The following is a 44,928-nucleotide window of genomic DNA, read 5'->3' on the forward strand; positions in this document are numbered from 1 at the left end:
GCGGCGTGGCCAATGGACCGGCACGGGGCCGGCCATTGCCGTTCTCACACAATCGATGCCGCCGGCGGACCGGCGGCATCGGATACAGCAACAGGCGGCGCCGCTTAGAAGCGGAAGCCCACTTCGGCCTTGACCTGGCGCGGAGTGCCGATGATGTCGCCGGTCTCGTTGTAGCTGGCCTGCAGCTTGCCGTTGGTCTTGACGTAGTTGTAGGTGGAGAAGTTGTCGAAGTTGAACACGTTGATGATGTCCAGGCGGGCGTACAGCTCGGTGTTGCCCGCCAGCTTGAACGTCTTCGTCGCCTGCAGGTCGACCGAACGGTAGCCGAAGATCTTGCCACCCACCAGGAACTTGCCGGTTGCGTTGGGCACGGCCGCCTGCGGGGTCGGCAGGGTGTAGCCGCTGGCCTGCATCACCGGGTACCAGTCGTTGACGGCGGTCGGGGTGGCCAGGGTGATCTTGCCGCCGAAGGTGATGCCCCAGAAGCCCGCGTACGAACCGGTCACCACCAGGCGGTGGCGCGGTGCGCCGTTGGAGCGGATGGTCGGGTAGTCACCGATCAGACCGCGATCAAAGGCGTACTTCTCGTTGATGTCGCGGTTGTGGCGCGCGGTGGTCCAGGTATAGGCGATCGAGGTGCCCCAGCCGCTTTCCTTGGTGAACGGCTTCTGCGCCGACAGCAGGACCTGGGTGGCACGGGTCTTGATGCCCTGCTGGCCGATGATCAGGCTGCCGAAGCCCGGTACGTTGCAGCTCCAGGCCTGGCTCAGGCCCGGGGAGGTGCCACCGCACAGGCGCGGATCATCGAAGAACTGGCCGGTCGGATAACGGTTGCCCAAGGTGAAGGCGAAGCCGTCGTAGCTCAGGGTACGTGCGATGGTGGCGTCGGTCAGCCAGTCGCCGATCTGGTTGCTCATGCCCAGGCTGAACTGGTCCGAGTACGGCGCCTTCAGCTTGTTGTTCAGCAGGTCCACTTCCAGGCCGGCATTGCTGGTCGCGCCGACCAGTGCCTGCAGGTTGCCGATGCCGTTGAGCAGGTTCGGGTTCCAGTCATAGCAGGCAGCCTGGCCGTTGATGCAGGCGCCGGTGGCCGGGTTGCGGAAGTAGATGGTCGGCTGCGGCAGGGCCAGCTTGGTGGTTTCCAGCTGCAGGTTGTCGAACAGGTCGCGGTCGTAGGAACGACCAGCACCACCATGGATCACGTGCTGCTCGTCGGCATTGATGTCATACGAGAAGCCCAGGCGCGGCTGCCAGGCATCCTTGAATGCCTTGCGGTTGTGACCGTTGCTGATGTAGTCGCTGATGTCCAGGCCGCCCAGTGCCAGCGAATCGGCATAGGTCTGGCCGGCGGGAGCGCGCGGATCCTGCGAATAGATGGCGTCGACCACCTGCTGCGGGGTCACGAAGTCCAGGTAGGACGGGGTCTTTTCGTAGTCCCAGCGCAGGCCGATGTTCAGCTGCAGGTGATCGTTGACCTGCCAGTCGTCCTGGATGAACACGCCGTACTGCTTGGACTTCGAACGCACTTCGCCGGACACGCCGGTCACGCCGGTCACCGGCTTGACGAACTGCGCCTTGTACGGAATGGAATCGGGGAAGTCCGGATCGCCCAGCGAGTAGGTGAAGGTCGGATTGATCTGCGCCGCATCGGATGCGTACAGGTCGATCTGCTTGTACTTCACGCCCATCTTGATGGTGTGGTCACCGGCCCACTGGATGCCATCCAGGGTCAGGTTGTCTTCGATCGACCAGCCCTTCTGGCCCTTCACCTGCGAATCCAGTGCCGAGGCGCCACCGATCTTCACGATGGTGCGGTCTTCGGGGCCGTCCGGTGCGGTGTAGGTGATGCCGTTGGCCAGCGTCAGCGGCGTCGGGTTGTTGAACGAATCCTCGTGGGTGACCATCAACTCGTTGTAGTAGCGCTCACCGCTGTGGTTCCAGCGCAGGGCGTAACGACGGTCGGTGTTGACCACTTCACGGCCGGCTTCCGGCGAGGTCTGGCCACTGAACTGCGACTGGGTTTCGTCGCGGTCCTGGAAGGTCAGCTCGATGCGATCGTTGTCGGTCGGCTCGAAGTCGATCTTGCCGAAGATCAGGTCCTGCTGGAACGGCTGGCTGGCCGGGCCAAGGCCGGCGGCGCCGGCCGGCGGCAGCAGGCCGGCAGCGCCGGTGACCGCGCCATCCGGCGCGATGGTGACCGGCAGGTCGAAGCGCTTGGCTTCGTAGGTCACGAAGAAGTGCGCCTTGTCCTGGATGATCGGGCCACCCAGGGCGAAGCCGTATTCCTTCTCGGCCGAGACCATCTTCTCCTTGCCACCCTGGCGCTCGGCCGGGGTCTTGGCACGCATGTCTTCATCGGTGTAGCGGTAGAACGCCTCACCCTTGAACTCATTGGTGCCGGACTTGGTCGCAGCCGTCACGGCGGCGCTCGACACCTGGCCATACTCGGCCTTGTAGTTGCCGCTGATGACCTTGTATTCGCCGATGGCCAGCTGCGGGAACGGGTTACCGGCGCTGCCGGACTGGCCGGCCACGCCGCCGCCCTTGACGTAGCTCTTCTGGCCGACGCCGTCGATGTAGACGTTGGTGCCATCTGCATTGGTTGCGCCGCCGCGCAGCGAGGTGTTGCCCTTGGCATCGCGGGTGAAGATCAGGCCCGGCACCGCGTCGGCGAACTCCAGGAAGTTGCGCGACACCTGCGGGGTGGTCTGGATCTGCTGCAGGCTGACGGTCTTGCCAACTTCGGAGGTGCGCACTTCCTGCAGCAGGGTCGGCGCAACAACGTTGACGGTGTCCAGGTTGGTGGCCGCGGTCGAGCCCGGGGTGCTGCTGGCTGCGCCAGCGAAGTTCAGCGTCGCGGTCGAAGCCACGGTGACGGTGACCTTCTGGGTCTGGCCGTTGGCGACCACGTTGTACGTGCCCGGATCCAGGCCCATCAGCGAGTAGCTGCCGTCGGCGCGGATGGTGCCACGGCGGACGGTACCGGTGGCGACGTTGGTGGCGGTCACTTCGGTGCCGGCCTGGGCACCGGCAACCTGGCCGCGCAGGCTGGCGTTGGCCGACTGCGCCATGACGTTCGGGGCGGCAGCCAGCATCAGGCAGCTGACCAGAGCGGTGCTCAGCAGCCGGCGCGCCGGCATGCGGAAGGTGGTATGCATCATCAACTCAATCTCCGGGTGGCGGTAACCGCTTGCGCGGTCCCTGCGATCAGTCAAAAAAAGAAGAAACGCCTCTGGCTTCAACGGCCGGATGGCGGAGTGGTGGAATCGCGAACAATCAAGCGGGGAACCAGGGTCTGCTTGTCCCCTGCCCCATCCGTGGAGGTGCCGTCCATCAACTGCATCAGGCGCGTCATGGCCCGGTCGCCGAGCTCGGCGATGCTGACCTGCATGGTGGTCAGCGACGGGTGGACGAAACGCGCCAGTGGAATGTCATCGAAACCCGCCAAGGCCACATCGGCCGGGACGCGGACCCCTGCCTGCGTGAACGCATACAGGCAGCCCAGGGCCATCATGTCGTTGGCGGCGAATACGGCATCGGGCAGCGCTCCGGCTGCCAGCAACTCCTGACCGGCACGATGGCCGGAAGCTTCGTCGAAATCACCGGGCAACTCGATGCCTTCGGCGCCACCGCCAGAAGCCGCCAGCGCGTCACGGAAGCCGCGCAGGCGCTCGCGCGCGTCGAAGTTGAGGTCCGGACCAGAAATGAAGGCAATGCGGCGGTGGCCGGCATCCAGCAGGTGGCGGGTCATCGCCATTGCGCCGGCGTGGTCGTCGATGCTCAGCACCGGGTGGTCCTGCCCGGGCAGATAGGTGTTGATCAACACCGTCGGCAACGACTGCGGCAGGTTGTCGGTCAGGAAGCCCGGGCTCTCGGCATAGGGCGAAAGCACCAGCAGGCCGTCGACGCGGCCGCGCATGGCACGCAGGGCGGCGCCCTGCTGTTCCTGGTCACCGTGGTAGCTGGACACCAGCAGGTGCTGGCGGCGGTTGCGGGCCACCCCGTCAATGCCGCGCATCAGCTCGGAGAAGAACTCGCCGTACAGGTCAGGCAGCACCACGCCCACCGTATTGGTGCGGCGGCTGCTCAGGCTGCGGGCGGCGGCGTGCGGGGTGTAACGCAGCCGTGCGGCCACCTCCAGCACAAGCTGGCGGACCGGTTCGGCGACATTTTCATGCCCGTTGAGCGCGCGGGAAACCGTGGCCACGGAGACCCGGGCTTCGCGTGCGACGTCTTTGATTGTGATAGCTGCCTTGTTCACGAAGCCGCCCTCCACGGCTTGGACCTACCAGCATTGGCGCGGAATGTAAGCGTTTCCATCCAGGCTTGTAAACAGTCCGTTAGGCGAATGTCCCGAAATGGACATGAAAACCTGTCCGTGGCGAGGCCATGAAGGACCCGCCAGGACAGCGTGGGACAAGGGCTCAGCCCTGTTCTGACGGGGTCTGCGCGCGGATGGACAACGCGTGGATATCGGTCTCCATCATCGACCCCAGCGCGGCATAGACCGCGCGGTGCCGGGCAAGCGGCCCCAGCCCGGCGAAGCGCTCACTGACCACATGCACGTTGAAATGGCCGCGCCCGTCGCGCGCACCGGCATGGCCGGCGTGACGATGGCTATCGTCCTCGATCTCCAGCACGCTCGGCGCCAGCGCCTGCTGCAGCGCATCACGGATCCGCTCGATCCGTTCCGCGTTCACGGCAGCACCTTGCGGAACGGGCGGACCTGCACGCGGGTGTAGACGCCTGCAGCCACGTACGGGTCGGCATCGGCCCAGGCCTGGGCCTGCGGCAGCGACTCGAACTGCGCGATCACCACCGAACCGCTGAAACCGGCCGGGCCCGGGTCTTCACTGTCCACCGCCGGGCACGGCCCGGCCAGCAGCAGGCGTCCCGCGTCGCGCAGCGCATGCAGCCGCGCCAGATGCTCCGGCCGCGCCTGCAGCCGCTGCGCCAGCACATCCTGGCCGTCATACCCTTCGATCACATACCACACCGGCATTTCCTCGCTTGCATTGTCGGGTCCGCCGATTCTAGCCAATGCAGCCCCTGCCCCGGTCCGGCTGGACACTGGCGCAGCAAAGGCTTACCCTAGACTCCATTGCACGTGGCTGGATGCAGCAGCCCGTTGGTTTCTGCGGCCACGCAGCCCCCGACGACAGATCCGCTGCTTCAAACCGGACCACCTGGCCGGGCCACGTAGACGACCTCCCCGTAGTTCTGTCGCTGCCGTTTACTGCGGCGCGTCCTGCTGTTTGATATGTGTGGAATCGCGCCGATCCCGGCGCGTCTGGTGCCCTGGGGCTCCGTGGCGTTGGCCCGGCGAACCCGGTGCCGCGACTGGTCCGTTGCAATCCTGATGTCCATTAGATGACTTCCGAACTCGCGCTCGACGCGAACCCGCCAACCCGGCCGCCCGCCCCCCAGCAGCAGGAAATGCCGCTGGCCGTGGTGCATGGGCAACCGGTCCTGCAGATCCCGCAGGACCTGTACATCCCGCCGGACGCGCTGGAAGTCATCCTGGACGCCTTCGAAGGCCCGCTGGACCTGCTGCTGTACCTGATCCGCCGCCAGAACCTGGATGTGCTGGACATTCCCGTGGCCGAAATCACCCGGCAGTACGTGGAATACATCACCGTGATGCGCGAGCTGCGCTTCGAGCTGGCGGCCGAGTACCTGGTGATGGCCGCGATCCTGGCCGAGGTGAAGTCGCGGATGCTGCTGCCGCGCCCGGTCAGCGAGGAAGGCGATGAGGCCGACCCGCGCGCCGAGCTGGTGCGCCGGCTGCAGGAGTACGAACGTTTCAAGCAGGCCGCCGAGGACATCGACGCCCTGCCCCGCCAGGACCGCGACACGACGGTGGCGCATGCCTTCATGCCCGAGCGCGCCACGGTGAAGCTGCCGCCGCCGGTGGACCTGAAGGAAATGCTGCTGGCCCTGCACGACGTGCTCAAGCGCGCCGAGCTGTTCAGCGGCCACGCCATCAAGCGCGAAGCACTGAGTGTGCGGCAACGCATGGGCGAAGTACTGGGACGCCTGGAAGACGGCAAGTTCTATCGTTTTGAAGGGCTGTTCACCGCCGAAGAAGGCAAGCTGGGCGTGCTTGTCACGTTCCTCGCAGTGCTGGAACTGGCCAAGGAACAGTTGCTGGACATCGTCCAGGAAGAACCGCTGGCGCCGATCTACGTGAAGTCGCTGGCTGCTGGCAACACCAACGCGCCGCTGCAGTTCAGCAGCGAGTTTGACGACAACGACGCCGCCAATGCCAACGAGTGAGCGCTGACTGCCGATGGATCAATCGCTGATCGACCGCATTGTCGAGGGTGCCCTGCTGGCCTCCAGCCAGCCACTCACCCTGGCCCAGCTGAAGGACCTGTTTCCGGAAGAGGAACCGGCACCGCCGGGCAGCATCGAACGTGCGCTGGAGCGCCTGCGCGAGGCCTGCGAAGGTCGTGGCGTGGAACTGGTCGAGGTCGCCTCCGGCTTCCGCTACCAGGTCACCAGCGAAGTACATGGCTGGATCAGCCGGCTGTGGACCGAACGCAAGACCCGCTACACCCGCGCCACCCTGGAAACCCTGGCGCTGATCGCCTACCGGCAGCCGATCACCCGCGGCGAGATCGAGCAGGTGCGCGGCGTGGCGGTCAGCAGCAACATCATCCAGGCGCTGGAAGAACGCGAATGGATCCGCGTGGTCGGCCACCGCGACGTGCCCGGCAAGCCGGCGCTGTTCGGCACCACCAAGGGCTTCCTGGACTACTTCGGGCTGAAGCGGCTGGACGAACTGCCGCCGCTGTCGGAACTGAAGGACCTGGGCGAGCTGGAACCGCAGCTGGCCCTGGATCGTGATGCACCGGCCGTGGCCGGTGCCGAGGGTCCGGACATCTCGGCCAGCGCCGATGGCGTTGCCGCGAACGATGACGCCGGCCTGGCCGGCAGTGACACCCCCGATTCCGCCAATGCAGCCCCTGCATCGGCCTCCGATGAGCAAGCACCTTCGCCCCTCGATGATGGGCACCCCGATTCCGCGCCGGGCGAGCGCGCGGTGCCAGTGAACGAACGCGAAGACAACGCCGTCGCGATGACGACCGTGGCTGTTGACCAAGCCGATTCCGAACCAGAGGCCGACCTCGAAACCGTCGGCCGGAGCAAAACTGATGAGTGACACCCCCCGTAACAAGCTCTCGCTGAAGCGCGAAGCCACCTCCGAACAGTTCAAGCTGGAAGAGCGCCTGCACAAGGTGCTGGCCCAGGCCGGCCTCGGCTCGCGCCGCGCGCTGGAACAGCGCATCGCCGAAGGCCTGGTCAAGGTCAACGGTGAAGTCGCGCAGACCGGCATGTCGGTCAAGAGCGGCGACAGGATCGAACTGGATGGCCGCGGCTTCGTCGCCACTGCCCTGGCCGAGCCGTCGCGCGTGCTGGTCTACAACAAGCCGGAAGGCCAGGTGACCACCCGCGAAGATCCCGAAGGCCGCCCGACCGTGTTCGAGTCGCTGCCGCCGCTGAAGGGCGCGCGCTGGATCGCCATCGGCCGCCTGGACATCAACACCACCGGCCTGCTGCTGGCCACCACCGACGGTGAGCTGGCCAACGCCATGATGCACCCGTCGTTCGAGGTCGAGCGCGAGTACGTGGTGCGCGTGCGTGCACCGGAAGGCGAGGAAAAGGTCTCCGACGCCATCGTCGACCGCCTCAGCCGTGGCGTCGCACTGGAAGACGGTCCGGCCAAGTTCGATGAGATCGAACGCATCGGCGGCACCGATTCTCACGACTGGTTCCGCGTCGTGGTGAAGGAAGGCCGCAACCGCGAAGTGCGCCGCCTGTGGGAATCGCAGGGCTGCCAGGTCAGCCGCCTGAAGCGCACCCGCTATGGCAAGGTGAGCCTGCCGCGCGAACTGGCCCGTGGCCATTCGGTGGAACTGGGCACCGCTCAGGTGGAAGCGCTGCGTGCGCAGCTGAAGCTGGAAGAAGGCGCTCCGTCGGCATTGACGCTGCAGCCGGTGATCGGCCAGCGCCGCGCCGCAAAGACCACCGTGCGCGTGCGCGAAGGTGGCCGCGGCAATGCCTACGTCAATGGCCACAACACCGCTGACGAAGGTCGCGAGCTGCGCCGTTTCGACAACGTCCGCGAAGACCGCGGCCGTGGTCGCGGCGGCAAGGGTGGCGGCTTCAAGGGCGGCCTGACGGTCAGCGGTGAAGCAGCGGCCAAGCAGTCGCAGAAGCCGTTCAAGCAGCGCGCGCCGAAGAATGACCGTTCGCTGCCGGAAGGCAATCCGGCCGCGTTCCGCACCTGGTACGTGCCCGATGGCGTGAGCACCGGCCCGAGCGGCCATCGCAATGCCGGCCCGGGCGCACGTGGCCCGGGTGCCCGTGGTCCGGGCGCAGGCGGCCAAGGCCGTCCGTACGGCAAGCCGAAGGGCCCGGGCGCCGGTGGCGGCCAGGGCCGTGGCGGTTTCGGTGGTGAAGGCCGTGGCGGCGCAGGCGGTCAGGGTCGTCCGGCCGGTGCCGGCAACCGCTCGCAGGGCCAGGGCAACAAGCACCCGTACGGTCATCCGGGCAACGCCCCGAGCTTCCCGTCCGACCATGCAACCCCGGGTTTCAACCCGTATGGCAGCCCAAAGCCGGCACAGGGCGCCCGTCCGGGCGGTCGTGGTCCGGGTGGTGGTGGCAACCGTGGCCCGGGCGGTAGCCGTGGTCCCGGCGGTCCGGGGGGCCACCGTGGCCCCGGTGGCAACCGCGGTCCCGGCGGCCCGCGCCGTAGCGGCCCGCGCGGCGGCTGATCACAGGCCACGCTGAAATGAGAAACCCCGGCCCAGGCCGGGGTTTTTCTTTAAAAAAGGGACGGAGGGGATTAAGTCGTTTTCGCCCCTTCGACACATGGCGTGGCGAAAACGACTTAATCCCCTCCGTCCCCTTTTGCGTGGCGCTGGAAAGCGGCGGGCGTGGTGCCGGCCATGCTGCGGAAGAAGGCGATGAACGGGCTCTCGGCGGAGAAGCCAGTGTCCTGCGCCACATGCGCGACGCGATGCCCGAGCAGCAGCAGCTCCATGGCCCGCATCAGGCGCCATTGCTGGCGCCAGGCCTGATAGCCCATGCCGGTATCACGTTGCATCAGCCGGCCAATGGTGCGCACGCTCAGACCCGCGCGCTCGGCCAGCTCGCCCAGTTCGGGCGGCACCTGTTCGGCCAGCGGCAGGCAACGTGCAATGCGTGGATCACGCGGCAAAGGCAGGTCCATCGGCGCCACCGGTGCAGCGGCGATTTCCAGCACGCACAACGCCAGTTGATGGTGTGCGCGCGGCAATTGCCAGTCATGGTCGAATGGTGCCTGCGCGATCGGCTCCAGCAAGGCCTGCAGCAGCGGACCTACGCCGATGATCGCCGGTTGCCGGGGCAGCTGGGCCGACAGGGTGGCGTCGAAGTACAACGAACGGTAGTCGACCGCCTGGCGCATCTGCGCGCGATGGCGCAGCCCGCCCGGAATCCACGCCGCGCGCGCAGGCGGCAGCAGGCTGATGCGATCACCGTAGGTCAGGCGCGTACAGCCCTGCCGGGTGTAGAGCAGCTGCGCACGTGCATGCTGGTGCCAACCCGAATCGTGATCCGCCAGTGACGCCGCGATCCCCAGCACCGGAGCGCTCCAGGCATCAGCGTCGAAGGGCGTGTCCGGCTGCAACCAGGCCATGTCCGATTTCATATATCCAATGACAGGATGCAGAGAGTGCGCCATTGCAGGCGCGACCACAATGCGCGGCCCTGTTCGTGGAGCGCCCGCATGTCGCGTCGCCTGTTGTTGCTCACCATCGCGCTGCTGATGTTTCCCCAGCTGGCGCAGACCCTGTACAGCCCGGCCCTGGCCGATCTGGCCAAACGCTTCGCCCTGCCGCCGGGTACCGCCAGCCAGGCCATGAGCCTGTATCTGTTCGGCTTCGCTGCAGGCGTGCTGCTGTGGGGGCGCCTGGCTGATCGTATCGGTCGTCGCCCGGCCCTTCTCTGTGGCCTCGGCGTCTTTGCCGTGGCTGCACTGTGCGGCCTGCTGGCTGGCAGCTTCGGCCCGGTGTTGCTGGCCCAAGCGCTGGCTGCGGTCGGCGCCGCCTCCGCTTCGGTGGTCACCCAGACCGTGCTGCGCGACCATCTGCAGGGGCCGGCGTTGGCGCAGGCATTCTCCTGGATCGGCATGGCCCTGGCCCTGAGTCCGGCCATCGGCCTTGCACTGGGCACGCTGCTGGTCGCCGCCCATGGCTACGTCGGCGTACAGTCCGGCCTGCTGCTGATCGCTGCCCTGCTGGCAGTCGCATGCCTGGCGGGCCTGCGTGAAAGCCGCCCTGCACATATCCCGCACACGCCCATGCTGCCGCTGCTGCGGCAACTGCTGCGCGATCGCTGGATCTGGTCACAGGCGCTGCTGGTGACGGCGTTCAACGTGGCGATGTACAGCTGGTATGTACTCGGCCCCTTCGTGTTTGCGCGCCTGCACTGGCCCGCCGTCTGGTTCGGCGCCAGCGGCGCGGTGCTGGCACTGGGCTCGGCATTGGGCGCGTGGGGCAATGGCCGCCTGCTGCGTGCAGGCGTTGCCACAACAACGCGCATCCGCATCGCCGCAGGCCTGGTCCTCACGGGAGGCTTGCTGGCCGCGTTGCTGCATGATCACCCTGCCCTGGTCGCGGCGATGGTCCCAGTGGTGACGGGCTTCGGCCTGGCCATTCCCAATGTGCTCGGCCAGGCCCTGCGCGGCTATCCACACTGTCTCGGCAGCGCAGGCGCGCTGTTCGGCCTGCTCTACTACCTGTTGATCGGTGCGGCAATGGCGCTGGTCGGTGCAGTGCAGCTGCTGGGACCGACGCTCATCGTGTGTGGCCTGCTGGCCTTGTGGTTGCAGCGACGGCGTCCCGCTGCGACCTAGGAATTGCTGCAAATGGAGCGCACTGTGCGCGGCTTCCGGGAACGGCTTTGATTCGCTGGCTATCGTGCGCGCTGTCCCACCCAAGGCAGATGCCCATGATCACCATCACCGCCGAACAGGCCCGCGCCAATGCTGACGCCGCCAAGCGCCCGATCGAGCTGTTCTACCGCGACCTCGACAACGCCATCCAGGCCGGCTCGGAAAATGGCCGTCGCTACATCGTGTTCGGCTTCAGCCAGGTAATGGCCAGCGAGCAGCTCGTCGAAGACGCGGTCGCACAATTGCTGAAGAATGGTTTCGATGTCGAACGGCTGTTGAGCGACTCCGAACAGCACTACATCCGCATCAGCTGGGGAATTGCCGAGCCGACGCGCCTCAGCGCCGGCTGATGGTGAAGGCAGCGCCGTCCACGCCCAGGTCCCAGCCCTTGCCGGTGCCGGACAGGGCCAGCGAGATGTCGCCCTTGGTCATCACCTGCGCATTGCTGGATTTCACTGCGCCGGCATGCGCACCGACCGAGGCGTAGGTGCCCAGCAGCTCGTTGACGCTGACCGCGCCGGTGAAGCTGCCACGCCCATTGGTGATCTTCGACTTGCCCACGGTCAGGCCGCCGCCCTTCACTTCGATACGCACCGGCATGCTGGCGCCATTGCTGCAGGTGACCGTGCCATTGCCGGAGGCGGTCTTGTAGATCAGCGACCAGCCGGACAGGTTGTAGCGCAGCTGGCAATCGAGATTGCCGGCGGCGTGTGCAGCAGGGGCCAGCGTGGCAGCAGACAGGGCCAGCAGCAGGGCGAAGGGCTTGTTCATGGCAGGACTTCCAGTTCGGTCGGACTGCCGGCGAATCTAGCAGCGCGCGCGTGCACGTTGGATGCAGGCGCGCGCGCTGGTGCGGCGTTGTTCAGGCCGTGGCTCAGGCCTGTTCGTCCAGGTGGAAGGCATCGGCATCGAGCATCGCCGGGAAGCGCGCGCGATGTGCGGCCAGGGCATCGGCCGAGATGGTGGTGGTCACCACCTGTTCGCGTTCGCGGATCTCCACCTGCGGCTGGCCGAGGAAGTCGATCACCGCGCTGTCGCCGGCGTAGTGCAGCTGGTTGCCGTCCACGCCGACGCGGTTTACCGCCGCCACGAAGCACAGGTTCTCGATTGCCCGCGCACGCAGCAGGGTCTTCCACGCATAGGCGCGCGCAGACGGCCAGTTGGCGACGAAGATCTGCAGGTCGAAATCCAGCTGCTGCGGGCGTTCGACGTTGTAGCGGTTGCGGCAGAACACCGGGAAACGCAGGTCGTAGCAGACCTGCGGATTGATCCGCCAACCCTTCCATTCCACGCTCAGGCGCTCGCGGCCAGCAGCATAGCGTTCGTGCTCGCCGCCGTAGCGGAACAGGTGGCGCTTGTCGTAGTACTGCAGCTCGCCCTCGGGCGTGGCAAACAGCAGGCGGTTGTACACGCCCTCGCCGTCGCGCAGCTGCACGCTGCCGATCACCGCCGCGTCCAGCGCCTTCGCTTGTTCGCGCACCCAGGCCACGGACGGGCCGTCCATGCCTTCGGCCTGGGCAATGGCCTCGTTGGAGAAACCACTGGTGAAGGTCTCCGGCAGGATCACCAGGTCGGTGGTGCCGGCCAGCGGCGCCAGCAGCGCACCATAGTAGGCACGGTTGCCGGCCGGGTCGTGCCAGCGGGTGTCGCCCTGGACGAGGGAAATGCGCAGGTCCTGCATGTCTACGCCTCCGCTCACAGCAGCCGCAGGCGTTCGATCGCCGCGTCCATGGTCGCTTCGTTCTTGGCAAAGCACAGGCGCACCAGGCGCTGGCCGGCCGGCGGAGTCTCGTAGAACGGCGACAGCGGAATGGCGGTCACGCCCTTCTCGATGGTCAACCACTTCACGAACTCATGGTCGGGCAGGTCGCTGATGGCCGAGTAGTCCACCAGTTGGAAGTAGCCACCCGGCACCGGCAGCGCTTTCAGGCGCGTACCGGCCAGCTGCTCGCGGAAACGGTCGCGCTTGGCCTGGTAGAAGGCGCCCAGTTCCAGGTGGTGTTCGGGTTCGTCGCGGATCATCGCGGCGAAACCGTACTGCGCCGGGCCGAAGCTGGTGAAGGTGTTGTACTGGTGCACCTTGCGGAACTCGACGGTCAGCGCCGGCGGCGCGATCGCATAGCCGATCTTCCAGCCGGTGCAGTGGTAGGTCTTGCCGAAGCTGGAGATCACGAATGCGCGCTCGCGCAGCTCCGGGTAGCGCAGCGCCGACTCATGGCGACGGCCGTCGTAGATGATGTGCTCATACACTTCATCGGAAATCAGGTAGATCTGCGTGCCGCGCAGCAGTTCGGCCAGCGCCTGCATGTCCTGCGCCGACAGCATCGCGCCGGACGGATTGTGCGGGGTGTTGACGATCAACATGCGGGTGCGCGGGGAGATCGCTGCACGCACGCGATCCCAATCGACGGCGAAGGTCTGCGGATCGAGCGACACATGCACCGCCTTGGCGCCGGCCAGGTCGATCGCCGGCTCGTAGCAATCGTAGGCCGGGTCGAGCACGATCACTTCCTCGCCCGCACGCACCACGGCGTGGATGGCGTTGAAGATCGCCTCGGTGCCGCCGCTGGTGACGGTGATCTCGCTGTCCGCATCCACCTGCGCGCCGTAGCAGTCCAGCGCCTTCTGGGCGATGGCCTGGCGCAGCGGGGCCACGCCGGTCATCGGCGGGTACTGGTTCAGCCCGGCGGCCATCGCCTTGGCAGTCTCATCGATCAGGCGCTGCGGCGCGGAAAAGTCCGGGAAACCCTGGCCCAGGTTGACCGCGCCGTGTTCGGCGGCGAGCTGGGACATCACGGTGAAGATCGTGGTACCGACCTTGGGCAGCTTGGTGGTGGGTTGCATCGGCCTGGACTGTGGGGAACAAGGCCTCCGAGTTTACGCAATCCGCGCGTCGGTGGTGCCGGCCGCTGGCCGGCAACCTCGGCTGGCAGTTGGAGAAATTGCCAGCCAGCGGCCGGCACTACCCTGCGAATTCACCGCTACAATTGCGACCGCACTCCGGCATGAAGACCCCTGCCCCTTGAACACCCCTGCATTGCTGGCCGCCAGCGGCCTGAGCTTCTCCCGCAATGACGAGCCGGTGTTCGGCCCGCTGGACTTCCATGTGGACGCGGGTGAAGCCCTGCTGGTGCAGGGTGGCAACGGCGCCGGCAAGACCACCCTGCTGCGCGTTCTGGCCGGCCTGGCCCGGCCCGGCGCCGGCCAGGTGCGGATCGACGGCAAGCCCTCCAGCAACGCAGAGCGTGCGCGCTATGTCGCCTATCTCAGCCACCTGCCGGCGCTGAAGCCGGACCTCGGCACGCTGGAAAACCTGCACTTCCTGTGTGGCCTGCACGGCCGCCGTGCGCGGCAGATGCCCGGCAACGCGCTGGCCATCGTCGGCCTGGCCGGTTACGAGGACACTCTGGTACGCCACCTGTCGGCCGGGCAGAAGCGGCGGCTGGCACTGGCGCGCATCTGGCTGTCGCCGGCGCCACTGTGGCTGCTCGACGAACCCTACGCCAACCTCGACCTGGAGGGCATCACCCTGGTCAACCGGATGATTTCGGCGCACCTGCGCGCCGGCGGCGCTGCGCTGGTCACCACCCATGGCGCCTATGCCGCACCGCCGGTACGTACCCGCCAGCTCGACCTCGGCGGTGCCGCATGATCGCGCCGGGTACCGAACCAGGCCTGTGGCAGACCGCAGGCGCCCTGCTCAAGCGCGACCTGCGCCTGCTCTGGCGCCGCCGCGGCGACGCGCTGCAACCGCTGCTGTTCGCGGTGCTGGTGGTGGTGCTGTTCGCGCTGGCCCAGGGTCGTGAGCCACAACTGCTGGCCGCCACCGCCGGCGCCGTGCTGTGGCTGGCCGTGCTGCTGGCGGGACAGCTGTCGCTGGATTCGCTGTTCCGTTCCGACGCCGAAGATGGCTCGCTGGAGCAGTGGCTGCTGGCGCCGGTGCCGCTGCCCTGGCTGGTACTGGTGCGCGTGCTGCTGCACTGGGCCACCACGGCACTGCCGCTGATCGTGATCAGCCCGCTGCTGGCCGAAATGCTGCATCTGCCGCATGACCAGCTGCCGATGTTGCTGGCATCGTTGCTGCTGGGCACGCCCTTGCTGAGCCTGATCGGTGGCGTGGTCGCCGCACTGACCGTTGGCATCCGGCGCTCTGGTATTCTCGTGGCGCTGCTGTCGTTGCCGCTGTACGTGCCGGTGCTGGTGTTCGGCGCAGGCAGCCTGGCGGCAGCCGGGCGCGGGCAGGATCCGGTCGGTGCGCTGCTGATGCTGGGCGCCGGCCTGCTGGTCGCGCTGGTGCTGGCGCCGCTGGCCACCGCCGCTGCAATACGTATTTCTCTGAGTTGACCGAGCTGAGAGCCAATCCACCCCTGCTGGATAGCCGCCACGCATGAATCCGATTGTCCGCTGGTTCCACCAACTCGGTTCGCCTCCCACGTTCGACCGTTTCGCTGCCCGCTGGTCGCGGGTGTTCTACCTTGCTGCAGTGCCGGTGCTGCTGGTCGGCATGTGGCAGGCGCTGCTGGTGGTGCCGCCGGAAGCCAAGCAGCTGGACAGCTTCCGGATCCTCTACATTCACGTCCCCAGTGCCTGGATGAGCCTGTTCGTGTTCGCGCTGATGGCGCTGTATGCCGCGATCGCGCTGATCTGGCGGATCAAGGTCTGCGAGATCCTGGCCATGGCCTGCGCGCCGATGGGCGCCGGCTTCACCCTCATCACCCTGCTGACCGGCAGCATCTGGGGCAAGGGCACCTGGGGCACCTGGTGGGACTGGGACCCGCGCATGACCAGCGAACTGGTACTGCTGTTCCTGTACCTGGGCGTGATCGGTCTGTACCACGCCATCGAAGACCGCCGCAGCGCCGCGCGCGCCGCTGGCCTGCTGGCCATTGTAGGTGTCAGCCTGCTGCCGGTGATCCGCTATTCGGTGGACTGGTGGGGTGGTCTGCACCAGCGCCAGTCGATCAGCGTGTTCGGTGAATCGGCGATCAGCAGCGCGATGATCGCGCCGCTGTGGTGGATGGTGATCGGCACCAAGTTCTGGTTCGCCGGTTCGGTGCTGGCCAAGGCCCGCGCCGACAATCTCGACCGCGAGGCCGGCAAGGCCTGGGTCGGCGGCCGTGTCGATGCCGCGCGCGCCTCCCGGGAGGCCCAGCCATGACCCACCTGCCCTATGTGATCGGCGCCTACGCCGTATTCGTGCTGGTACTCAGCGCCGATGCCCTCGGTTCGTGGCTGCGCCTGCGCGTGGCGCGCCGGCTGGCACTGGCCCGCCAGCAGCGGCAGCAGACCCGCGCTGGCAGGCAGGACGCGGCGACGACGCTGTCGACGGAGCTGGAACGATGACCCCGGCGCAGCGTCGCCGCCTGGTGTGGGTGCTGCTGGCCCTGCTCGCCTCCGGCCTGGCCACCGCGCTGGTGGCGATGGCGCTCGAGCGCAACATCGCCTACCTGTACACCCCTTCGGAAGTGCTGCGCGGCGATGTCGATGCACAGTCGCGTTTCCGCTTGGGCGGCATGGTGGTGAAGGGCTCCTTCAACCGCCCGGTCGGCTCGCTGGAGGCGCGCTTCGAAGTGACCGACGGCGATGCACAGCTGGCGGTGACCACCTCGCGGATCCTGCCGGACATGTTCGCCGAAGGCACCGCGGTGGTCGCCAGTGGCCGCCTGCAGGACGGTGTCTTCGTCGCCGACGAAGTGCTGGCCAAGCACGATGAGAAGTACGTGCCGAAGGAAGTGGCCGACAAGATGGGCGATGCCCATCGCAAGCACGACGTGCCGGTGACGGCCCCCGAGGTGCGCTGAGTGCTGCCCGAACTGGGTCAGATCCTGCTGTTGTGTGCGTTGCTGGCCTCGCTGCTGCAGGCCGGCCTGCCGCTGGTCGGTGCGCATCGCAACAACGCGGCATGGATGGCGGTGGCGCGGCCTGCCGCCTTCGCGCAGCTGCTGCTGTTGGCCGGCGCCTTCGCGGTGCTGACCGCCGCGTTCGTGCAGCAGGATTTCTCGGTGCGCTACGTGGCCGAGAACTCCAATTCGCTGCTGCCGCTGATCTACCGCTATTCGGCGGTGTGGGGCGCGCATGAGGGCTCGCTGCTGATGTGGGCGCTGGTGCTGGCATTGTGGACCGGCGCGGTGGCGCTGTTCTCGCGGCACCTGCCGGCATCGGTGCAGGCGCGCGTACTGGCGCTGATGGGCATCGTCAGCGTCGGCTTCCTCGCCTTCCTGATCTTCACCTCCAATCCGTTCCTGCGCCTGAACCCGGCGCCGCTGGAAGGCCGCGACCTCAATCCGCTGCTGCAGGATCCGGGCCTGATCATCCACCCGCCGATGCTGTACATCGGCTACGTGGGCTTTGCGGTGCCGTTCGCGTTCGCGGTGGCGGCATTGCTGGAAGGTCGCGTGGATGCGCGCTGGCTGCGCTGGACGCGGCCGTGGACCAACGTTGCCTGGGGCTTTTTGACCCTGGGCATCGCATTGGGCAGCTGGTGGGCCTACTACGAGCTGGGCTGGGGAGGCTGGTGGTTCTGGGACCCGGTGGAAAATGCCAGCTTCATGCCGTGGCTGGTCGGTGCGGCACTGATCCATTCACAGGCCGTCACTGAAAAGCGCGGCACCTTCGGCAGCTGGACCCTGCTGCTGGCGATCGCCGCCTTCGCGCTGTCACTGCTGGGCACCTTCCTGGTGCGCTCGGGCGTGCTGACCAGCGTGCATTCGTTCGCCGCCGATCCCTCGCGCGGCCTGTTCATCCTGGTGTTCCTGTCGGTGCTGGTGGGCGGCAGCCTGCTGCTGTATGCGCTGCGTGCCAGCCAGCTGAGCGTGGACGCCGACGATCCGCGCCGTGGCTTCACCGCCACCTCGCGCGAGACCCTGCTGCTGGCCAACAACCTGCTGCTGGCCACCGCCTGCGCAATGGTGCTGCTGGGCACGCTGTACCCGCTGCTGGCCGATGCGCTGTCGCTGGGCAAGATCTCGGTCGGCCCGCCCTACTTCGGCAGCCTGTTCCTGCTGCTGATGGCACCGATGATCCTGTTGCTGCCGTTCGGCCCGCTGGTGAAATGGCAGCGTGACCAGCCCTCGCGCGCCTTCGCGCTGCTGGCACCTTGGCTGGGACTGGCGCTGCTGCTGGGCGCGCTGGCCTGGTGGCAGGCGCCGCAGAACGGCTGGAAGGCCGGCATCGGCGTCGCCGCTGCGGCCTGGGTCGCACTCGGCACCGCACGCTTCGTCTGGCAGCGCCTGCGCGGCAATGGCCGCTTCACCGCCGAGATGCTCGGCATGATCGTCGCCCACGCCGGCATCGCCGTGTTCCTGGCGGGCGCGCTGCTGGTGGAAGCGCTGAACGTGCAACGCGAAGTGGCGCTGGCGCCTGGCCAGCAGCTGGTGATCGGTCGCCACGAAGTGCGCTTCGAGGGCGTGGACCATCGCGAAGGGCCGAATTTCATCGCCGACCGCGGCCACCTGCGCGTGTTCCTCGACGGCCGCGAGCTGGCCCTGCTGCATCCGGAAAAGCGCCAGTACGCCAGCGGCGGCCAGGTGATGACCGAGGCCGGCATCGATGCACGCTTCGACGGCGATGTCTACGTGGCATTGGGCGAGCCGCTGGGCAACAATGCATGGGCGGTACGGGTGCACATCAAGCCGTTCGTGCGCTGGATCTGGCTGGGCGCGCTGCTGATGGCCCTGGGCGGATTCATCACCGCCGCCGACCGCCGTTTCCGTCGTCCGTAGGAGTTCCCATGTCCGAGTCCCCCGCCCCGCGCCCCTCCCGCCCGCTGCCGCCGGTAGCCATCGTGATCGGCGTGCTGTTCTTCTTCGGCCTGCTCGGGCTGATGATCTACGGGGTGATGAAATCGGGCGACCCGCAGCGCGACGTGCTGCCGTCGGCCCTGATCGACAAGCCGGCGCCGGCGTTCGCGCTGCCGGTATTGCATGACCCGGAAATGATCGTACACAGCGACGACCTGCGCGGTGCGCCCTATCTGCTGAACGTCTGGGGCAGCTGGTGCGCGGCCTGCCGCGAAGAACATCCGGTGCTGACCCGCTTTGCCGAGAGCAAGCGCGTGCGCGTGATCGGCTACAACTGGAAGGATGACCCGACCGACGCGCTGCACTGGCTGGAACAGCTGGGCAACCCGTTCATGGTGGTGCTCAGCGACGTCGAGGGCCGCACCGCGATCGACTGGGGCGTGACCGCCGCACCGGAGACGTTCCTGGTCGATGGCAGTGGCATCGTGCGCTGGAAGTACAGTGGCGCGATGACCCAGCGCGTGGTCGACGAGAAGCTGATCCCGGCACTGCAGAAGATCGAGAAGGCCCAGGGCAGTGCCGGCAACACCCTGCATACGGCGCCCTGAGCCGATGCGCTGGCTGCTGGCGCTGCTGCTCCTGATGGTGCCGCTGGCCGCACTGGCCCAGCAGCCGCTGCACGATCCGCAGCCGCTGCAGTTCCGCGATGATGCCGAGGAACGCCGCTTCCATGACCTGGCCGCGCAGCTGCGCTGCGTGCAGTGCCAGAACCAGTCGCTGGCCGATTCCAATGCGCAGATCGCGCAGGACCTGCGCCGCGAGGTGCTGCAGCTGATGCAGCAGGGCCACGACGACGCACAGATCAAGCAGTTCCTGGTCGCCCGCTACGGTGAGTTCGTGCTCTATCAACCACCGTTGCAGCCGGGCACCTGGCTGCTGTGGGGTGGCCCCCTGCTGGTGCTCGGCGCCGGTGCACTGGTGGTGCTGGGCATCGTCCGCCGACGTGGACGCACCGTCGGCGCGGCACCGGCCGGCAAGGCCGATGAAGGAGACGAATGGTGAACCATTGGCTGCCGGTGCTGGCCGGCCTGGTTGCTGCGCTGATGGCAGCACTGGTGCTGTGGCCGTTGCGCCACCAAGGTCGTCGCGGTTTCGTGGTCGGCGTGTTCGCACTGGGCGTGGCCGGTGCCTGCCTGTACCTGCTGGTCGGTGATCCGCGTGCAGCACAGGTGCAGCCGACGCCGTCGGTAGCCACCCTGCGCGATGGCGTGCAGGCCCTGCAGGATGCACTGAAGCGCGACCCTCAGCGTGCCGATGGCTGGGCATTGCTCGGGCGTTCGCAGGCCGAACTGGGCAATGCCTCAGCTGCGGCAGACGCCTTCGCGAAGGCCGCCGAATTGGCACCGGATGATCCGGGCGTGCTGGTGGAAGCCGCGCAGGCGCGCGCGCAGGCTGATGCCGGCAAGCAGTTCGACGACACCGCGATGGCCTGGTTGCAGCAGGCACGTACACTGGCCCCCGACGCCGAGCGCGCCAGCTGGCTGCTGGGCATCGCCCTGCGGCAGCGCGGAAAGAACGCCGAGGCTGCGGACGTGTGGAGCGGCCTGCTGCCGCGACTGGAACCGGGCGCCGCGCGGGCGCTGCAGGCGCAGATCGCGATTGCCCGCGAGGCCGCTGGCCAGGCGCCCGATGCTGGCGCTGCGGCGCCAGCGGCGCTGCTGCAGGTGCGCGTGCAGCTGCCGGCACTGAAGAACGCCGACTGGCCAGCCAGCACCCAGGTGTTCGTACTGGCGCGCGCCGTGGATGGACCGCCGATGCCGGTGGCCGCTCGCAAGCTGCCGCTGGCCGGCTTCCCGGCCACGGTTGCGCTGGGCGACGCTGACAGTCCGATGCCAACCGCACCGCTGTCGGCCCATCGCGAAGTGGAAGTGCTGGCACGCATCTCGCGCAGCGGCAGCGCCAACCGCAGCGAGGATGACCTGCAGAGCGTTCCGGTGAAGGTAAGCCTGCCGCATGAGGGCGTGGTGGAGCTGCGGTTTCCATAACGCGCCGCCCGGTAGTGCCGATGGAAACCAGCGTGTCGCCAGCTCCACATGCGGCCCCGCTAGAATGCCCGCATGACTGAATTCATCCCACCCGGCACCCGCTTCCACGCTCTGCCCTCGCCCTTCCCGTTCAAGCGCGGTGGCGCCCTGCATGGCGCACGGGTGGCCTACGAGACCTGGGGAACGCTGGCCGCCGATGCCAGCAATGCGATCCTGATCGTGACCGGCCTGTCCCCAGACGCGCATGCAGCGGCCAACGAGGCCAACCCGGCACCGGGCTGGTGGGAAGCGATGGTTGGCCCCGACAAACCCATCGATACCAACCGCTGGTTCGTGGTGTGCGTGAATTCGCTGGGCAGCTGCAAGGGCTCGACCGGCCCCGCTTCGCTCAACCCGGCCAGCGGTGAGCCCTACCGCCTTGATTTCCCCGAACTGTCAATCGAAGACGGTGCCCGTGCTGCGGTCGAGGTCGTGCGTGCGCTGGGCATCGGGCAGCTGGCCTGCGTGGTCGGCAACTCGATGGGCGGCATGACGGCCCTTGCCATCCTGATGCTGCATCCGGGCATCGCGCGCAGCCACGTCAACATTTCCGGCAGCGCGCAGGCGTTGCCGTTCTCGATCGCCATCCGCTCGCTGCAGCGCGAGGCGATCCGCCTTGACCCGCGCTGGAATGGCGGCCACTACGACGATGCCGAGTACCCCGAGTCCGGCATGCGCATGGCGCGCAAGCTGGGCGTGATCACCTACCGCTCCGCACTGGAGTGGGATGGCCGCTTCGGCCGCGTACGGCTGGATTCGGACCAGACCGACGACGATCCGTTCGGCCTGGAATTCCAGGTGGAAAGCTATCTGGAAGGCCACGCACGGCGCTTCGTGCGTTTCTTCGATCCGAACTGCTACCTGTACCTGAGCCGCTCGATGGACTGGTTCGACCTGGCCGAGTATGCCGACGGCGACGTGCTGGCCGGGCTCGCGAAGATCCGGGTGGAGAAGGCGCTGGCGATCGGCGCCAACACCGACATCCTGTTCCCCGTGCAGCAGCAGCAACAGATTGCCGATGGCCTGCGCGCCGGCGGTGCCGATGCGCACTTCATCGGCCTGGAATCTCCGCAGGGCCACGACGCCTTTCTCGTCGATTTCGAGCGTTTCGGCCCGGCCGTGCGCGGCTTCCTCGACGCGCTGTAAGTGGCGTGGCGGCGTAATCTCGCGCTGGCTGCTTTCGGCGCGTTGGCTGCATTGATGATCAGCGGCGTGCTGCCGCTGTGGCTGGGTGGCTGGTGCGTGCTGGCCAGCGCGGTGTCGTTCGGCCTCTATGGCCATGACAAGCGCGCGGCGCAGCGAAAGCAGTGGCGGATTCCCGAACGCACGCTGCAGCTGCTGGCGTTCGCCGGCGGCTGGCCCGGCGCGCTGCTGGGCCAGGCGATGTTCCGCCACAAGCATCGCAAGGCCGCGTTCCAATGGGTGTTCTGGCTGTGCGTGCTGGCCAACGTGGCCTCGATCGCGGTACTGCTGCGCGAATTTTCGCGGTAACGCCCGCAATCGGTAGTGCCGGCCGCTGGCCGGCAACGTCATGATGTTCGACGCGGATGCGTGGTTGCCGGCCAGCCCCCCCCACTACCGGGGTGTTGTCACGCTTCGCGCTCCAACACCCCATCACGCAACCGGTACTGCGCATCGACCACGCCTTCGGGCAGGTCGTCGTGGGTGATCATCAACAGGCTGCGCCCGTCCAGCAACCCGGAGAGATCCTGCAGCAGCGCACGTGCGGTATCCACGTCCAACCCTTCGGTTGGTTCGTCCAGCAGCAGGATCGGCGCGTTGCGCAGCAGTGCCCGCGCCAGCGCCAGCCGTCGCGCCTGGCCAGCCGACATCGTCGCGCCGTTCTCGCCCACCCAGGCCTGCAGGCCACCGTTGCGCTCGGCCCAGTCGCCCAGGCGCACGCGACGGAGGACCGCCCACAAGGCGGCGTCGCTGGCATCGGGATCGCCCAACCGCAGGTTTTCTGCCACGCTGCCGGCAAACACCGGTGCGTTCTGTGGCAGCCACGCCAGTTGCTGGTGCCACTCAGCCTGGGCGACGTCGCGCAGATCGCGGCCACCATAGGTGATTCGCCCCTGCTGCGGATCCCACAGCCGCAGCAGCAGGCTGGACAGCGTGGTCTTGCCACTGCCGCTGTCGCCGCGGATGGCAATGCGTTCGCCTGGCGCCAGGGTCAGCTGGAGACCGGACAGCACCGGCCGCGCCGCGCCCGGCCACTGGAAATGCACATCGTCCCAATGCACGCGCGCGGCTTGCGGCACCGGCTGTGGCACTTGCGGATCGTCCACCGTCGGCGGTTGCTCGACGATCGCCTGCAGGCGATCTGCGGCAATGCGCCCGGACTGCAGCGACTGCCAGGCCAGGCCCATGCCGGCCCACAGTTCGATCAACGCCACGGTCAGGAACACGAGGCCCGCCGCCATCTCCGGCGCGATGCGCTGCCGTTCGGCGGCGTGCAGGGCCAACGCCAGCATCGCCACCAGGCCCAGACCGGCCACCAGGCCGTGCAGGGTCGAGGCCGCGACCAGGCGCCAGCGACGGCGGCGGTCACGCGAGGCCAACTGCTTGGCTGCCACGCGCACCTTCAGCTGCCACGCGGCATCGGCATGCAGCGCGGCCAGATCTCCCGCCCCTTCCAACCCTTCAAAGGCCGCGGTGCGCAATGCGGCGCGATGCGCGGCGCGGTCGGCTTCTTCCTCATCGTGGCCACGCACGCCCAGCCACGGCACACCGAAGGCGATCAGCAGCGCCAGCACCGCCAGCAGCACTGCCGCCGACGGCAGGATCAGCGCCGCCGATGCAACCGCCACCACCGACAGCGCACCCAGTGCCACCAGCGGCCCGATCGCCCGTACCAGCAGGCCATCCACCTCGCCGATGTCGCCCAGCAGTCGCGCCAGCAGCTCGCCGGTGCGCGTAGCGCCCAGCCGTGCCGGCGCCAGTGGCAGCGCGCGGCGGAAGAACCAGACGCGCAGATCGCGGGCGATGCGCAGGGTGGCATCGTGGCCCACCAGCTTTTCGAAGTAGCGCGACACGATGCGCGCCAGGGTCAAGCCACGGATACCCGCAGACGGCGAGAAGAAATTGAATCCCTGCCCCAGGCCTGCGGCACCGGCCAGCGCGGCCGCGGTGAGGAAACCACCGGACAGGCCCAGCAATGCAGTGCCGGCCAGCATCGTGGTCCACAACAACAGGATCGTCAGCAACAGGCGCGGACGATGGCGCAGGAACACCGCGCGCAGCGAATCGGGCGAACGGCTCATGCGCGCACCGCCTGTGCCGGTTCCACCAGGCGGCCTTCCGGCAGCAGCAGGCAACGATCGGCCCAGGCGATCACCGCCGGGCTGTGGGTGGCGACCACCACGCTGCGGCCACGTGCATATGCGGCCAGGCTGCGCAGCAATGCCGCTTCGGTATCGGCATCCAGGAACGCGGTGGGTTCGTCCAGCAGCAGCACCTGCGGATCACGCAGCAGGAGGCGGGCCAGGCCGATGCGACGCGCCTCACCACCGGACAGGCCGAAGCCACGTTCGCCGATCACCGTATCCAGCCCCTGCGGCAGGCGCTGCGCAAACTGCAGTACCTGCGAAGCCTCGGCCACCGCGCGCAGGCGCGCATCGCTGGCGCCGGGATCGGCCAGGCGCAGGTTGTCGGCGATGCTGCCGTGGAACAGGTACGGACGCTGGCTGGCATAGGCCACCTGCACGCCGGGACGCACCTGCAGCTTGCCGGCACGCGGCGGCAGCCAACCGGCCAGCGCCTCCAGCAACGTACTCTTGCCGGACCCGCTGGGACCGACCAGGGCCAGGCGCTGGCCCGGTTCCAGCAGCACGTCCAGATCCTGCAGCACATCGTGCGGCGCGCCCAGCGGACGCAGCACCAGACCCTGTGCCCGCAGCGGCGGCAGCGCGGCCTCGGCCGGCTCCACCGCCAGCGGCGCGGCTTCGTTCTCGATCAGGCCCTGCTCACCGGGCAGCGACTGCAGCAGGCGCTCCACCTCAGCAGCGGCAGCCAGCGCATTGGCACGGTCGTGGTAGTGCGCGGCCAGCCGTCGCAGCGGCGCATAGAATTCCGGCGCCAGCAGCAGGCAGAACAGGCCCGCCCCCAGCGTCGGTACCGCTGCATGCAGCGACATCATGCCCAGATAGCTCAGCCCGAGGTACAGGGCGACCATCGCCACGCTGACCGAGGCGAAGAACTCCAGCACCGTGGACGAAAGGAAAGCGATGCGCAGAACCTTCAGGGTGCGCACGCGCACGCCTTCGGCAGCTGCCTCGATCCCCTCCAGCTCAGCCTCGCCGCGGCCATACAGGCGCAGCAGGCCCAGGCCCTTGATGCGGTCGGCGAAATGGCCGCTCATCCGCGCCAGCTCACCCAGCTGCGCGCGGCCGGCCGCTTCGGCCCCCCAGCCCACCAGCATCATGAAGAACGGTACCAACGGTGCAGTGAACAGCAGGATCAGCGCCACCACCCAGTCGACCCAGGCTACGGCGGCCAGGATCAGCAGCGGCACCACCACCACTTCGGTGCGTACCGGCAGGAAACCGCTGTAATAGCTCTCGATCGCATCAGCGTGATGCAGCATCAGTTCGCCCAGTTCGCCGGTGCGGCGCTGGCGCAGCCACAGCGGCCCCAGGCCAAGCAGGCGTCCGAACACGCGTTCACGCAGGGCCAACCGCGCGGCATCGGCCACATCACCGGCGGCGGCCTGGGTGGCGCTGCCCAGCAGCGTGCGCGCCACCAGGATCGCCGCCAGACCGCCCAGCACCGGCAACCCCGAGGCCAGCGGCGCGCGCTCCACCAGCACCTGCTGCACCAGCCAGGCGATGGCGGCCGCCTGGCCGATCAACAGGGCACCGGACAGGCTGATGCACAGTGCCGCCAGCCGCTGGCGGCCTCGAGCAGGCCGCGCCAGATCGGCCAGCCACGCGCTGCGGGCGCGCCGCTGGCGGGTCGTTTCGGCGTCCTGGGACAGGGCGACGGAGGAGGTTTCGGCAGCGCTCAAGGGGTCTTCACGGGCAACGGGGGAGACACGGCATTGTAGGCGCAGGCAATGGCCGGCCTCTGCGGCCAGCAGTCGCAGTCTTCATCAGGTTGGCATACGATCAACCGGGGCACCTGTTCATACATTGATCTGGATCAAGGCTGTTTGAAGTAGTCGGTCACATCATTCACGTCGTAGACCACCCTTCCCGCCACCTGCAACGGCACTATCCAACGAGGTAGCCAGGCCATGATTGATCAGACAGTCGTAGAACTGTCGCGGCTGCAATTCGCGCTGACCGCGATGTACCACTTCCTATTCGTACCGCTCACCCTCGGCCTGTCCTTCATGGTGGCCATCATGGAGAGCGTGTACGTGATGACCGGCAAGGAGATCTGGCGCAGGATGACCCTGTTCTGGGGCGTCCTGTTCGGCATCAACTTCGCCATGGGCGTCGCCACCGGCATCGTCATGGAATTCCAGTTCGGCATGAACTGGTCCTACTACAGCCACTACGTCGGTGACATCTTCGGTGCGCCGCTGGCCATCGAAGGCCTGATGGCCTTCTTCCTGGAAGCCACCTTCGTCGGCCTGTTCTTCTTCGGCTGGAACCGCCTGACCAAGGTCAAGCACCTCATGGTGACCTGGCTGATGGCGCTGGGTACCAACCTGTCGGCGATCTGGATCCTGGTCGCCAACGGCTGGATGCAGAACCCGACCGGTGCGGTGTTCAACCCGGAAACCATGCGCATGGAAGTGGTCGACTTCATGGCGGTGGTGTTCAACCCGGTGGCGCAGGCCAAGTTCGTGCACACCGTCAGCGCCGGTTATGTGACCGGTGCGGTGTTCGTGATGGCGATCAGCGCCCTGTTCCTGCTGCGCAACAAGCACAAGGACCTGGCCCGTCGTTCGTTCGCGGTGGCCGCAGCGTTCGGCCTGCTGTCATCGCTGTCGGTGGTGGTGCTGGGTGACGAGAGCGGTTACGCCGCCAGTGAACACCAGAAGATGAAGCTGGCCGCGATCGAAGCGATGTGGGAGACCGAGCGTGCGCCGGCCGACTTCACCGCCTTCGGCATCCCGAACCAGGACACCCACCAGAACGACTACGCGGTGAAGATCCCGTACCTGATGGGCCTGATCGCCACCCGTTCGTTGAACCAGCCGATTCCGGGCATCCTGGAACTGGTCGAGCGCGCCGAACACCGCGTGCGCGGTGGCCAGCTCGCCTACGGCGCGCTGGAACGCCTGCGTGCGAACAAGAACGACGTGGAAGCGCGCGAGATGTTCGACCGCCACTGGCAGGACCTGGGACACGGCCTGCTGCTCAAGCGCTATCGCGATGACATCCTCAACGCCACCCCGCAGGAAATCTCGCAGGCGGCGATGGACACGGTGCCGCGCGTGATGCCGCTGTTCTGGACCTTCCGCGTGATGGCCGGCCTGGGGTTCTACCTGATCGCCTTCTTCGCGCTGGCCTTCTACTACTCGTGCCGCAACAACTTCCAGGACAAGCGCTGGTTCCTCAAGCTGGCCCTGTGGACGCTGCCGGCACCGTGGATCGCGATCGAGTGCGGCTGGTTCGTCGCCGAATACGGCCGCCAGCCGTGGGCGGTCGATGGCGTGCTGCCGACCTTCTATGCGGCATCGGGCCTGGCCCTGCATGAAATCGTGCTGACCCTGGCCGGCTTCACCGCGATCTACACCGCGCTGATCGTGGTCGAGATCAAGCTGATGCTCAAGGCGATCCGCAAGGGGCCGGACGAACTGCTGCCGTCGCTGCAGTCGCCCCAGCCGCATGCTTCCCACAATGCCTCGGCGCCGGCCGCCGGCCAGGCCTGAGGCAGGAGAACCAAGATGGATTTCATTCTTCTGGACTACACCACGCTGCGCGTGATCTGGTGGCTGCTGCTCGGCATCCTGCTGATCGGCTTCGCCGTGATGGATGGTTTCGACCTGGGCGTGGGCACCCTGCTGCCCTTCGTCGCCCGCACTGATGCCGAGCGCCGCCGGGTGATCAACACCATCGGCCCGGTCTGGGAAGGCAACCAGGTGTGGCTGATCCTGGGTGGCGGCGCGATCTTCGCCGCCTGGCCTCCGCTGTATGCGGTCAGCTTCTCCGGGTTCTACCTGGCGATGTTCGTGATCCTGTTCGCCCTGATCCTGCGTCCGGTCGGCTTCAAGTTCCGCAGCAAGATGCCCAGCGAACGCTGGCGCAACACCTGGGACTGGGCGCTGTTCATTGGTGGCTTCATTCCCGCACTGATCATGGGCGTGGCCGTGGGCAACGTGCTGTTGGGCGTTCCGTTCCATTTCGATGACAGCATGCGCATCTTCTACACCGGCTCGTTCTTCGGCCTGCTGATGCCCTTCGCGCTGCTGGCCGGCCTGCTCAGCGTGTCGATGCTGGTCGCCCACGGTGCGGCCATGCTGGTGATCAAGACCGACGGCCCGGTGGCCGAGCGTGCGGCCCGCTTCGGCAGCATCGCGGCAATCATCGCCTTCGTGCTGTTCGCAGTGGGTGGCGCCTGGGTGGCCTTCGGCCTGCCGGGTTACCAGATCACCTCGCAGGTGGTTACCGATGGCGCCACCAATCCGCTGCTGAAGACCGCCGAACTCGGCGCCGCCGGTGGCTGGATGCGCAACTACAGCGCGATGCCGGCCACGATCCTGGCCCCGCTGCTCGGCCTGGCGGGTCTGCTGGCCAGTGCGGTGCTGCTGCGTGCCCGTCGTGGTGGCCTGGCCTTCATCGCCTCCGGTGCGGCCATCGCCGGCATCATCCTGACCGTCGGCTTCGCCATCTTCCCGTTCCTGCTGCCGTCCTCGAGCCAGCCCACCTCCAGCCTGACCGTGTGGGATGCCTCGTCCAGCCACCTGACCCTGTGGATCATGCTGCTGGCCACGGCGGTGTTCCTGCCGATCATCCTCGTCTACACCACCTGGGTGTACCGCGTGCTGAAGGGCAAGACCACCACCGAAGAGATGGGCAACAACCCGAACGCCTACTGATTGCCGGTGTGCCGGCCGACGGTCGGCACACTCTTGAACAAAGGAGATTGACCATGTGGTACTTCGCCTGGATTCTCGGTGCCGGCCTCGCCTCGACGGTGGCCATCCTCAACGGCATGTGGTTCGAAGCCCGCGAGCAGAACCGCATCGAGAAAGAAAATCGTCGCTGAGCTGTAAAAAAACCTTGCCGCCCTGGCCTTCACACGGTATCTTAGGCGGCTCCTTCGGGGTGTAGCTCAGTCTGGTAGAGCGCTACGTTCGGGACGTAGAGGTCGCAGGTTCGAATCCTGTCTCCCCGACCACTCACGTGGTCGCATTGAAGCCTGGTGAAGTCATCCAGGCTTTTTTGTTCCCTGAGGTGGCACTGCTTCGGCAGTGTGAAGAAAACAGCATTCACCCCTTGCCGCCATCGGGGTGAATCGCTAGAATAGGCGGCTCCCTTCGGGGTGTAGCTCAGTCTGGTAGAGCGCTACGTTCGGGACGTAGAGGTCGCAGGTTCGAATCCTGTCTCCCCGACCACTTCGGTGGTCACCAAGAAGCCTGGAAGACATCACTGTCCTCCGGGTTTTTTTGTACCCGGCGCCAGGCCGCCCGCATGACGGGACCTTGCCGGAGCGCACACGTACAATGGCCGCGCTGCCGGCCCACCTGCAGCCACCACTCCCCCACCTGCCGCTTCGGCGTAGACCGATGCCGGCGCTGCATGCCATTGCCGCGGCGTGCGACACCTGCAAGGACCACCGATGAGTTCCTCCACTTCCGATTCGCCGTCGCTGCTGCACGGGCGCGTGCTGGCTTTCGCCGCCATCCTGCTGGCAGCGATCAACCTGCGCACCGCAGTAACGTCGATCACGCCCCTGCTGGACGTGCTCGGCCAGCAGTTCGGCTTCGGTACCACCATGACCGGCGTACTGGGCATGCTGCCGACCGCCTCGTTCGCGCTGTTCGGCGTGGCCACGCCGGCACTGGCGCGGCGCCTGGGTCTGGAACGCACTACGCTGCTGGCAATGCTGATGGCGATGGCCGGCCTGCTGCTGCGCTCCAGCGCCGGCAACGTCGGCACGCTGCTGCTGGGCTCGGTAATCGCGCTGGCCGGCATGGGCATCGGCAACGTGGTGGTGCCGCCGCTGGTGAAGCGTTACTTCGCCAACAAGGTCGGCACCATGAGCACGCTCTACATCAGCGTGCTGCAGCTGGGCACGATGCTGCCGGCGCTACTGGCAGTACCGGTGGCCAACGCTGCAGGCTGGCGCGTGTCGCTGGGCATGTGGGCGCTGCTTGCACTGGCCGCCGCGCTGCCGTGGCTGGTGCTGGCCAGGCGCGCACCGAAGCCGCTGGCCGACGCCGCCGATCCCACCGCGCAGCCGCACGGAAAGGTCTGGCGCACGTCGCTGGGCTGGAGCATGACGCTGATGTTCGGCATGACCTCACTGATGACCTATTCGATGTTCACCTGGCTGCCGCGCATCGTGGTCGAGGCCGGTGGCACGCCTGCATTCGGTGGCGTGATGGTAGCGGTGTTCTCGGCACTGGGCCTGCTGCCGTCACTGGTCATTCCGTCGATGGCGGTACGCATGCAGAACCCGTTCCCGCTGGTGCTGATCGGCTTCTTCTCGTTCGTGATCGCCTTCACCGGGCTGCTGCTGGCGCCGATGAAGGCTCCCCTGCTGTGGGCCTGCCTGCTCGGCGTCGGCCCGTCCACCTTCCCGCTGGCGCTGACCCTGATCAACCTGCGCACCCGCACCCCGGCCGGCTCGGCCGCGCTGTCGGGCTTCATGCAGGGCGTGGGCTACAGCTTCAGCTGCCTGGGCCCGTTCCTGGTCGGCTGGCTGCATACCGTCAGCAATGGCTGGACGCTCCCGTTCAGCTTCCTGTTCGGCTGCGCCACCCTGATGCTGTGCGCCTCGTGGGTCGCCTGCAAGCCCCGCAAGCTGGAAGATCTCTGGTAGCCCGGCCGGGGCCGCCAGACGGCCCCGCCTACCGCTCGTCAGACACCGGGCAATCTTGACGCCGAACTGACAATTCCGGGCGGATAGTGCCCACGAATGCCCTTCCTTGCCGCGTGCCGGCATCGGGCATGGGGGCGGCAGCGCCGCCCAGGCCACCACTCGGTGTGCGGGGGACTCTCGTTTCAGACAAGACATTGCAGGTCGCTGTCCGGGTTGTATCCGTCTTCAATGGGCGGGAACGCACGAAGGGAGTGACGCGGGCCACGGCCACGCCAAATACTGGCATGTGACTTGCGTCACATTTTCGCAGGTTGTCTGGTTCGGAAGCCAAGGGGGTCCCCAATGGTCGTCCACCGCCGGCTGGCGCTCTGCGTCGGCCTCGCATGCGCCGCTCTGGCCTGGGCCAGCGGCGCCGCTCCGACCGACCGCGACGCGGCCCTGGCCGAGATCGCCCGCTACCGCGACCAGGCCCGCTGGCTGGATGCGCTCGGCGCAATCGAGCGCGCCAGCCAGCAGCAGCCCAACGACGATCTGCTGTTCAAGCTGCGCGTGCTGACCCTGGGCGACATCGGCAATGCCTGGCGCGCCTGGGAGCTGTACCAGCAGCGGCCGCAGCTGTTCGACGACGCCCAGAAGCAGCGCCTGGAAGGCGACTACCTGGCCAAACTCGTGGTCTGGAGCCTGGCCTACAGCAGCAGCGAGGACAGCCGCCTGGAAGAAGCCGAGTCGACCCTGGCGCGCATGCAGCGCTACGTCGGCGGCGAAGGCACCCCACCCTCGCAGGCCCCACTGCGCATCCGCATGGACCGGCTGATCCTGCTCAACCGGCTGGGCCGCCATGCGCAGGTCCGCGAGGAAGCACGAGCCCTGCAGGCCGAAGGCCACACCCTGCCCGACTACGTGCTGCCTGCCGTGGGCGATTCGTTGATGGGCACCCTGCACCCGGAAGAAGCCATTCCGGTACTGCAGGCAGCCGTCGCTGGCGATCCGGCGCGCGACGCCTCGCATTCGGAACTGGCCTACGCCTACCTGGAAAGCGAGCAGCAGGAAAAAGCGATCGACCTGCTACAGGCATGGCGCGACAAGGAGCCGGCGTGGCGCTGGAGCAACCGCAAATCACCGTACGCGAACTGGTCACGCTACGAGGCCGATCTCAACCTGGCAATGGTGCGCGCTTACAGCGGCGACCTGGTCACCGCGCAGCACGACCTGGAGTCGATGGTGGACATCGCACCCGGCAACGGAGGCCTGCAGAGTGCGCTGGGCAGCGTCTACATGATGCGCGGCTGGCCACGCAGGGCGCTGCAGCGGCAGCAGATGGCACACGCGCTGGACCCGCGTGACATCGAACCGCGACTGGGCATGGAAGAGGCCTACGTCGCCCTGCAGCGCGACGACCTGGCGCGGCCGCTGCACGATGACCTGGTCGCACGCTATCCCACCCAACCGGCTGTCGAACGCATGGACCAGGCCTGGCGTGCGCATCGCGGCTGGCAGCTGAAGGCATGGACCGACATCGGCCGCAGCTCCGGTGGCGGTGGCACCTCGCCACTGGGCAACAACGATCGCCACTATGGTGTGGAAGTGGAGACACCGATCCTTGATGACCGCTGGCGGTTGTTCGCCCTGGCCGACCGGCGCTCGACCGATTTCCAGGACCAGCGCATCGATCCCCTGTGGCTGGGTGCGGGCGTGCGCTACCGCTTCGGGCAGCTGGATGCGGAAGCGGCCGTCCTGCGCGCCAACGACCACATCGGCGATACCGGCCTGCGGGTCGGCGTCGGCTGGCAGTTCAACGATTACTGGCACGCCGGCCTGGTGGCCGCGCGCAATGATCCAGACGCCTCGATGCAGGCGCGCGCGGCCGGCATCACCGCCGACAGCGTGAGCGCACAGGTGGACTACCGGCGCAGCGAGCTCACCCATTGGATGCTCGGTGCCAGCCGCTTCCGCTACGACGACGGCAACCATCGCGAACTGTTCAGCACCAGCATTGAACAGCGCCTGTTGATCCGCCCGCGCTGGCTGCTCGATGGCCTGGCCAGTGCCTATACCAGCCGCGGCAGCCGCGACGACGCGCCCTACTTCAATCCGAAGCGCGACCGCATGGTCGAGATCGGCCTGCGCATCGACCAGCAGCTGTGGCGCCACTACGAGCGCCACTTCCGGCACCGGCTGACCGTCTCGCTGGGTGACTACTGGCAGGACGGGTTCGGCAGTGCGCTGGTGCCGACGGTGTCCTACATGCACGAGTGGCAGCTGGGCCCGGGCCGCGTGCTCGAATACGGCGTGCGCTGGTCGCGGCCGGTCTACGACGGCCACCGCGAGCGTCATATCGGCTTCGAAGCCGCACTGCGCTGGGGAGACTGACATGGCCTGCTTCCTGCGACTGATCGTGCTCCTGCTGCTGGCCGCCATGCCGCCGGCGTTCGCGCAGCAGGCCGCGCATCTCGATGCGATCGACAATGGCCTGCTGATCCTCAGCTACCACGACATCCGCGACCAGGTCGCGGCCAAGGGCGATGCCGATACCTATGCGGTGAGCACGCAGAACTTCGCCGCACACCTGGACTGGCTCGGCGCGCATGGTTATCACCCGGTCTCGCTGTCGCAGGTGATCGATGCCTCGCAGGGGCGGGCCACGCTGCCGCCCAAGCCTGTGCTGCTGACCTTCGATGACGGCCTGCGCAGCGTCTACGACAAGGCCTTCCCATTGCTGCAGGCCTACCGCTACCCGGCACTGGTGGCGGTAATCACCGACTACGTGGACATGGCTCCGGGACGCACCATCGACTACGGGTACCGGCCGTTCGGCCGCGATGACTTCGTCACCTGGGCGCAGCTGAAGCAGATGCACGACAGCGGCCTGATCGAAGTGGCCAGCCACACCGACGACCTGCACCACGGCGTGCTCGCCAATCCACAGGGCAATTCCACGCCCGCCGTGGTCACCCGCATCTACAGCCCGGCCACGCACAGCTACGAGACTGAAGCGCAGTATGGGCAGCGCCTGCGCACCGACCTCGCGCGCAGCGTGCAGCGCATCGAGCAGCACCTGGGCGTGCGCCCGCGCGCCATCGTCTGGCCGTACGCGGCCTACAACCAGTTGAGCAACGACATCGCCGAACAGCTGGGCATGCCGGTGTCCTTCGATCTGGAGGGCCGCAGCACGCCGGTGGCCAGCGACCTGCATGGCCTGGCGCGTTTCCTGGTCAGCGACAACCCGACCGTGGAAGGCCTGGCCTACGAGCTGCGCCGCGATGTCGCGCTCGATGGCATCCGTGCCCTGCAGATCGACCTGGATGATGTCTACGACGCTGACCCGGCGCAGCAGGCACGCAACCTCGATGCGCTGGTCGAACGGGTCAAGCGCATCGCGCCGACGCACGTCTACCTGCAGGCGTTCGCCGATCCGGACGGCAACAACACGGCCGATGCACTGTACTTCCCCAACCGTCACATGCCGATGCGGGCGGACCTGTTCAGCCGCGTCGCCTGGCAACTGAAATCCCGCGCCGGCGTGAAGGTCTACGCATGGCTGCCGGTGCTTGGCTTCGAGCTGCCCGACCCGGCGCAGCGCGAGGCGCTGGCGATCCGCAACGGCGATGCCGACGGCATGTACCGGCTCGACTTCACCAACCCGAAGGCCCGCCAGATCATGCTCGACATCTACGAGGATCTGGCGGTCAATTCCTACTTTGAAGGCCTGCTGTTCCATGACGACGGCTACCTGCGCGACACCGAGCTGCCGGCACTGGCAGCCGGCGGCGATGGCAGTGCGCGCACGCAGGCGCTGATCAGCTTCACCCTGGCGCTGCGCGACAGCGCGCAACGCTGGCGCCCGAAACTGGCCACCGTGCGCAACCTGTACGCTGAGCCGGTACTCCGCCCGCAGAGCGAGGCCTGGTTCGCGCAGCGCCTGGACCTGTTCAACAAGGCCTATGACCAGACCGCGCTGATGGCGATGCCGTGGATGGAAGGCAGCAAGCACCCCGAGCGCTGGCTGGACCAGCTGCTGGCCGCAGTACGCGCACACGACCCGCAGCTGCAGCACACCCTGTTCGAGCTGCAGACCGTCGATTGGCGCAACGGGCAACCGATTCCCGCCGAGCGCCTGCGCGCACAGATCCGCCAGTTGCAGGCACAGGGCGTGCACCACTTCGCCTGGTACCCGGACGATTTCATCGCCGACCAGCCCTCCACCCGCGATGCCCGCGCGGCGATGTCCGCCGGCACCTTCCCGTACCCGGAGAAGTGACATGGACATGCATCCGCTGCTGCAGGTCCTGTTCCAGTTCGCTTTCTACTACCCGATGGTGATGGCGTTCTTCTGGATGTCCGGCGGCCTCTACTACTACTACCGGCGCGAACGCCACTCGCGCCCGCGCAACGACCCTCCATTGATGGTCGATCCCCCCTTCGCGAGCCTGCTGGTGCCCTGCCACAACGAGGCAGAGAATCTGGATGACACACTCACTGCGGCGCTGGCCCAGCGTTACCCCGCCGACTACGAAGTGATCGCCATCGATGATGGCAGCAGCGATGACACCGGCGCGCGGCTGGATGTGCTGGCGGCAAGGCACCCGCGGCTGCGCGTATTGCACCTGGATCGTAACCTGGGCAAGGCCAATGCGCTGCGCATGGGCGCACTGGCCGCTCGCTCGGAGTACCTGGTGTGCATCGACGGCGATGCAATGCTGGAGGAACATGCGCTGCACTGGATGATCTGGCACCTGGTCAGCGGCAACCGGGTCGGTGCGGTCACCGGCAACCCGCGCATCCGCAACCGCTCCACCTTGCTCGGACGCCTGCAGGTGGCCGAGTTTTCGTCGATCATCGGCATGATCAAGCGCGCGCAGCGCGTATACGGGCGCATCTTCACCATCTCCGGGGTGATCGCCGGCTTCCGCCGTACCGCCCTGCATCAGGTCGGCTGGTGGTCGGATGACATGGTGACCGAGGACATCGACATCAGCTGGCGCCTGCAGCGCGCGCACTGGGACATCCGCTACGAACCCAATGCGCTGTGCTTCATCCTGATGCCGGAGACCCTCAAGGGCCTGTGGCGGCAGCGCCTGCGCTGGGCCCAGGGCGGCGTGGAGGTGATGCTGCGCCACGCGCGCTCGCTGCTGCACTGGAAAGAGCGGCGCATGTGGGGCGTGCTTCTGGAGTACGTGCTGAGCGTGATCTGGGCCTACACCATGTTGTTCATCGTGCTGCTGTGGGCACTGGGCAAGTTCGTCGAGCTGCCGCCGCAGCTGCATATCGCCAGCCTGCTGCCGCAGTGGCATGGCGTGATCCTGGCGCTGGTCTGCCTGCTGCAGTTCGCCAGCAGCCTGATCATCGACCGACGTTACGAAACACAGATTGGACGCAACTATTTCTGGGTCATCTGGTACCCGATGGCGTACTGGCTGATCAGCCTTTCCACCACCCTGGTGGCGTTGCCGAAGACACTGCTGCGCCGTCGCAGCAAGCGCGCCACCTGGACCAGCCCTGACCGGGGGATCCGATGAACGCGCAACGCCCGTCCAACCGCTTCGACTCACGGATGATCCGCAAGCCACACCGCCAGCCGCGCTTCCAGCGCACCGCCTGGGGATTCGTCACCCTGGCGTTCTGGGGCTTCTACTTCTACCTGTGGGCGCCCCTGGTGACCCTGTTCTCGTGGTTGGTTGGCGGCCAGCTGGCCTGGCAGCAGCTGTACGAACGGCAAAGCCAGTTCGATCCCTACGTGCTGGTGGCATTGCCACTGATGCTGCTGGGCGCCAGCGTGCTGCTGATCGGCTGGGCCGAGTACAACCGCGCCCGCTTCCGTGGCCACGAACGCCGCCTGCCGCGGCCACTGGCCAGCCTCAACGAAGTGGCCGCCGATCTGGGTGCCAGCACGGGGCTGGCCGAACGCCTGATGGGCTGCAAGGCCGCCACGTTGCACATGGATGATCACGCACGTCCGGTCGGCATCCGCCGCGAGGTGGTGTAGCCCGACAACCCGGTGGGGTGCCGACCCTGGTCGGCGCTTGTGCCTGGTGGGTGCCGATCATGGTCGGCACCGGGGTCTGCCGCGAAGAACACCCACGCATGGCGTGGTTCCACTTATGTGCGCGTCTGCCCTTCGCCACGCACCACGAAACGTTCGACGGTGAGCGCTTCCAGACCCATCGGGCCATAGGCATGCAGGCGCGTGGTGGAAATGCCGATTTCGCTGCCCAGGCCCAGCTGGCCACCATCGGAGAAGCGCGATGAGGCATTGACCATCACCACCGCCGAGCGCAGCGCAGTGACGAAGCGCTCGGCATGGTCGGCGTCTGCGGTCGCGATCACTTCGGTGTGGTCGGAGGTATAGCGGCGGATGTGCGCGATGGCCGCATCGAGGTCGTCCACCACGCGCACGGCCAGCACAAGGTCGAGGAACTCGGCGGCGTAGTCCTCCTCGGTCGCCGCCGTGCTGCCCGGCAGCAGCGGCTGCGCCTGCGCATCGGCGCGCAGCTGAACGCCACGCTGGCCAAGCGCCTGCGCCACGCGCGGCAGGAAGGAATCGGCTACGTCACGGTGTACCAGCAGTGTCTCCAGCGAATTGCAGGCGGCTGGCCGGCTGCACTTGCCATCCACCAGCAGGTCGATAGCCTTGCCCAGGTCGGCGCTGGCATCCACGAACAGATGACAGACACCCTTGTAGTGCTTGATCACCGGTACCCGCGCATGCTCGGCAACGAAACGGATCAGGCCTTCGCCACCCCGTGGAATCGCCAGGTCGATCAGCTCATGCAGCTGCAGCAGTTCCAGCATCGCCTCGCGGCGCAGGTCGGTCAGCACGGTCACGGCGGCCGGCGGCACGCCATTGGCCTTCAATGCACCGGCGAGTGCCTGCGCGATCGCGGTGTTGGAGTGAATTGCCTCGGAACCACCGCGCAGGATCACGCCGTTACCCGCCTTCAGGCACAGCGCCGCGGCTTCGGCGGTCACGTTCGGGCGCGCCTCGTAGATCATCGCGATCACGCCCAGCGGCACGCGCACCTTCTGCACGCGGATGCCATTCGGGCGCACGTCATCGCGGGTGACCTCGCCGACAGGATCTGGCAATCCGGCCACTTCGCGCACGGCTTCGGCCATCGCGAACAGGCGCGGCGGGTCCAGTGCCAGACGATCGAGCATGGCGCTGCCCACGCCCTTCTCGCGCGCGGCGGCGAGGTCACGTGCATTGCCGGCCAGGATCAACCCTGCATTCACTTCCAGCGCCTGCGCCATCGCCAGCAGCAGCGTGCGTCGTGCCGCGCCGTCGAGGCCGGCAACGATCTGCGCCGCATCACGGCAGGCACGCGCCTGCGCTTCGATCTCGCTCATCGGTGTGTCCTTCAAACCGGTCATGGCAGCACCAGATCGTCGCGATGGACGACGCTGCCGCCGTAGTTGTAGCCGAGCACGGCCTCGATGTCGCGCGAATGGCGGCCGGCGATCCGGCGCACATCATCGGCCGCGTACTGGCTGACGCCGCGCGCGACGCAGACACGGCCCTGCGGCGCGTTCCAGCACACCTGCACCATGTCGCCACGGCGGAACACGCCCTCTGCACCGGTGATGCCACCGGGCAGCAGCGAGGCGCCCTTCTCGCGCATCGCCTGTGCCGCACCGGCATCGATGACGATCACACCCTCGGCCAGCGGTGCATGCCGCAGCCAGTGCTTGCGGGCGGCCTCGCGGCTGCGTGCGGCATGGATGCGGGTGCCGAACAGGCGGTCCTGCGCCAGCGCGCGCACCACGTCACCGCTGCGGCCATTGAACAGATAGGTTTCGATGCCCAGGCGTCCGGCCTTCGCCGCCGCCTCCAGCTTGGTGCGCATGCCGCCGGTACCGGCGCGCGAGCCGGCGCCGCCCGCCATCGCCAGCACCTCGTCACCCAGTTCCGGCACGTCGTGCAACGGCCGCGCATCGGCCACGGTGCGCGGGTCGGCGCTGTACAGGCCATCGATGTCGGTGGCGATGAACAGCGCATCGGCGTCGACCAGCGCCGCCACGGTGGCAGCCAGGTTGTCGTTGTCGCCGAGCTTGAGCTCATCCACCGACACGGTGTCGTTCTCGTTGACCACCGGCAATGCGCCCAGGCGCAACAGTTCACTCAACGTGGCGCGTGCATTGAGGTAGCGGCGGCGGTTGCGCAGGTCGTCGTGGGTCAGCAGCACCTGCGCCACCGGGCGCTCGAAGAAGCGCTGCCAGAGCCCGATCAGCTGGGCCTGGCCGAGCGCGGCCAGGGCCTGCCGCGCCGCCATCGCCGCGCCCGGTTCATCGGCGCGCGGCAGGATTGCGCGCCCGGCAGCGACCGCGCCGGAAGATACGATCACCACCTCGCGCCCGGCCAGGAGATTGGCCGAGACGAACTGCGCCAGGCCCAGCGCGTGGCGTGGCGACAGGCCGCCGCCATCGGCTGCCAGCAGGCTGCTGCCGACCTTGAGCACCGCACGCCGCCACGGCGGCAGCACCTGTTCGGGGAACGGCGAGGCGACAAGGGCAGCGTGCTGGATCATCGGTCAGGCTCTCAGCGGGTGTTCCATTCGTGCACGGTCAGGTCGGAGGCCTGCATCGTCACCAGTGGATCGGTGGCGACGATGGCCCGCGCCTGCGCCAGGCTGTCCACGTTGCACAGCACGTAGGCGCCACCGCTGCCATCGGCGAAGCCACCGGTCAGCTGCAGCTTGCCCTGCGCCTGCAACGCATCGAGGAAATCACGATGCGGCTGCACCGCTGCATCGTTGAAGTCCGGCCGGCGCATCGCCAGCACCAGATACACCGTGGCCGCCATCAGGACAACGCCTGCCAGCGCGCGCGAAGTTCGTCCAGGCGCAGGTCAGCGGCCGAGCCCGGCGATACACGCGCAGCCAGGCTGCCTTCCGGCGTGCGTCCCTGCCCTGCACTGTCGGCACCGGCCGCAGCCGCCTTGTAGGCCTCGCGGAACGGCACACCGGCCACGGCCGCTTCCACCGCCACGTCGGTGGCATACATGCCCGAATCGATCGCCGCACGCAGCCTGTCGTCGCGCCATTCCAGGTTGGCCAGCAGCGCCGGCAGCAGCTCCAGCGCGGCCAGGCCACGGCCGAAGCCGTGGAAGATGGCACCCTTGGACGACTGCAGGTCGCGATGGTAGCCGGACGGCAGCGACAGCAGCTGCTCGATCTCGGTGCGCGCAGCGGCGACGCTGGCGTGGGTGGCGCGCATCAGCTCGATCACATCCGGATTGCGCTTGTTGGGCATGATCGAACTGCCGGTGGTGTACTGCGCCGGCAGCGCGACGAAGCCGAACTCGGCGCTGGTGAACAGCGACAGGTCCCACGCAATGCGGCGCAGGTCCAGCGTGGCGCCACCGAGCGCTTCCAGTGCAGCCAGCTCGAACTTGCCACGCGACAGCTGCGCGTAGATCGGCGAGATCTGCATGCGCGCGAAGCCCAGCGCGGCGGTGGTGTGCTTGCGGTCCAGCGGCAGGTTCACGCCGTAGCCGGCGGCGGTGCCGAGCGGATTGGCATCGACCAGTGCATGGGTGTCACGGGCGCGGATGGCGTTGTCGATGAAGGCCTCGGCCCAGCCCGCCCACCACATGCCGGCCGAGGACACCACGGCACGCTGGATGTGGGTGTAACCGGGAATCGGCAGGTCCTTCTCGGCCTGCGCGCGGTCCAGCGCGACCTTTGCCACTTCGGTGCTGAGCTGGGCAACGCGCTGCAGCTTCTCCTTCAGCCACAGGCGCGTGGCGACCAGGATCTGGTCGTTGCGGCTGCGGCCGGTGTGGATCTTGCGACCCGCATCACCAAGGCGTTCGGTCAGGCGCGCCTCGATCGCCGAGTGGCCATCCTCGTACTGCGTATCCAGCACGAAGCGGCCTTCGCGGAAGTCCTGCGCCAGGATCTCCAGTTCGCGCAGAAGTCCGGCAAGCTCATCGGCACTGAGGATGCCGATGTGCTGCAGGCCCTGCGCATGCGCGGCGCTGGCAGCGATGTCATGCAGGAAGAACTCGCGGTCGAGGATCACGTCGTCGCCGGCGAGGAAGGTCTGGATCTGGGCGTCGACGGCGACGCCGGGCTTCTGCCAAAGAAGGTCTGCCATGGGGGCTCCGGAATGCGTGTTCAGTGCGGGATCGACGTCAGTTCGTCGATGCCCAGCGCGAGGTTGAGATTCTGCATGGCCTGGGTGGCCGCGCCCTTCAGCAGGTTGTCCAGCGTCGCCACCACGACCACGCGCTTGCCGCCCGGCGCGAGCGTGAAGCCACCGACCTGGGCACCGTGGCGGCCGGCGATGCGGCTGACCCACGGCGCTTCGTCCAGCACTTCGATCAAGGGTTCACCGGCATAGGCCTGCTGGAAGCGCTCGACGATCTGCTCACGGGTCTGCACGCGGTTCAGCCACAGGTTGGCGGTCAGCGTGATGCCACGGAAGTGCGGCGCGACGTGTGGCATGAACTCGACCGCCACGCCCAGCTGTACGGACACCTCGCGCTCGTGCACGTGGTTGGTCAGCGCGTAGGGCATCAGGTTGTCGGCCAGCAGTTCGACGTTGTTCTTGTCCGACGGCGTAGTACCGGCACCGGAGTAGCCGGAGACACCGAAGCACTGCGGCGGACCCGCCAGCAGGTCCAGCAGCGGATGCACCGCCAGCTGCATCGCGGTGGCATAGCAGCCCGGGTTGCTGATGTGCTTCTGGCCGTTGTACCGGCCGCGGGTCAGCTCCGGCAGGCCGTAGTACCAGCTGTTGTCGAAACGGTAGTCGGCCGAGAGGTCGACGATGACGGTGTCCGGCTTCGCGGTTTCAAGCGCAGCCACGAACGGCGCGGCCAGGCCGTTGGGCAGGGCCAGGATCACCGCGTCCACGCCCTTGGCCGCCACCGCATCGGCGTCCAGGTTTTCGTACTGCAGCTCGCCCTGGAATTCCGGGTGGTGGTCGGACAGGCGCTGCCCGGCGCGCTCGCGCGAGGAGACGAAAGCCAGCTTCAGCCGCGGGTGGGCGGCCACCAGCTTGATCAGCTCGGCGCCGGTATGGCCGCGGGCACCGACGATGCCCAGGGTGAAGGTCGAATCGTTCATGCGTGACTGTCCAGGCGGTACTGCAGGTGGCGCTTCACGCCCTGCCATTCCGCATCGATGATGGAGAAGATGACGGTGTCGCGCGGCGTGCCGTCGGCGTGCCGCTTGTGGTTGCGCAGCACGCCATCCTGCTTGGCGCCGAGGCGGGCGATGGCGGTGCGCGAGGTGACGTTGAACCAGCTGGTTTCCAGCACCACGCTGATGCAGCCCATGGCCTCGAAGGCGTGCTGCAGCAGCAACAGCTTGGCCTCGGTGTTGGCGCCGGTGCGCTGCACGCGCGGCGTGTACCAGGTGTAGCCGAGGCTGAGCTTGGGCACGCTGGCATCCATGTCGTAGAAGCGCGTGCTGCCGATGATGTCACCGGCGGCGTCGCGGATCACGAACGGCAGCACCTTGCCTTCGGCGTGCGCCTGCAGCGCGGCCTGTACATAGTGCTCGACCTGCTGCGGTGACGGCACCTGGGTGTACCAGAGCTGGTCCAGGCCGCTGCCTTCGAGGGCAGCGCGCAGGCCGGGGACATGCTCAAGCTGCAGCGGCTGCAGCGCCACGTGCTGGCCGCGCAGGGTAGGCACCGTGTTCCAAACGTCAGGATTGGTCATCGCTCAGCCCTGCAGGCTCGGTGCGCGCTGCGCGCAATGATCGACATAGGTCTTGATCCGGTCGATGCCATCGGCGCCGAACCAGAACACTTTCCAATGGTCCTGCTTGTAGCAGCCATCGGACTCGGCGTAGTAGAAGTGGTTGATCGGGTTGCCGTGGCGCGAGCGCCAGAACAGCTGCGGGGTCTCCTCCAGCATCACGTTCCAGACCGCGCGGCCCAGGCCTTCGCCCTGCGCGTCGTCGAGCACGGCGAACTTGTCCAGGTACACGCCTTCGGCCTCGTCGGTGAGGATCACCGCAGTGCGGTAGTTCTCGCTGACATAGGCACGCAGCAGCCTGGTCTTTTCGAAGTAGTCCGGCACCAGGGTGCGGCCGAAGCTGGATTCGATCAGGCCCTTCAGCCGCGGCAGGTCGAGCTCGCTCCAGGCGGTGGCGCGCAGTACTTTCTCACCCTTGCGCACCAGCGTGCCCGAGCCCTTGTGGGTGAACAGTTCCTTGGCCAGGTCGGCCGGACGCGTGATCGACACCGACGATTCCAGCGGCAGGCGGTCGAGCAGGTCCTTGATCTGTTCGATCTTCACCTTCATGCCACCGTGGATCCACGGCTGCGCGATCAGGTGGTCGTATTCGGTGGACAGGTTGATCGAATCGATCACGTTGCCCGCCTCGTCCAGCAGGCCACCGGTGCCGGTCAGGAAGATGATCTTGTACGGCTGCAGCTCCTGCACCAGCTCGTTGGCGGCGAAGTCGGCGTTGACGTTGAGGATCTGGCCACCGGCGGTTTCACCCAGGCTGGTGATGACCGGGATCGAGCCGGCACGCAGGCTGGCCTCGATCGGTGCCAGGTTGACCTTCTTCACCTCGCCGACCAGGCCGTAGGTGTCCACGTCCAGGTACTCGGCCTCGAACACGCCACCGGTGATCGAGGTGGCACGTGCGCCGTTCTGCTGCAGCGCCTCGACCAGGCGCAGGTTGGACTGCTGGAACACCCGGCGCACGATCGCCAATGCTTCCGGCGAAGTCACGCGCAGGCCGTTCACGGTCTGCTTCTCGATGCCGGCCGCCGACAGCTCGGCATCCAGCTGCGGGCCGGCGCCGTGCAGCACGATCGGGGTCAGCCCGACTTCCTGCAGGAACGACAGCGAAGAGGTCAGCGCGTCGAGATCGTCGCGCAGCACCGCGCCGCCGACCTTGACCACGGCGAAGCGCTTGGCATCCAGCTGCGAAAAGCGCTTGAGGTACTGGCTGATCTCCTTCGCGCTGGCCATGCTGGAAAGCAGGCGCACGATGGTCTGGCGGGTCTGGCGGTGGGGCTGGAGGGCAGGAGACATTTCGGTTTCGTCACAGGCGGCGGTCGCCGCGTTGCAGTTCCGCCATGCCCGGGGCATGGCGGCGTTGTGGGGTCGATCAGGCGCCGGCGGTGATGATCCGATGCACGGCGTCGGTGTAGCGCTGCAGCTGGTCCAGCGTCACGAACTCATCGGCGGTGTGGGCCTGGGCGATGTCACCCGGGCCGAACACCAGGGTGGTGTAGCCAGCGGCCGAGAACAGCGACGCCTCGGTCCAGAAATCCACCGCATTGCCGATCGTCAGCTCCAGCGCATCGGCCACGTCGCGCGCCAGCAGGCGGCGGTTCTCAGCTTCGGCAATGTCACCGGCGGGCAGGCTGGGACCACGGAACGTCTCGGTGAAAACGGCGGCTTCCGGCTCGGCGAAACCGGCGAAGGTCGCCAGCAGGCCATCGATGTCCATCGACGGCAGCGGGCGGAACCCGAAGCGCACCTCAGCAGCCGGTGCGATCATGTTGGCCTTGATGCCGCCTTCGACGCGGCCGATATTGAAGCGCAGTCCGGTCAGTCCGCCAAAGCGCGCCGAAGCCAGCGATTCCACATGATCCAGCGCGCGGTTTCCCCAGCGCATGGCCTGGTGCAATGCGCTGGCGGCCGCATCCTGCTTGCCCGAGGCGTGCCCTGCCCGACCGGCGAACTGCATCAGCACCGAACTGATGCCACGGTGCGCCAGCACTGCTTCGCTCATGGTCGGTTCGGCCACGAGTACGGCTTCATACGGCAGGCCACGGGCCAGGAATGCAGCGATGCAGCGCGGGTCGTTGGCTTCCTCGTCGCTGGAGAACAGGAACGCGGCGTCGCCATCGCTGGCGTTGGCGGCCGCCACCAGTGCAGCGGCGGCGCCCTTGATGTCACACACGCCCAGGCCGACCACACGGTCGTCCAGGCGGCGCATCACATGCGGATCGGCACTCCAGTGCGGCGAGTCCGGGACGGTATCCAGATGCACGTTGAACAGGTACTTCGGCGTCCCACGCACGGCGTACAGGCTGACCGCACCCGCGCCATGGTCGATCACCTCGACGTTGAAGCCGGGCAGGTTCGCGCGCAGGTAATCGAAGATGCCACCGGTGGTGATCGCACGCGGCGGGTTGCGGGTGTCGAAGGACACCAGGGCCTGCAGGTGATCGAGCGTCTGTTCAAGCATGTGTCTGAATATCCGTAGGGTTCGAAATCGGTAGTGGGGGGGGGGGGGGGGGGGGGGGGGGG

Annotated in this window: 42 protein-coding genes and 2 tRNA genes; 26 read left to right on the forward strand and 18 right to left on the reverse strand. The window is 67.4% G+C overall.

The annotated features are described in order from the left end of the window. Positions 1-104: 104 nt before the first annotated feature. From ACM0PB_RS01445 to ACM0PB_RS01460, 4 genes are all read right to left on the reverse strand, one after another. The gene (locus ACM0PB_RS01445; RefSeq protein WP_049414530.1) at positions 105-3,161 is read right to left on the reverse strand and encodes a TonB-dependent receptor; all 3,057 of its coding nucleotides are present in this window, start codon (positions 3,159-3,161) and stop codon (positions 105-107) included. Positions 3,162-3,238: 77 nt separating this feature from the next. Then, positions 3,239-4,276 carry a LacI family DNA-binding transcriptional regulator gene (locus ACM0PB_RS01450; protein WP_005417630.1) on the reverse strand — a complete coding sequence of 346 codons (1,038 nt, stop codon included), beginning with the start codon at positions 4,274-4,276 and terminating at the stop codon, positions 3,239-3,241. 148 nt (positions 4,277-4,424) lie between these two features. Beyond that, positions 4,425-4,700: a BolA family protein gene (locus tag ACM0PB_RS01455; RefSeq protein ID WP_005417632.1), complete on the reverse strand. Its 276-nt coding sequence runs from the start codon at positions 4,698-4,700 to the stop codon at positions 4,425-4,427. Beyond that, entirely contained in the window at positions 4,697-4,996 is a 300-nt protein-coding gene (locus ACM0PB_RS01460) for a YciI family protein (RefSeq protein ID WP_005417634.1), read from the reverse strand. The genes ACM0PB_RS01455 and ACM0PB_RS01460 overlap by 4 nt, the downstream gene beginning before the upstream one ends. A 374-nt stretch (positions 4,997-5,370) precedes the next feature. On the opposite strand from ACM0PB_RS01460, the gene ACM0PB_RS01465 reads away from it, so the two are divergent. Genes ACM0PB_RS01465 through ACM0PB_RS01475 form a run of 3 tightly spaced genes read left to right on the forward strand, consistent with a single transcriptional unit; the run spans position 5,371 to position 8,780 of the window. Beyond that, on the forward strand, positions 5,371-6,276 hold the full coding sequence (locus ACM0PB_RS01465; RefSeq protein WP_005417635.1) for a segregation and condensation protein A: 906 nt from the start codon (positions 5,371-5,373) through the stop codon (positions 6,274-6,276). Positions 6,277-6,289: 13 nt separating this feature from the next. After that, the gene (scpB, locus tag ACM0PB_RS01470; protein WP_053497859.1) at positions 6,290-7,165 is read left to right on the forward strand and encodes an SMC-Scp complex subunit ScpB; all 876 of its coding nucleotides are present in this window, start codon (positions 6,290-6,292) and stop codon (positions 7,163-7,165) included. After that, positions 7,158-8,780 (forward strand): pseudouridine synthase, encoded by a 1,623-nt coding sequence (locus ACM0PB_RS01475; RefSeq protein ID WP_065178279.1) that lies wholly within the window; start codon positions 7,158-7,160, stop codon positions 8,778-8,780. The genes scpB and ACM0PB_RS01475 overlap by 8 nt, the downstream gene beginning before the upstream one ends. A gap of 116 nt (positions 8,781-8,896) precedes the next feature. On the opposite strand, the gene ACM0PB_RS01480 is transcribed toward ACM0PB_RS01475, so the two are convergent. Beyond that, complete coding sequence (locus tag ACM0PB_RS01480; RefSeq protein ID WP_065178278.1) at positions 8,897-9,685, reverse strand: AraC family transcriptional regulator; 789 nt, start codon at positions 9,683-9,685, stop codon at positions 8,897-8,899. A gap of 90 nt (positions 9,686-9,775) precedes the next feature. Here ACM0PB_RS01480 and ACM0PB_RS01485 point away from each other — a divergent pair, with 90 nt between their 5' ends. After that, positions 9,776-10,903, forward strand: coding sequence for an MFS transporter (locus ACM0PB_RS01485; protein WP_065196630.1), 1,128 nt, complete (start codon positions 9,776-9,778; stop codon positions 10,901-10,903). A 95-nt stretch (positions 10,904-10,998) separates the two neighbouring features. Further along, the gene (locus tag ACM0PB_RS01490; RefSeq protein WP_065178276.1) at positions 10,999-11,292 is read left to right on the forward strand and encodes a hypothetical protein; all 294 of its coding nucleotides are present in this window, start codon (positions 10,999-11,001) and stop codon (positions 11,290-11,292) included. Here ACM0PB_RS01490 and ACM0PB_RS01495 read toward each other — a convergent pair. From ACM0PB_RS01495 to ACM0PB_RS01505, 3 genes are all read right to left on the reverse strand, one after another. Next, positions 11,279-11,713 (reverse strand): hypothetical protein, encoded by a 435-nt coding sequence (locus ACM0PB_RS01495; RefSeq protein ID WP_065196629.1) that lies wholly within the window; start codon positions 11,711-11,713, stop codon positions 11,279-11,281. The genes ACM0PB_RS01490 and ACM0PB_RS01495 overlap by 14 nt on opposite strands. Before the next feature lie 103 nt (positions 11,714-11,816). After that, positions 11,817-12,623, reverse strand: coding sequence for an amidohydrolase (locus ACM0PB_RS01500; protein WP_065196628.1), 807 nt, complete (start codon positions 12,621-12,623; stop codon positions 11,817-11,819). A gap of 14 nt (positions 12,624-12,637) precedes the next feature. Then, positions 12,638-13,786, reverse strand: a complete 1,149-nt coding sequence (locus ACM0PB_RS01505; protein WP_065178273.1) for a pyridoxal phosphate-dependent aminotransferase — start codon at positions 13,784-13,786, stop codon at positions 12,638-12,640. Between the two features lie 178 nt (positions 13,787-13,964). Between ACM0PB_RS01505 and ccmA the strand changes: the two genes are divergently transcribed. The 11 genes from ccmA (at position 13,965) to ACM0PB_RS01560 (ending at position 22,256) form a co-directional block, all read left to right on the forward strand. Continuing rightward, complete coding sequence (gene ccmA / locus ACM0PB_RS01510; RefSeq protein WP_065178272.1) at positions 13,965-14,594, forward strand: heme ABC exporter ATP-binding protein CcmA; 630 nt, start codon at positions 13,965-13,967, stop codon at positions 14,592-14,594. Next, a complete protein-coding gene (gene ccmB, locus ACM0PB_RS01515; protein ID WP_065196626.1) occupies positions 14,591-15,286 on the forward strand; it encodes a heme exporter protein CcmB in 696 nt (231 codons plus the stop codon). Before ccmA ends, ccmB begins: the two co-directional genes overlap by 4 nt. Before the next feature lie 43 nt (positions 15,287-15,329). After that, positions 15,330-16,100, forward strand: coding sequence for a heme ABC transporter permease CcmC (ccmC, locus tag ACM0PB_RS01520; RefSeq protein ID WP_005417651.1), 771 nt, complete (start codon positions 15,330-15,332; stop codon positions 16,098-16,100). Next, entirely contained in the window at positions 16,097-16,285 is a 189-nt protein-coding gene (locus tag ACM0PB_RS01525; protein WP_005417652.1) for a heme exporter protein CcmD, read from the forward strand. Before ccmC ends, ACM0PB_RS01525 begins: the two co-directional genes overlap by 4 nt. After that, the gene (ccmE, locus tag ACM0PB_RS01530; RefSeq protein ID WP_414604725.1) at positions 16,282-16,743 is read left to right on the forward strand and encodes a cytochrome c maturation protein CcmE; all 462 of its coding nucleotides are present in this window, start codon (positions 16,282-16,284) and stop codon (positions 16,741-16,743) included. The genes ACM0PB_RS01525 and ccmE overlap by 4 nt, the downstream gene beginning before the upstream one ends. Further along, positions 16,744-18,663, forward strand: a complete 1,920-nt coding sequence (locus tag ACM0PB_RS01535; RefSeq protein ID WP_065186051.1) for a heme lyase CcmF/NrfE family subunit — start codon at positions 16,744-16,746, stop codon at positions 18,661-18,663. Positions 18,664-18,671: 8 nt separating this feature from the next. Beyond that, positions 18,672-19,289, forward strand: coding sequence for a DsbE family thiol:disulfide interchange protein (locus ACM0PB_RS01540; RefSeq protein WP_005417655.1), 618 nt, complete (start codon positions 18,672-18,674; stop codon positions 19,287-19,289). Positions 19,290-19,293: 4 nt separating this feature from the next. Continuing rightward, on the forward strand, positions 19,294-19,743 hold the full coding sequence (locus ACM0PB_RS01545) for a cytochrome c-type biogenesis protein (protein WP_065178270.1): 450 nt from the start codon (positions 19,294-19,296) through the stop codon (positions 19,741-19,743). Further along, positions 19,737-20,726 carry a tetratricopeptide repeat protein gene (locus tag ACM0PB_RS01550; RefSeq protein WP_065178269.1) on the forward strand — a complete coding sequence of 330 codons (990 nt, stop codon included), beginning with the start codon at positions 19,737-19,739 and terminating at the stop codon, positions 20,724-20,726. Before ACM0PB_RS01545 ends, ACM0PB_RS01550 begins: the two co-directional genes overlap by 7 nt. Positions 20,727-20,798: 72 nt before the next feature. Then, on the forward strand, positions 20,799-21,911 hold the full coding sequence (gene metX / locus ACM0PB_RS01555; RefSeq protein WP_065178268.1) for a homoserine O-acetyltransferase MetX: 1,113 nt from the start codon (positions 20,799-20,801) through the stop codon (positions 21,909-21,911). Beyond that, positions 21,912-22,256, forward strand: a complete 345-nt coding sequence (locus ACM0PB_RS01560) for a DUF1294 domain-containing protein (RefSeq protein WP_065186050.1) — start codon at positions 21,912-21,914, stop codon at positions 22,254-22,256. Positions 22,257-22,354: 98 nt separating this feature from the next. Here ACM0PB_RS01560 and cydC read toward each other — a convergent pair whose 3' ends face one another. Together cydC and cydD are read right to left on the reverse strand one after the other, a co-directional pair. Further along, positions 22,355-24,028 (reverse strand): thiol reductant ABC exporter subunit CydC, encoded by a 1,674-nt coding sequence (gene cydC / locus ACM0PB_RS01565; protein ID WP_065196625.1) that lies wholly within the window; start codon positions 24,026-24,028, stop codon positions 22,355-22,357. Next, a complete protein-coding gene (gene cydD / locus ACM0PB_RS01570; RefSeq protein ID WP_065178265.1) occupies positions 24,025-25,770 on the reverse strand; it encodes a thiol reductant ABC exporter subunit CydD in 1,746 nt (581 codons plus the stop codon). The genes cydC and cydD overlap by 4 nt, the downstream gene beginning before the upstream one ends. Positions 25,771-25,998: 228 nt before the next feature. On the opposite strand from cydD, the gene ACM0PB_RS01575 reads away from it, so the two are divergent. From ACM0PB_RS01575 to pgaD, 10 genes are all read left to right on the forward strand, one after another. Next, positions 25,999-27,588: a cytochrome ubiquinol oxidase subunit I gene (locus ACM0PB_RS01575; RefSeq protein ID WP_053501033.1), complete on the forward strand. Its 1,590-nt coding sequence runs from the start codon at positions 25,999-26,001 to the stop codon at positions 27,586-27,588. Between the two features lie 15 nt (positions 27,589-27,603). Beyond that, positions 27,604-28,755, forward strand: a complete 1,152-nt coding sequence (gene cydB / locus ACM0PB_RS01580; protein ID WP_414604726.1) for a cytochrome d ubiquinol oxidase subunit II — start codon at positions 27,604-27,606, stop codon at positions 28,753-28,755. A gap of 53 nt (positions 28,756-28,808) precedes the next feature. Then, on the forward strand, positions 28,809-28,925 hold the full coding sequence (gene cydX, locus ACM0PB_RS01585; protein ID WP_005410354.1) for a cytochrome bd-I oxidase subunit CydX: 117 nt from the start codon (positions 28,809-28,811) through the stop codon (positions 28,923-28,925). Between the two features lie 55 nt (positions 28,926-28,980). Next, positions 28,981-29,057: transfer RNA gene (locus ACM0PB_RS01590), tRNA-Pro, on the forward strand. A 140-nt stretch (positions 29,058-29,197) separates the two neighbouring features. Continuing rightward, positions 29,198-29,274: transfer RNA gene (locus ACM0PB_RS01595), tRNA-Pro, on the forward strand. Positions 29,275-29,498: 224 nt separating this feature from the next. Continuing rightward, on the forward strand, positions 29,499-30,704 hold the full coding sequence (locus ACM0PB_RS01600) for a CynX/NimT family MFS transporter (protein WP_065178262.1): 1,206 nt from the start codon (positions 29,499-29,501) through the stop codon (positions 30,702-30,704). 342 nt (positions 30,705-31,046) lie between these two features. Further along, positions 31,047-33,074 carry a poly-beta-1,6 N-acetyl-D-glucosamine export porin PgaA gene (gene pgaA, locus ACM0PB_RS01605; protein WP_414604886.1) on the forward strand — a complete coding sequence of 676 codons (2,028 nt, stop codon included), beginning with the start codon at positions 31,047-31,049 and terminating at the stop codon, positions 33,072-33,074. Between the two features lies 1 nt (position 33,075). Next, complete coding sequence (pgaB, locus tag ACM0PB_RS01610) at positions 33,076-34,962, forward strand: poly-beta-1,6-N-acetyl-D-glucosamine N-deacetylase PgaB (protein ID WP_414604887.1); 1,887 nt, start codon at positions 33,076-33,078, stop codon at positions 34,960-34,962. A gap of 1 nt (position 34,963) precedes the next feature. Then, the gene (gene pgaC, locus ACM0PB_RS01615) at positions 34,964-36,220 is read left to right on the forward strand and encodes a poly-beta-1,6-N-acetyl-D-glucosamine synthase (RefSeq protein WP_065186044.1); all 1,257 of its coding nucleotides are present in this window, start codon (positions 34,964-34,966) and stop codon (positions 36,218-36,220) included. Further along, positions 36,217-36,687 (forward strand): poly-beta-1,6-N-acetyl-D-glucosamine biosynthesis protein PgaD, encoded by a 471-nt coding sequence (pgaD, locus tag ACM0PB_RS01620; protein WP_065186043.1) that lies wholly within the window; start codon positions 36,217-36,219, stop codon positions 36,685-36,687. The genes pgaC and pgaD overlap by 4 nt, the downstream gene beginning before the upstream one ends. 113 nt (positions 36,688-36,800) lie before the next feature. Here pgaD and ACM0PB_RS01625 read toward each other — a convergent pair whose 3' ends face one another. The 8 genes from ACM0PB_RS01625 to ACM0PB_RS01660 all read right to left on the reverse strand — a co-directional run bounded on the left by ACM0PB_RS01625 (position 36,801) and on the right by ACM0PB_RS01660 (position 44,866). Continuing rightward, positions 36,801-38,072, reverse strand: a complete 1,272-nt coding sequence (locus ACM0PB_RS01625; protein WP_065178257.1) for a glutamate-5-semialdehyde dehydrogenase — start codon at positions 38,070-38,072, stop codon at positions 36,801-36,803. After that, positions 38,069-39,226, reverse strand: coding sequence for a glutamate 5-kinase (proB, locus tag ACM0PB_RS01630; protein ID WP_065186042.1), 1,158 nt, complete (start codon positions 39,224-39,226; stop codon positions 38,069-38,071). Before proB ends, ACM0PB_RS01625 begins: the two co-directional genes overlap by 4 nt. A gap of 11 nt (positions 39,227-39,237) precedes the next feature. Beyond that, positions 39,238-39,501 carry a YciI family protein gene (locus ACM0PB_RS01635; protein WP_065178255.1) on the reverse strand — a complete coding sequence of 88 codons (264 nt, stop codon included), beginning with the start codon at positions 39,499-39,501 and terminating at the stop codon, positions 39,238-39,240. Next, positions 39,501-40,796 (reverse strand): argininosuccinate lyase, encoded by a 1,296-nt coding sequence (gene argH / locus ACM0PB_RS01640; RefSeq protein WP_065178254.1) that lies wholly within the window; start codon positions 40,794-40,796, stop codon positions 39,501-39,503. Before argH ends, ACM0PB_RS01635 begins: the two co-directional genes overlap by 1 nt. A 20-nt stretch (positions 40,797-40,816) precedes the next feature. Next, entirely contained in the window at positions 40,817-41,770 is a 954-nt protein-coding gene (argC, locus tag ACM0PB_RS01645) for an N-acetyl-gamma-glutamyl-phosphate reductase (protein WP_065178253.1), read from the reverse strand. Beyond that, positions 41,767-42,369 (reverse strand): GNAT family N-acetyltransferase, encoded by a 603-nt coding sequence (locus tag ACM0PB_RS01650; protein WP_065186041.1) that lies wholly within the window; start codon positions 42,367-42,369, stop codon positions 41,767-41,769. The genes argC and ACM0PB_RS01650 overlap by 4 nt, the downstream gene beginning before the upstream one ends. A 3-nt stretch (positions 42,370-42,372) precedes the next feature. Continuing rightward, positions 42,373-43,701 carry an acetylglutamate kinase gene (locus tag ACM0PB_RS01655; RefSeq protein WP_065178251.1) on the reverse strand — a complete coding sequence of 443 codons (1,329 nt, stop codon included), beginning with the start codon at positions 43,699-43,701 and terminating at the stop codon, positions 42,373-42,375. 76 nt (positions 43,702-43,777) lie between these two features. Further along, positions 43,778-44,866, reverse strand: a complete 1,089-nt coding sequence (locus ACM0PB_RS01660; RefSeq protein WP_329844022.1) for an acetylornithine deacetylase — start codon at positions 44,864-44,866, stop codon at positions 43,778-43,780. Positions 44,867-44,928 lie beyond the last annotated feature (62 nt).

The organism is Stenotrophomonas sp. AR029 (assembly GCF_047520695.2).
GTDB lineage: Bacteria > Pseudomonadota > Gammaproteobacteria > Xanthomonadales > Xanthomonadaceae > Stenotrophomonas > Stenotrophomonas sepilia.

Bases quoted from the DNA above. Each gene is read 5' to 3' on its own strand.
- ACM0PB_RS01445 (WP_049414530.1), bottom strand. From the start codon at position 3,161: ATGATGCATACCACCTTCCGCATGCCGGCGCGCCGGCTGCTGAGCACC.
- ACM0PB_RS01465 (WP_005417635.1), top strand. From the start codon at position 5,371: ATGACTTCCGAACTCGCGCTCGACGCGAACCCGCCAACCCGGCCGCCC.
- scpB (WP_053497859.1), top strand. From the start codon at position 6,290: ATGGATCAATCGCTGATCGACCGCATTGTCGAGGGTGCCCTGCTGGCC.
- ACM0PB_RS01475 (WP_065178279.1), top strand. From the start codon at position 7,158: ATGAGTGACACCCCCCGTAACAAGCTCTCGCTGAAGCGCGAAGCCACC.
- ACM0PB_RS01480 (WP_065178278.1), bottom strand. From the start codon at position 9,685: ATGGCCTGGTTGCAGCCGGACACGCCCTTCGACGCTGATGCCTGGAGC.
- ACM0PB_RS01485 (WP_065196630.1), top strand. From the start codon at position 9,776: ATGTCGCGTCGCCTGTTGTTGCTCACCATCGCGCTGCTGATGTTTCCC.
- ACM0PB_RS01490 (WP_065178276.1), top strand. From the start codon at position 10,999: ATGATCACCATCACCGCCGAACAGGCCCGCGCCAATGCTGACGCCGCC.
- ACM0PB_RS01495 (WP_065196629.1), bottom strand. From the start codon at position 11,713: ATGAACAAGCCCTTCGCCCTGCTGCTGGCCCTGTCTGCTGCCACGCTG.
- ACM0PB_RS01500 (WP_065196628.1), bottom strand. From the start codon at position 12,623: ATGCAGGACCTGCGCATTTCCCTCGTCCAGGGCGACACCCGCTGGCAC.
- ACM0PB_RS01505 (WP_065178273.1), bottom strand. From the start codon at position 13,786: ATGCAACCCACCACCAAGCTGCCCAAGGTCGGTACCACGATCTTCACC.
- ccmB (WP_065196626.1), top strand. From the start codon at position 14,591: ATGATCGCGCCGGGTACCGAACCAGGCCTGTGGCAGACCGCAGGCGCC.
- ccmC (WP_005417651.1), top strand. From the start codon at position 15,330: ATGAATCCGATTGTCCGCTGGTTCCACCAACTCGGTTCGCCTCCCACG.
- ACM0PB_RS01525 (WP_005417652.1), top strand. From the start codon at position 16,097: ATGACCCACCTGCCCTATGTGATCGGCGCCTACGCCGTATTCGTGCTG.
- ccmE (WP_414604725.1), top strand. From the start codon at position 16,282: ATGACCCCGGCGCAGCGTCGCCGCCTGGTGTGGGTGCTGCTGGCCCTG.
- ACM0PB_RS01540 (WP_005417655.1), top strand. From the start codon at position 18,672: ATGTCCGAGTCCCCCGCCCCGCGCCCCTCCCGCCCGCTGCCGCCGGTA.
- ACM0PB_RS01545 (WP_065178270.1), top strand. From the start codon at position 19,294: ATGCGCTGGCTGCTGGCGCTGCTGCTCCTGATGGTGCCGCTGGCCGCA.
- ACM0PB_RS01550 (WP_065178269.1), top strand. From the start codon at position 19,737: ATGGTGAACCATTGGCTGCCGGTGCTGGCCGGCCTGGTTGCTGCGCTG.
- metX (WP_065178268.1), top strand. From the start codon at position 20,799: ATGACTGAATTCATCCCACCCGGCACCCGCTTCCACGCTCTGCCCTCG.
- cydC (WP_065196625.1), bottom strand. From the start codon at position 24,028: ATGAGCCGTTCGCCCGATTCGCTGCGCGCGGTGTTCCTGCGCCATCGT.
- ACM0PB_RS01575 (WP_053501033.1), top strand. From the start codon at position 25,999: ATGATTGATCAGACAGTCGTAGAACTGTCGCGGCTGCAATTCGCGCTG.
- cydB (WP_414604726.1), top strand. From the start codon at position 27,604: ATGGATTTCATTCTTCTGGACTACACCACGCTGCGCGTGATCTGGTGG.
- cydX (WP_005410354.1), top strand. From the start codon at position 28,809: ATGTGGTACTTCGCCTGGATTCTCGGTGCCGGCCTCGCCTCGACGGTG.
- ACM0PB_RS01600 (WP_065178262.1), top strand. From the start codon at position 29,499: ATGAGTTCCTCCACTTCCGATTCGCCGTCGCTGCTGCACGGGCGCGTG.
- pgaA (WP_414604886.1), top strand. From the start codon at position 31,047: ATGGTCGTCCACCGCCGGCTGGCGCTCTGCGTCGGCCTCGCATGCGCC.
- pgaB (WP_414604887.1), top strand. From the start codon at position 33,076: ATGGCCTGCTTCCTGCGACTGATCGTGCTCCTGCTGCTGGCCGCCATG.
- pgaC (WP_065186044.1), top strand. From the start codon at position 34,964: ATGGACATGCATCCGCTGCTGCAGGTCCTGTTCCAGTTCGCTTTCTAC.
- pgaD (WP_065186043.1), top strand. From the start codon at position 36,217: ATGAACGCGCAACGCCCGTCCAACCGCTTCGACTCACGGATGATCCGC.
- ACM0PB_RS01625 (WP_065178257.1), bottom strand. From the start codon at position 38,072: ATGACCGGTTTGAAGGACACACCGATGAGCGAGATCGAAGCGCAGGCG.
- proB (WP_065186042.1), bottom strand. From the start codon at position 39,226: ATGATCCAGCACGCTGCCCTTGTCGCCTCGCCGTTCCCCGAACAGGTG.
- ACM0PB_RS01635 (WP_065178255.1), bottom strand. From the start codon at position 39,501: ATGGCGGCCACGGTGTATCTGGTGCTGGCGATGCGCCGGCCGGACTTC.
- argH (WP_065178254.1), bottom strand. From the start codon at position 40,796: ATGGCAGACCTTCTTTGGCAGAAGCCCGGCGTCGCCGTCGACGCCCAG.
- argC (WP_065178253.1), bottom strand. From the start codon at position 41,770: ATGAACGATTCGACCTTCACCCTGGGCATCGTCGGTGCCCGCGGCCAT.
- ACM0PB_RS01650 (WP_065186041.1), bottom strand. From the start codon at position 42,369: ATGACCAATCCTGACGTTTGGAACACGGTGCCTACCCTGCGCGGCCAG.
- ACM0PB_RS01655 (WP_065178251.1), bottom strand. From the start codon at position 43,701: ATGTCTCCTGCCCTCCAGCCCCACCGCCAGACCCGCCAGACCATCGTG.
- ACM0PB_RS01660 (WP_329844022.1), bottom strand. From the start codon at position 44,866: ATGCTTGAACAGACGCTCGATCACCTGCAGGCCCTGGTGTCCTTCGAC.